Raw genomic sequence first — 57,671 nt, 5'->3', positions numbered from 1 at the left:
CGTACGGACAAGTGCTGGATGAAATCACGCTGCGTGTGTTACATATTGCGAGGAGATACGTGGAACGGTTGCAACATGACGCCGGGGACGACAGTCTCGTATTCAACATCCCGAACATGCCGGAAGATGTGCCGGGCCTGGAAGACGCCTGGAGTAGTGAAGAAAAGGGAAACTGGTTCTATTTCTACACGTGTAAACTGGAAGTGGCCTTCCTCTATGGCCGTTATGCAGAGGCGGTTGCGCTCGCCGAGAAGGCCCGCATGTTCGAGAAAGAAATCATGGTAACCGTGAACCAAAAGTATGTGTTCTACTACGCGCTTGCGATGATGGCCATGTATAGAGACAGAGCAGAGCGCTGGAACAGAGAGCATCGCACAAAGCTGCGTCCGTTCATGAACCGCATGAGGAAATGGTCGAATGTATCGCCGAACCGAACCCTGGCCAAATACCGGATCATGCAGGCGGCGTACGCCAGCTTGCATGGCCAGGATGAGAAGGCGCTAAGACTGTACGATCAAGCGATCGAGGAAGCGCAGCAGGCAGGGGAATGCCGGGATGAAGCGATTGCCGCAGAGCTGGCTGCGGGTGTTTATTTGCGAAGGAATGAGAGGGATCGGTACGAAGCATACCTGCAAATAGCGGGGGAGGCCTACGATAAATGGGGCGCATCCGGAAAAGTAAAGGCCTTGCAGGATCGCGTTCCCTCTCTTGCTTCCCTTGCATCTCTACAGAGCGCAACCACCCACCCAAAGGCGAAGACTGAAACGCACTCCACAGCAGCGGCACGCCAAGATACGAGCCTGAGAAAGGATCTCGATATGGAGATGCTGCGGCAGATCTCTCAAAGCCTGATTCCCTATCCGTCAGAGGTGGCCATGTCAGCGACATTTCTGCAACTGGCGCTGCATACGGCTGGTGCAGAGAGAGGACTGGTTCTGTTCGCGGATTCGGGTGAACTGCTCATTCATGCCCAGCAGGAGATGAATGATGCGCAGGAAGCGCTGACACAAGAGAGCCGCTATTCGGCTTCTGTCGTGCAATACGTCCACCGGACGAAGGAATCTGTCGTAGTAGGGGAGGCTGGGCAGAGCCTGTTCGCAAGTGAGGCATACATTCAACATCACAAGCCGCGTTCGATTCTGTGTATGGCGATTCGAGATGCCGATCACCGGGAAGGTGTCCTGTACCTGGAGAACAATTTAACGGCGAATGCCTTTACCGAAGATCGGGTGGATATGCTGGAGCTCATCTTCTCGCGTATGGTGTATGCGGAACATAAGCAATCTGGAGATCGAAGTACCGATTTACCCAAGGCACCGAACTCGAAAGAGCCATCCCCACTCGTCGAATCGCTGACCAGCCGGGAAATGGAAATTGTCCATCTGATTGCCGAAGGCTTATCGAATAAACAGATCGCCTTGCGCTTGGACATCACGGAAGGCACGGTTAAATCTCACGCGAACAATATTTATGGCAAGCTGCAAGTGAACAAACGGGTGCAAGCGATAAAAAAAGCAAGAGAGCTTCAAATCGTCGAATAAATGCATCTGCTCTTTGCGGGTACAGGCTGTGACTGATTTTCGAATCGGTTGCAGTCTTTTTTTGTTGTCGAAAGCCGATTAGCCCTGCCTGGTTCAAGAAGTTTATGTCGAATCTCTAACTTTCGTTAGATGTTTCACAGGCATGAGACCGTTAAAATAAGCACATAAATGTGACGTTATCAGGGGAGGGCTGGACTTGAAAAGATGGGTTAAACGCTACATGAGTCTATTACTTGTTTTTTGTATGGGGATGTCGTTGCTGCCCGCTCATGCATGGGGTGCTACTACGAACGGGGTAGACGCATCCGGACCGGGGCAGGTCCAATCAGATCCGCAAATAAACTGGCACGAGGTCACATCAGACACGTTGACGGAAGAGGAAACGTTTGAAGATGTGAATCCGGCAGACTGGTACTATGATGCCGTACAATATGTGCAGCAAAATGGCATCTTCAGTGGCACAGGCAATGGCAACTTCTCACCCAAAGGGACGATGACCCGTGCCATGTATATCACGGTGCTCGGGCGGATCGCAGGCGTGGATGTCAGCGCATATACAACGTCTGTGTTTACGGATGTGCAGCCAGATTCCTGGTATGGGCCTTATGTACAATGGGCCGTGGAGAAAGGAATCACCAGCGGGACCGGTGATCATACGTTCTCGCCAGACAGCACGGTTTCAAGAGAACAGATTGCAGCACTGACTTTGCGATATTTTGAAGTGGAGAACATTTCGTATCAAACGAACAGCAGCGTAACGACGGAACCGAGCGACATCGCCAAGATTTCGCCATGGGCCGTTGAGGCCGTGATCAAGCTCTGGCAGGCTGGCGTGCTTAAGGGAGATCAACAAGGTAATTTCAATCCCAAATCGAATGCCATTCGCGCGGAAGCGGCCGTGATCAGTATGACGAGCAACGAAGTGGTGAGGGTATGGGCAGCGCAAAACGAAGAATCTTCCCCTGAGACGCCCGCGACACCCGAAGAAGAAGACGGGAGCTCCGGCAGTGACCATGGCGGCCATACGGCACCCGTTACCTATTACTCCGTGGAGTTTGACAGCAATGGGGGTTCCGCGATCAATCGGCTTACGTATCGGAGAGGCCAGTCGCTTGGCAATCTGCCGATTCCCATAAAGACAGGGGCCATCTTTCAAGGATGGTACAAGGATGAGGAGCTTACGCAGCTATGGATCGATGGCGATCCAATCATGGGCAATTTGACGTTGTATGCGAAGTATACGGAAAGTGTCAATGAGGCGGTGCAAAGCATTCCGAGTGTAACCATACTGGATCAAGCACCGAGCTTCACCATCGGATTGAACGATGCGACAAGCAGTATGACCATCGATCAAGTGAAAGCAGGCCTCACCTTTGCTTCTCCTGCGAATCCTGATTTTGCAGGCATCGAAGTGACGGGCTCCAATGGTCAATTTACCGTTGCGGCCAAAGACGGCGCATTTGAAGAAGGAAATACGTATCAACTTACGTTAACGGACACGAATCTTTCCTATGTCGGTCAAGACAAATCGACGACCGTTTATATTTTTAGCATTGCGAAACAAGCGGTCGCCAAGCTGCCGCTAAACCCGGATATGATCTATGTACCATCCTCTGATATATCCAATATGACGCACAATGGTCAATCAGTTGCCTCTGCTTCGATTCCGGCTATTCGTGCAAGCTTGACGGGCGGCAAAACGGAACTCGGGTCGTCTGATATAACCAACGGTACTTTCCAGTATGTCGGGAGTACAAGCATTGAAGTAGGGGATACAGTCTCCATTTATGAAGGCATTCGACCTGACCAGCGTACAGCTGATACGAGCGATACCGATAACGGCGAGGTAGCGTATGTGGAGATTACGGCGAAGAGTGGACAGACCTATACATACACAAGCGCGGATTCTGCGGAGGTTCTGGTAAAACCGAACGTTCTGCCAATCAGTACCTCCTCCGATACGGACGGCGACCCAGCGAATCACTCCATCACCGTAGATCATACGATCATGAACTTTGGAGACAGCAAGTACGAACCGCTCGGACTGAGTGAGCTCACGATTGTCAGAGAAGGGGACTTTATTGCCTTTTACAATGGTGAATTCGGAAGCGAATCCAACTCTGCCGGGTATGCGAAAATTACGTCCATTACAAATGAAGGCGCGATGGATGTCATTGCCTATACCGATGCAACTTCAGCGGACATCACGAATGCGCTGGATTTCTATCAGAAACAACAGATTGATGGCGATGAGTTATTATCCGATGCCGAAGAAGCAAACTTGGAAGCACAGATTAAGCAACAAGCGATCGAAAGCGGATTTGTTCAGGAGGCAGCCAGTTACTTGTCAACAGTGGCCCTCCAAACGGACGGGTTCAAACAGCGTTATCATGAGAGGAAAGTCATGTCCGCACAAGACGGCGGGGTAGAAGTAAGTGTGGAAAATCTGACGGTGGTTCCTTCCGTAGGCAGTCAGTTGAAGCACTTCCCTGGACAGACCGGTGCCAGTGTTACCCTTCAAGTGCAGGGCGATATTGTCATCGATACGGACGAGGGAAATGATGACAGCTTCATCATCCACCTGACCAGTACATTCACACAAGAAATACGCTTTGATTTAGGGATTAACGGCGATACGCAAGTGAAATGGTATTGGTTTATTCCGGTCATTCAAGACTATACCATTACGGCCTATCTGGATGCCTATACGTATACCGGGATCAATATCACGGCGGAAATGGGCACAATCGAAAAGGACAAAGTCACCGACTGGTCGCAGGCCAGCGACGTCATCAACATCGCGCAGCAAATGCAAGCGCTGATGGATGGTGTGCAGGGTAAGGAGACATTAAGCGCCAGTACATTAAAGCAAATGTATCAAGATATTCTGGAAAACGAGACGGAATGGGTTCCGCTCCTCAGCAAGGAGCTACTGCAGAAAAAGCAACGAATTTGTTATGGGGTCATCGAGATCGAATTTACGGTGAATTTTGTCATCAGCTTGAATCCGAATATTACGCTAGGCAGTGATTTCGGTTACAAGAGTGCCAAGAGATACTCAATCACGGTGAGAGTGCTGAGTAGATCCGGCACGAGCAACACCGTAAGCTTGTCAGGGGATGGCGAGTATCATATTAAGCTCTACGTCCTCGGCACGTTGGGACTACGGGCAGGCATTCAGATGCAGCTCAAGGCAGGTCTCTTCAGTGTCGATTTGAACAGTGTCGGGTTTGAAGTGGAAGCAGGGCCTTACTTGAAGCTAATGGGATACTTCTACTACCAGCTGATCAATTCGGCGGCTACTGGCAAGCAAACCAGCTCTGCCGGTGCGATGTATTTGGAGATTGGCATTTACTTGGAGTCAATCTTCGCCGCACAGCTCGGGAATGGCGGGCTGTCTGCGCAGGTTCCGCTCTATTCCAATGAATGGCCGCTTTATTCGGTCGGTTCCCAGCTGAGTATCGATGACTTTGCCTACACCCAGGAGCAGGCCCCTGAGATCCTGATCGTGAAGAAAACGGAAAGCGAGACGTTAGCCTCGAACCTCTTCACCATGCAGGCGATGGATTTAAAGTCAGGCGAGCTGATGGAGAAGGTCTATGATCCCTCCCATTTCACATTTGAGATGACCAACCCGGCATTTACGTACGATGCGGCGAGCAATCGAATCAAGGTAGCAACGGACAAAGGGGCGGTCAATGGTGAAATGACGATCACCTGGAAGCAGGCGCCATTAGCGTTCTCTTCTGCGCCAATGAAGCGAAAAGTGCTAGTAAGCTGGATCGCAAACGACTATACGAAGTTCTTGCAATTTTATCCGGGCAACGGGGAGTCCTCCTTCCTTCTGAGAGCACAGTATAACGAGAAGATCGTAGCGCCAGCACCTCCTGTCCGCAAGGGCTATATATTTAAAGGCTGGTTCACAGAGGACGGAAGGGAATATACGATACCGGAGCGAATGCCGGAAAACCCTGAGTGGCTGTATGCCAAGTGGGACCCGAGGACCGATACGCCTTATCGAGTAGAGCATTATCTCATAGATCCAAATACAAATGCAGCTACCCTTGTGGCCACAGAGAATTTCAAGGGCACCACAGGTGAGCAGCTTGACATTTCCTCCAACAAATACGAAAGCGATGGATACGTGACGGGTTATGGAGGAGGAAACATCAAAGGGGACGGCTCGACCGTGGTGAAGGTGTATTATGAGCGGATGTATCAAAGCATGACCTTTGATTTAGGCTACAAGAATTCAGCGGGCCATGACGTGTTCGAGCGATCCATTCACGCGAGATACGGCAAAGACATCCCGACGAGTCAAGTTCCTGTTCCATCCAGACCCGGTTATACGTTCGTTCGCTGGTCGCCAGCCGTACCGAACGTGATGCCGAATGCAGATACGACCTACACGGCCATCTGGACGGTGAATCACGATACACCGTATAAGATTGTGCACTTGCTGCAGGATTTGCCGACCCTCAGCACAGATATTCACGGGAAAGTGACGTATACAGATGCCCGTACCTACACCGTAGTGGATTCGATCAATGAGAAAGGGACGACAAATGCGGAGATTCAGGCCACGTCCAAACATTTCGACGGCTTTACGTTTGACAGCAGCGTTCCGAACACGCTCACATCCAGCACCATAAGCCCGGATGGAAGTCGTGTACTCAGGCTGTACTACAAACGAAACAAGTACCAGGTGACCTTTGATGCAAATGGAGGGGCGCTTTCTTCGTACCAAAAAGAAATTCCATACGGCGCGAGCATACAGGTGCCGACAGTCGCGCGTGAATATGCGCAATTCAATGGGTGGTCGCCTGAAGTGCCAAGAACGATGCCAATGCAAGATGTTCATTTCCAGGCAACGTGGACATTCGTGGACGGTTTCTATCTGGTGTACCACACCAAAGAAAAGCTGGAGAGCGGCCAATATGATGCGCTGGACAATCCGGAAAAGCTGTATACACAAGCAGGTTCCATCATAACAGCAACGCCAAAAAGCTATGAGGGCTTTACGTATGACAGCAGTGTGAGTGGCACCGTGACATCCGGCACGGTCAATCTGGATAGCTTCAATCCGCTTCGCTTGAAGCTGTATTACAAGCGGAATAGCTACACGTTAACGTTTGATGCCAATGGCGGTGTTGGTGGTACAACCACACAGGTGAAGTATGGGGCATCCATCCTTGCATCCGATGTACCACGACCAACCGTAACGAGGGAAGGCTATCTGTTCAGAGGCTGGATTCACCCTGATCCGCCAACGATCATGCCAGCTCAGGATGTGACGTTTGTAGCGGATTGGAGTCTTGCGGCCCAGGTATCCAGCGCGACCATCGACAACACGATGCCGACGATCGGAGATACCCTTGCGGTGACGGTCGGCATGAGTGACAGCAGCTCGGCAGACGGTCAAGTCATCTACCAGTGGCAGGTCGAGACCGAAGCGGGAAGCGGAACGTATCAGAATGCGACAGGTTTGGGCCATACGACAGCCAGTTACAAAGTAACAGCAGCAGACGCAGGCAAGAAGCTGCAAGTCGTTGTAACGGGTGTAGGTCAAGCGATTGGAACGCAAACCAGTGCTGCAACCCAGCCCGTACGTGTTCCGATTACCAGTGTCGCCATCGATCAGGCACAGCCTGCCGCCGGGGACACCCTGACGGCCAATGTGACGATGGGTGATGGACAGCCCGCGGGCAGCCGCGTGACGTATCAGTGGCAAGTAGAAACGGCAGCAGGTAGCGGCATCTATACCGATGCAACCGGTACGGGCAACCAGAGCCAAGCGTACATCGCAGCAGCAGCAGATGTGGGCAAGAAGCTGCGAGTGGCGGTGACGGGTGTAAGTCCGGTGACAGGCACGCTCACCAGCACAGCCACAAGCGCGGTAGTGGTCAAGGTAACGACTGTCACGATCGATAATACGACACCTTCCGTTGGCGATACGGTTACGGCCAACGTAACGATGAGTGACAGCAGCCCAGCTGGCAGCCAAGTGACCTACCAGTGGCAAGTAGAAACGACAGCCGGCAGTGGCATTTATACCGATGCAACAGGTACGGGGAACAAGGCGGCAAGCTACACTGTTGCAGCCGCAGACGGCGGCAAGAAACTGCAAGTCGTGGTGACGGGCGTACATCCGGCAACGGGTTCACAGAGCGCAGTCACAAGTGCCGTCACGGTTCGGATCACATCTGTTGTGATCGATCAAACCGATCCTTGGGTAGGGACGACCATCTATGCGAATGTCACCATGGAGGATGGCAACCCGGCTGGCAGCCGCGTGACGTATCAATGGAAAGTGGAAACCGCACCAGCAAGTGGCGTTTATGAAGATGCAACAGGTAGTGGAAGCACAACGGCCGCATATATGGTTGCAGCCGCAGATGGCGGCAAGAAGCTTCAGGTTGTGGTAACCGGTGTGAATTCAGGCGTCGGCACCGTAAGAAGTGCAGCAACGAACGCAGCAACAACCTCTCCGGCAGATGAGTTTATCGCGAATGCAAAAGCAGCCGGACTAGCCAGTATCTCCAAAGTGTCTGGCACCGAAGTATCCATACCAAGCGACGCAACCTTGACAGCCAACTTGAGCGTCCCAGCAGGCATTACAATGACCGTCACCAGCAATCTGAGGGTTAATGCCGGAACAACGCTGACGGTGGAAGGAACCGTAAAAGTAGAAGGGATGCTAGGGGAAATCCGAAATGTCGGCACCGTTCTGGTAGAAAGCAACGGTACGGTTATCGTGAACTCAACCGTCACCAACAGTGGCACATGGACCAATCATGGCACGGTTAGCATACCGGACGGCCAGGGCGGTGTGTTGAGAGCAGAGTTTGGATCGACACTGAATGGCTCAGGCAACATGAATGTATCGGGAAGACTGGACTTCGACTTTGCCAATGTCAATCTGACTGGGAATGTGGTGTTTACCTCTTCCGCCTTACATGTCGTGAATGGCTTCTCCGTCATCAGCAGAGATCCTGCGTATCTGACCTTGTCCACGGGTGCCAGTGTGGTGCTCACGTATGTGAGCGGCAGAGCGGTATATACGTTGAATGGCAATGCGACGGTCATGGTAAATTTCAGTGTGAAAAGCAATCAGAAGTATGTGGTGGCTAGCGGGGCATCGCTTCGAGTAGCGAGCGGCAAAACGCTAACCGTCGATGCGGATGGCATCGTGATCAACGAAGGCACCGTTACGAATGACGGCACCATCACGAACAATGGTACATTCGATACCACGAACGGCACTGTGGTGAACAATGGGACCATCAACGGGACCCTCACCGGGCAATAGATTAAGGGCATTGAAAAAACCAGGAGGTCACGAATTCCACGAGCGGGAATGAGTGGCAGCCTGGTTTTTTCTACATGATGATGCTGGGTCCTCTTTGACCATAGATATGATACAATGATAGGCAAACAGACGATGAATCAAAGGAACTGATTGGTCTATCGCACCAAGGACATACTATGAAACAGAGATTTGAAAGGGGGTTGTGTCAGATGAACAAGCATAATCGTGCAGATACCAAACGCTCTGCAAAAGCAGAAAACATTCTATCCCAAATCAATAGTGAAACGAAGCTTGGCGACTTGCGAAAAATCGCCAAGGACATTAAAAAAGATCACGAACTAGCGATGGAGCTTTGGTCAACCGAGGCGTTTATGCCCAGACAATTGGCGATCCTCATCATGGACAAAAACCTTCTATCACAAGAACTGCTAGATCAGCTAGATCAGGATATGCAAATCCACTCCTATGATGAGCGAAATAAATTGATGGATTGGTTAATGGCTAATCAGCTCGCCAAACACAAGAAGACCATCGCATTGATGGAGCAATGGGAAAACAGTCCTTCTGCTCTTCAACGGCGTACCTTCTGGTATTATCAAGCGCGATTGAGATGGACGGGACAGACACCGCCGAATAACAATGCAGACCTACTATCTGCCATTGAAGCTCGTATTGCGCAGGAAGAACCGGAAGTTCAATGGGCGATGAATTTCACCGCAGGCTGGATTGGCGTTTATGATGATGAGAATCGGGCACGTTGTATTCAAATGGGTGAGAAAACGGGCCTGTATAAAGATGAAATGGTCTCGAAGGGCTGTACGCCCAATTATTTGCCGGAGTTCATTGAGATCGAAGTGAACAAACGAAATCAGACTTAGTTACCCGTGAAAACCATAACAAGGTGAAAGAACTTTGAAGAGAACCTATTTGACGAGGACTCCCACACGGAGACTCGTCTTTTGTTTATTTACTGAAACTTTATCAGGAATAGCTCTCTATCATTTGATATAAATAATCTCGAAAGTCTTCCACATAGGTTTGCGGCTCTACAACTTTCAGATGAGTGCCGAAGCTTGCTAAAAATTGAAATCCCGTACGATTTTGAGGGACATACATGGTTGCAAATAAATCCCCAGAACCATGGTCTTGCATACTTTTTCGACCATACCTTTCGATCATTTGATCTTTGATGCGAGGCGATATCCATGCCTTGATCGTGACCAATTGCGGCAGATAACTGGCTTCGCGTCCTTGCTCCGACCAATCGTCTCTAGGCTGAAAAGCGCGTTCATCCATCGTCAGCTGATCGATCCGAGATAATTTGAATGTCCGATACCCCTGTCGATATAAACAGAATCCTTTCAAGTACCAACTCGATTCACTAAAGTGCAGTTCATAGGGCTCGACCCTTCTATGCGTTACCGCCCCGTCTTTATCTGTATACTCAAACGAAACCAGCCTCTCCTTTAGAATGGATGCTTGACATGTCTTTAAAGTTTCCAGCATCTCAGACCGGCCTTCCCAATCATAAAACGATAGCTGAATCGAACGACTCAGAGATAATGGATGAACCATGGCCTCTATTTTTTTGATCGTTTTTTCCACTTCTTCAGTCAGGAGGAGTTGTTCCAGTCCGCCGAGCGCAGTTAAGATATGCTGTAAATCGGAGCTGCTTAAAAGGCGTTTATCGACCTTGTATTCATCCATGATACCGTAGCCGCCTTTGACGCCATTGACAGCGTAGATCGGGATGTTCGATAAGCTTAAGGTTTCCATATCGCGAAGGATCGTTCTTTTAGAAACATGAAACAATTGTGAGAATTCGGTTGCAGAAACAACCTCTTTTTTCAGCAATATCATGATAATCGAAATGAGTCTCTCCACTTTGTCCATCTTGGCCCTCTTTTTTCTAACAGATTTCAGAACGGTGACAATAAGATGTCACCTTTTATCCATTATACTACATGTATTCCAAGAAGGAGGTTTTGATGTCATGTTTCATTCATCCGATTTTCCCAAGCCCACCCTTATATCAGTCAACGGTGTGAAGCTCGAAGTCTTTGAAGCAGGCCGACAAAATGCCGGAAAACCCATTGTGCTCTGTCACGGTTGGCCAGAGCATGCCTTTTCTTGGCGCTATCAGATGGCCGCCCTTGCCGCAGCGGGCTACCATGTCATTGTTCCCAACCAGCGGGGTTACGGCAATTCATCCCGTCCGACCGAAGTAACAGATTATGACATTGCACACTTGTCGGGTGATCTCATCGCACTTCTCGATCACTACGGATACGAGAATGCCACCTTTGCCGGTCATGATTGGGGCGCCATGGTCGTGTGGGGATTGACCTTACTGCATCCCAAGCGGGTAAACAAAGTCATCAACCTGGCCTTGCCTTACCAAGAGCGCGGAGAACAGCCCTGGTTGGCGTTCATGGAAGAGATCCTTGGGGACGACTATTATTTTGTCCACTTTAATCGACAGCCAGGCGTCGCGGACGCAGTATTAGAAGAGCATACAACCCAGTTCCTTCGCAATTTGTTCCGCAAGAACGTGCCCCCCGCACCGCCTCAGCCAGGCATGGCGATGACTAGTCTTGCCAGAGCAGAAATCCCACTCGGAGAACCCATGATGAGCGAGAGCGAACTGGCTGTTTTCGTCTCCGCCTTCGAATCAACAGGATTTACGGGCAGTATAAACTGGTACAGGAACCTCGATCGCAACTGGCACTTACTGGCCGACGTGAACCCGATCATCCAGCAGCCCACCCTCATGATCTATGGCGACCGTGATGTGATCCCGAAATTTGAAAGACTGCCAGAATTCGTACCGAATGTGGAAGTAGTCAGTCTCGATTGCGGTCATTGGATTCAGCAAGAAATGCCGGACGAAACCAATCAAGTAATTTTGAGATGGCTGAAACAGCAGGTAGCTGACTGAAGAACTCCTACATATTCAACATTTGTAACGGTGCTTTACTCGTCTTCGAGCCAACTATTATAATAAGGATTGAGCTTTAAACAAACCACAGTACCGTTTCGAAATCTTCCATTGGGAAGGTGATCTATTGAAATTATTTCGTAAGGAAACAAAACAGATTACTGTTCATAACACAGTATTTCAGTATGTTGTGAATGAAACACCGAATAATGAATCAGTTAGCCTTAAAATATATTCATCGAAAACATCATATTTTGAGGTGCTATTTTCATGGGAAGGAAATTACCGCATAAACCTTCACAGACCAAATACTTGTGCAAAAATAATTAAATATTCGATTGAGCATGGTTGGGACTATAGTCAAGGAAATAACAAGATAAAAGTAGAACAAGGTGACTTTTTAATAGCTAAACTCGGTTTAGATAAATAATCATAGCATTGATTAGATCATAAATTTTATAAGAAAGCATAACGCATGATTAGCCGCTGGATGAAGACACGAACTCGTGCTCTTTCAGCGGTTTTTTTCTATTTACACTTGCTTTTTTTCTGGACGATAGCAAACAAATATCCAAAATCAGGTGAAAAATCGATTGACTTTGTCAAACTCTACATGATACATTGTGAATATACAACATACACAATTTGATGAGGAGGTACGGTATGCTTGCTTTAGACGTTCAAAATGTAAGTAAGAAATACCCCAACTTTGAGATAAAGGACGTATCGTTTCAACTAGAGAAGGGCTATATCATGGGGTTTATCGGGGCCAACGGGGCAGGGAAAACGACGACGATCAAGTCGATCTTGAACATGATCCAAATTGACAGCGGTCAGGTGCACGTGTTTGGCAAGAACATCGTCGAACACGAGATTCAGTTGAAGCAGGAAATCGGATGCGCATTCGGCGATATCGATTTCTATACGCGCAGCAAGGTCAAGACGCTCACCCAAATCACCAAGAAGTTCTATCCGAACTGGAATGATGACACCTACTACCACTATCTGAAAAGATTCAAACTGGATGAAAACAAAAAGATTGCCGAACTGTCTACAGGAATGAAAGTGAAGTACAGCCTGGCCCTTGCGCTGTCCCATGGGGCGAAGCTGCTCATCCTGGATGAACCGACAAGCGGCCTTGATCCGGTTTCCAGGGATGATCTGCTGGACATTTTTCAGGAGCTCATCATGGGCGGCGAAATCAGCATTCTATTCTCTACACACATTACATCCGATCTGGAAAAGTGCGCGGATTATATCACCTTCATTGAAAATGGGCGGATCATTGCGAGTAGCGAGAAAGACGATTTCATGGCGTCCTATCGTCTCCTCAGCGGCAGCGAGGGACAAATGCAGGAAGTGAAGGATAAGCTGATCTCCTACAAAATCAATTCATTCGGCTTTACCGGATTGATTCATACCGAAGACTTCGATTCATCCTCTGATCTGATGGTCACCACTCCGAGCCTGGAGGAGATCATGATCTATTTCGCGAAAAAGGAGGATGTGTATGTATAATTTAATCATGAAAGATTTGAAAATAGGTTTTAGTCCATGGTTTTTCGCATTGCCCTTCTTTACAGGCGCCTTAATGTTGATTCCGGGATGGGTCTTCTTTCTCGTCCCGCTGTATTTTTGCTGGATCACGGTCCCGAACATGTTCGGCGGATTTAAGAGTCAGAACGATCTGATGTACAGCATGATTCTGCCCGTCACCAAAAAAGACATCGTGAAGGCAAGGATCACCGTCATTGTCATCCTGGAACTGCTTCATCTGATCGTGGCCATGATCTTCGGCCTGTTTACGCTTCGATTGTACCCGAACCTGATTTACTTTTTCTTTGAGCCACACCTCGGCTTTTGGGGATTGTGCCTGATCATGCTGGCGATCTTCAATCTCATCTTGTTGCCGATGTATTACAAGACGGCGTATAAGTATGGTGCGGCAACGGTGGCCTCGATTACGGCCGCTATGCTGTTTGCCGGGCTGGTTCAATGGGCCGGAATTAGTCAATCATGGGTACACGATATATTTTATGGCTCCGGACTGGAGAATACGGGGCTGCAAGTCTCAATTTTAATCGCAGGCATCGTCATTTTTGCGGGTTGTAACCTGATGGCCTACCGAATGGCGGTGAGGCGATTCCAGAAAGTAGAGATTCTATGAACATCCAGATTTCTAATACTTCCGAAAAACCGATCTATCAGCAACTCACCGATCAGATCAGCGCCCAGATTCTAAAAGGCGAACTGGAAAGCGGTTATTGTTTGCCTCCCATTCGACAAGCTGCGCTGGAGCTGCGGGTAAGCGTCATTACCGTCAAGAAAGCGTGGGAAGAACTCGAGCGAAATGGTCTCATTTATACCGTCACAGGGAAAGGGTGCTTTGTAGCCGCATTCACAGCAGATGAGATGCGGCGAATCCGTAATGAAATGATCTTGAAACAGATGAAAAATGATACCATGTATTACAAATCATTTGGCTTGACGCTAGATGAAGTTATTGAGCTGGTGAAGAGTATATATGAATCATAAATGGGTGAAAGCTCCTCTTGTAGCAGACAGTGCACCATTGATCCTGTCGTTGCAAAGAGGAGCTTTTTCTTTCCACGCTCTCATCATGACCGAAACACGTTCATAGGGGAAATCATTCATCAGACCTATATATGAACATCCATTGATTGATATACTATTATGTAAAATATGTATAAATTTTAGAGTTGTTGTTCATTGAGAGGGTGATAGGGTGTCTAAATCAACTATATACATGATTGTTATTTCCATTTTGTTTCTGGTCACTACCTTTGTATTCGGTTACCTCTACCTGCAAGAGAGAAAAGAAGAGAAGGAATGGATGGCGCGATCGATGACGAACTTCATCTCCCATGTGGAATCTGCTAGTGCGACGGCCGACTCTATCCTCGAACGGAAAGCGGACCCTCAATTTGTTCACACATTAAATTTGTTGCGATTGCTTTATCAGATGGAATCGATTATGGAATCCACACCACACATGTATAACGGTAATTATTACATACGAGATATGATTCGAACGGTTCAGGATGCCATTAGTCGGAATGGTTATGATGAAGATTTAATTCAGAAATTAACGGTCATTCATGCGAATTTGAATAAATGGATAGTGCTTTTCGAGCAGGAAGAACAGATAGATATGCAGACATTCAACGACATTTTCACAAGTGTCATCAATCTCACTGATCCCGAGTAATGACTCGGACAGCCATGTAGGGGGATGTATATTTCATGCAAGATGATTTCCCGATCCTTCAGACGGAACGTTTTCAACTTAGGAGAATAGACGACCAGGATGCAGGCCAGCTATTTGAATATTTCTCTAACGATGAAGTCACCAGATATTATGATCTGGACAGCTTCACACACATGCAGCAAGCGCATGAATTAATGGAGAGATGGCAGACAAGATTTGATAATAAAGAAGGGATCAGATGGGGAATTGCTAGAAAAGAGGATAATCTGCTGGTAGGCTCGTGCGGGTATCATCAATGGGTAAAGGAGCATTTCAAAGCAGAGATTGGTTTTGAAGTTGCACCGACGTATTGGAGGAAGGGAATCATCACAGAAGTTTTAAAACCCGTTTTAAATTATGGATTTGAGCACATGCAGCTTCATCGAATTGAAGCTTTTTATGACCCCGCCAATCTTGCTTCCAAGAGGTCTCTTGAAAAGGCAGGATTTCAATATGAAGGACAGCTTAGGCAGTGTTTCTTTGAAAAAGGACAGTTCGTAGATGCTGAGATTTGCGCTATTTTGTCTGACGACTTTAGCAAATAGCCGTGCCGTGTTTCCCCTACCATATTGCCTCGCACTGTGCTGAATGACATATCCATCTTGTTCGAGGGTTCCAATAAGTTCCATCCTGTCATTTCTTTCTTCTTTGCGAATACGGCTAACACAATAAAGGATAGGAAAGGAAAGCGAGAAATAGAAGAAGAGGACCTGTTAAAGTGCAGGTCCTGCAGGTTGTCGTGATCAAGCGGTAAGCGGGTTCGAATCCGGGCTTTTTTTCAGGGCACGCAATCCGTTCAGATCCAGTATACTGAAACCGACTTTGGAGAAGATCGGGAGAATGACAAATAGCACCGTGTCTGTTACTTGTCCCACAAGCCCGATCCCGGAAGGGCCAATGAGCCAAATGGTCGGGTAGCAGACCCAGAGTATGGACAAATACCCGGCTGCTTTGTCGTATAGGGATGCCAGTTCCCGGCCTTGGGACTGTGCCTTGTGCCTCAGCGGGTACCAGATGATCCACAAAATGAGCAGCAAGGCGACCAGTCCGAGCGTATACCACATATATCGAAGCGGCCAGCTTGAGGTTAGATCGGCAATCAGGCCGGTCAGGATCATGAATACATCGGCAGCTACCAGACCGAGGATAATCACTTTGTCCTTGCGAATGTAGAACATACCGGTCATCGACAGTGCGACGAGCAGAAGTGGCGTGGTGACCACCCAGTCCAGATACCTGGCGTAGTAGGTCACTTTCTCTCCAATATCGACGATGCCTTGTCCGACAGCCATCGAGGCATAGGCCGTGCCCGACCACACGGGGATGATAAAAGCAACTAAATACTCGATGCGGGGCACCCCTTTTCTCTGAAAACTGAGGCTGGCAAAATAAAAGGCTCCCGCGGCCATGACTGCGACATATATCCATAGCCAATAGACCTCTATCTCTTTCATGCATCTTCCTCCTCTTATTCTGTTGAATGGTACTAGAATGGCCCAATCAAGAGTGACCTATTCATTCTCTCGCTGCCTATTTCGAAAATAAAAACGGGTGATTTTCACTACTCTGCGATCTAAATCACGATAAAATCGCCGTTATATGAAAAGTTCTTGTTTTTTCCCTGTCCAAAATCGTATATAATTATCTGAAAATAGTAGATGTTGAATCGTGTCGCAAATCCAGGAATAAGGAAGGTTATCATGAGTAGCAATCCGCGTAAAACAGATGTGATTTTAATAGGTGCCGGGGTCATGAGCGCCACGTTAGGCGCGATTTTGAAAGAGTTGGCTCCCAGTTGGGAAATGAAAGTGTTTGAGAAACTTGCTGGGGCAGGGGAAGAAAGCTCGAACGAATGGAACAATGCCGGTACGGGTCATGCGGCCCTGTGTGAGCTGAACTACACATCGGAAAAACCGGACGGAACGGTCGATATTGGCAAAGCGGTCGCCATTAACGAACAGTTTCAGATATCCAGACAGTTCTGGTCCTACCTTGTGCAGAGCAAGCTGATCGACAATCCGGAGCAGTTTATTAGACCGATCCCTCATATCAGCTTCGTGCAGGGGGATCAGAATGTTGCGTTTTTGAAAAAGCGCTTTGATGCGTTGTCCAACCACCCGTTGTTCCAAGGCATGGAATATTCGGATGATCCGGAGCAGCTCAAGCAATGGTTTCCGCTTATGATGGAAGGGCGGGTGCCCGGGGAAGAACCGCTGGCTGCAACGAAAATGGATTCAGGCACAGATGTCAACTTTGGTGCTCTGACGCGCAGACTGTTCGATCATCTACAGCAACAACAGGTAGAGATTCATTATCAGCACCGGGTGGATCAATTGAAGCGTACTTCTGATGGATTATGGAGTCTGAAAGTACGGAACCTGACGAATGGACAGGTGGAGCACCACATGGCGAAATTCGTCTTTATCGGCAGCGGCGGCGGAAGTCTGCATCTGCTGCAAAAAACCGGCATTCCGGAATCGAGGCAGATTGGCGGCTTCCCAGTCAGCGGTCTGTTCATGGTGTGCAACAATCCGGAAGTCGTCGAGCAGCATCACGCCAAAGTATACGGCAAGGCTAAGGTAGGCGCACCGCCTATGTCCGTGCCGCACCTGGATACCCGCTATATCGATAACAAGAAGACCTTGCTGTTCGGTCCGTTTGCGGGATTCTCGCCAAAGTTTCTGAAGACGGGATCGAATCTCGATCTGATTACTTCCGTCAAGCCGAATAACCTGCTGACCATGTTGTCTGCCGGGGTGAAAGAAATGGCTTTGACGAAATATTTGATTCAGCAAGTGATGCTGTCGCATGAAAAGCGCATGGAGGAACTGAGAGAGTTTATTCCGAATGCGAAAAGCGAGGACTGGGAAATGGTGGTGGCTGGTCAACGGGTACAGGTCATCAAGGATACCGAAGCGGGAGGAAGAGGGACATTGCAATTCGGGACCGAAGTCGTCAGTGCGGCTGATGGGTCGATTGCAGCGCTGCTCGGGGCCTCTCCAGGTGCTTCGACAGCCGTTCATGTCATGCTGGAGCTGCTCGGTCGATGCTTCCCGGAACAGATGGGAGCATGGGAGCCGAAGATCAGGGAGATGATTCCTTCCTACGGTATCTCCCTGTCAGCGAACCCGGACCTGTTTCAGGAACTTCAGCAATCTACCGCACACACGCTCGGTTTAACGGAAGAGGAAGTCAAAGAACTCGTCTACAGCTAGGCGATCTTCCCACTCATCACTGACACGGCAAACACACACAAACACGCATAGAAACGTCCAGACATGCATAGACATTCACACGCATTTAGCGCACATTCAGCGTATGTACAGACATTCCTGGACACCGTCATGCAAATGTTAAGATACTATCCATATCAGAGAAAAAGACACCACCTCTCACCTGAGGCTGGTGTCTTTTTCTTATTCTTGACTTAAGTCAATGAGCGCACCTTGCCAGCATGTTAGGATTTAATCAAAAGCTGCGAGGAGGAGAAAGAACATGACGATTCAGGGCGGTAAATCAGATCAGCGTGAGCAAGATAGACATGGCACAGCGGCGGTGGTAGCGGGAGGGGCTTTGCTCATCATGGCTGTAGCTGCTTTTTTCTCATACGGCTATGTGCACAATAGCTTAATCGATCAGGGAGATCCCCTTCATACCCTGCAACAGATGGAGGCATCGGCGACGTTATTTCGAATGGAGATATTGGGGTGGCTTCTGATTATCTTGTGTGATCTGCTGGTCTCCTGGGGGCTCTATCAGTATTTCAAGCCGATTCATGCGGCCTATGCCGTCCTGACTGGATGGCTTCGTTTGCTGTATACGGCGATCCTGTCAATAGCCGTTGCCCAGTTGGTAGTCGTCAGCAGTGTCGTAGAGGAAACTCGAAGCGGGTTCGGCGGTACCATGGAGGAATGGGCGATGCAAGTCTGGCTTTCGATCACGGCCTTTGAATCGATCTGGTCCATGGGGCTCATCATATTCGGTCTGCATCTGATCGTGGCTGGTCTGGTTGCCCTGAGAGCCGTCCACATTCCGAAGTGGATCGGAAGCCTGCTTATCCTCGCAGGGATCAGCTACACCTTGATTAACCTCATGTACAGAATCGTACCCGAGCTGGAGAGTGTAACGGCGATCCTGGAAATGATCCTGATGGCGCCGATGATGATTGGAGAATTGGGCTTCGCTATCTGGCTATTGCTAAGAGGTCATAAGCAAGGCAGCAAGCAAGATCACAGCAAGGTTATAAGCAAGGCTACTAACAGGGACTGATGTCAGGGCAGATGTGAAGGCAGGTAACCGGATAGGAAGCCATTGCACCGTGCTAATCCACCCGCCTGAGGTGAGGGGCTCCCGCTCTTTTTTTGATGCGACTCAGTGACTCCGGCGTAATGCCGAGATAACTGGCCAACTGGTATTGCGGTACTCGGTCGATGAGGCCAGGTCTTTTCTCCTGAAGGGCGAGAAAGCGCTCCTCAGGAGAGGAAGCCATGAAGGAGGCAAAATCATCATGCATGTCACCGAGGTTTTCCTCGATCATCTTACGTGTCATCCTCTCCAGCTCTGGATGCCGTTCATACATGTCTTGCTCCACAGACAAGTCTCCCACGATGAGTACGCAGTCCTCCAGGCAGTGGAGAGTGTATTTCGTAGCACCATTAAATATGGTGACACTCTGTTCCTCGGTGAAGAACTGGCAGGTGGTTTCCTTGCCAGTTTCATCGGTCGTATATTGCCGTACACAGCCCTTTAGCACAAAATAACATTTGTCGGGTACTTCTCCTTGATGGAGCAGTACCGTGCCCTTTTTCAAAACGGCAACCGGAATGTGTTCGGCCATCTTTTCCAGATCGGATTCACTTATATCCGTATAACGCTTCATATAATCAATGAGGATATGTTTCATGATCATGACCTCCTTGACAGAATATTTTGCGTGCTCTTTTCAGTATAGCAAGGCTGACAGAAAAAGGCATGCAGAAAAAGGCATTTCGTACAGGGCATTTAGGTAAGGGCAATTATAAAAGGTCTTTCGTATAAGGCAATGAACAGTCAGAAGAAAGGAGAAGAAATCAATTATGAGACAGGATCAAGGAAATAGCGACAACATGGAGGCCATGAGATGCATCCGGTACGGAAAAGACTATGATTTTAGGCGTACATCGCTTCCCATCCCCGAGCCTGGGAAAAAGCAGATTCAGATTCGACTTCATGCCGCGACAGTCGCTTCCGGTGATGTGGTGCGGGCCAAAATGGGCGGGTTGCTGCGATCAAAGTCTGGGATCTTGGGGCAGGAGTTTGCAGGAATCGTGACAGCAGTGGGTGGAGAGGTCACTCGTTTTCGAGAGGGAGACCGCGTGTTTGGCATCGTTTCAACCGGTACTCACGCCACATATATGACCATTTCCGAGAAAGCGGCAGTGACCACCATCCCTCCTGCTGTTTCATACGAAGAAGCGGCTTGCTATGGTTTCGGAGCCAATGCTGCCCTCTATTTCCTCCAGAAACGGGTATCCCTTCAGAAAGGTCAGCAGGTGCTCATTAACGGAGCATCGGGCGCTGTAGGAAGCTTCGCGGTCCAATATGCGAAGTATGCCGGAGCGGAAGTGACGGCCGCTTGCAGTACCCGAAATGTCGAACGCGTCCGTGCGCTTGGTGCAGATTATGTGATGGATTACACGAAAGAAGACTTCAGAGAGCTCTCTTCCACGTATGATCTCGTCTTTCAAGCGGCGGGTCACCTCCCGTACCGCACCGTGAAGCCCGTGCTGAAGAAAAAAGGCGTATATGCCACAACCTATCTGAATGGCGGGCTGGTTATTCAGTCGATTCAGTCCAGGCTGTTCAGCAGCAAAAGAGTCCTGTGCGGAGTTACCTTCCCTACACTGCACGATGTGCAAGTGGTCAGAGAGATGCTGGAGCAGGGTATCCTGAAACCCCTCATCGACCGCACCTATTCCCTGGATCAGCTTGGAGAAGCCTTTCACTATGTCGAGCAAGGGCATAAAACAGGCACGGTCATGATTTCCTTTCCACATGGTCAATCCGCCAACCCATTGTTAACCTAATGAGAGAGGGGCCCGTCCTTCTTCGGCCCCTTTGCAGGGCTACCGTATGAAATCCTTCTGACTAAGCGAATGATATGCGGGTACACGACTGCAACCTTTTCAACTGGTTTCCGTCTATGTACATAGATACTGAAGGGAGAGTCATACATCGTGAAATATTTACAGGTTATTGTATTCGGTCTCATGCTGGCTGTTGTGGCTGACTGTTCCAATACGGACAATGCTGCTGGCAATGAGCAGCCACAAGCCAATCAGCAGGAAGAGGGTCAGGTTGATAATGAACAGCCTGTTGAGCAGGGAGAGGAAACGGACAATCCCGCAGAAAAGGAAGAGCCCATGACCAGCGAACAAGCCGAACAGGAAGAGCCCATGACCAGTGAACAGGCTGAGCAGGTATTGGTTCAATATGAACAGGTGTTTATGGAGACAGGCAAGGACTATGATGATCAGTTCAAGATAGAGGGCTATTCGTCCATGCAAGACATATTAGACGAGTATGAGACCATCATGACGGAAGCCTGGGCAGTCGGGACTGCAGATATCCACTTCGAGCAACGAGAGGACGGGGTTTACCTGAAACCGACCGAGTTGCCGGTCTTTTTGGAGACCGAACAGCCATTCGAAGTGAATCAGGCAGACGAAAATACGGTTGAAGTGATTCAGCAGCAAGAGAGTGACCTGAGAGGCAATATGCAGGTTACCTTTACACTGGTGAAGCAGGAAGAACAATGGAAGCTGCAATCCACCCATTTGGAAAGGCAGTAAGACCGTAACAGATGATGAAAAGGTACGAATAGAGACGCATAGAACCGAAAGAGGGAGATCTCAATTTGAAGATCTCCCTTTTTTGATGCCATTTTGTAATATAATACAGAAAGAAGAATAGATCTGATTCAGATTAGGGAGTTGGAACGTGTTCATGAAACGAATTTTAATTGCTGAGGATGATCAAGCCATTGCCCGTGTTCTGAAGGCGTACCTGCAGCGGGAAAACTATGAGACCCTCGTGGTGCATGACGGTCTAGCCGCAGTAGAAGCCTTTCGGGAATTTGAACCATCGCTCGTGCTGCTGGATATTATGATGCCCGGTATGGAAGGCTGGGAAGTGCTGAGACACATACGCCAGCATCATGCTTGCCCGGTCATTTTGCTCACTTCCCTGTCGGAAACCGAACAGAAGCTGCTGGGCTTTCGGGAAGGAGCCGATGATTACATCACCAAGCCCTTTGTCAGTGAGGAGGTATTGGCAAGAGTGAAAGCGGTACTGGCGAGGTCAGCCGCCATGTTGCAGAGAGAGGATGTGCGGTATTACGGATCATTAAAAGTTGATTTCCAATCGCATCAATTATTTGTGAACGGCAGGGAAGTCCTGCTTAGTCCGAGAGACTTGTCTGTTTTTTTGCTGTTGGCTGCGCATCCCAAGCAGGTTTTTAGCAGGGAGAAACTGCTGGAATGTGTCTGGGGCAGAGATTATGAGGGAAGTGACCGTGCGGTAGATTTAAGCATTCGGCGTATTCGTCAGGCATTGGCGCACTGGAGCGCTGTGGAGGGCGAGATCCGTACCATGCACCGGATCGGTTACCAGTTGATGCTCCATGAATAAAACCCGCAGAGTTACGCTGTTTTTCCACTGTACCCGCGCTTATTTCCTGCACCTGCTAGTCGGGATTCTAATTATCACTGTCATCGCCTTCTTGTGGATACGCCATGCCACCAAGGAACATCGACTGGAGCAAATGGAGATTCTGGCTAACGAGCTTGCCAGTCAGGTCGTCAATGATCAGGGCCTGATTGTGGATGATCGAGAGATAGATCAGCGACTGAAGATGATTCAGGGGGTCCTGCAAATGCATATGAGGCTGCCCCTGGTGATTGTAAACGGCCAGAGGGAATTGGCTTTCCCAGTTCACAGCACAAGCACACCAGACTCCCCAGTCTCTTCTCCTCCATTTCCGCCACCAGGGCCAGCTCTGCATCGGCCAGCTGCCCCTCATCTCCCCCCTCCGCCAGCATGGAGAGACAAAGACCCGAACCGCCCCCCTCCCTTCCTGGAAGCAGGTCATTCGGGCGTTTCATGGGGGCCTGTGTTGCTCCGTCTGCTTCATGAGAGACCGCTTCCGGCCGATCCTGTCACGGCGACCATCAAAGTGGAGCCGCTTGGTTCTATCCATATTGTGCATGTGCCCATTTTTCATGAACAGCAACTGGCGGCAGAAATGATGATCGGGATGGACAACCAGGATGCGACCCGATTGGAGCTTCATTATCCCTATATGATCTCCGTGCTGGTCGGCATGCTGCTGCTGGGCTGGGCGACGATCTACGTGGTCACGAAACGGCTGGTTCGGCCCATAGAAGAGGTGGCACAGGCTGCCAACGAAATGAAAGAAGGCCGTTATGAAATCGCCATCGATCAGCAGATGATCAAGGAAAAAGAAGTGTTTGAGATGATGTCTGCAATCCAGAGCATGGCCGAGAAGCTGAAGGAATTGGAGGCTCTGCGTACGTTGCTGCTGGCGGGTGTGTCTCATGAGCTGAAGACCCCGATCGCCGCGATCAGCAGCCTGGTGCAGGCCGTGAAGGATGATGTCGTTCAGCAGGAGGAGAAACAGGAGTTTCTGCAGCTCTCTATTGTGGAGACCGAGCGTCTCAAGCGGATGGTAGAAGATTTGCTGGATTTCAACGGATTCGCAACCGGAGCGCTGAAGGCAGAGATTGTGACCATGAGCTGGACGAGCTTTGTACAGCAAGTGTGCCAGCAGTGGCAGATGGCGCATAAGCGAAAGCAGGGAGTGACCGTCAGATCGGAGTTCACGCATGAAGTGGAAGTACGTGGTGATCCCGTACGGACGCAACAAATGATCTTCAATCTGCTTAACAATGCTTCTCAGGCCTCGATCAGTGATGGTCCACTCGACATCCGGTTGTATATCCATACAGACGGTAAGGCTGCACTGGATGTCATCGATCAGGGAAAGGGGATCGCACCGGAGGATCTTCCATACATATTCGAGCGGTTTTATCGCGGCAAAGACAAAAAGCACATGGTAAAGGGACTGGGACTTGGTCTGCCTTTTTCACTGATGCTGGCAAATGCGCAAGGAGGCGACCTCTTCGTCAAGGAAACGTCCGCCTCCGGGACCGTTTTCACTCTGACCATTCCCATGAATGGATCGTGATCATTCGACACGTTCGACATATGCTCAACACATTTGCGTGGTAACCTTGTCCTATTCTTTTTTTAGATACCGCATCCACCATCCTGTATGGCCCTGTACGGCCCTGTATGGAGATAGCAGGATGGTCATGATTCCCTTGGTAGAAAGGAGTTGTATCATGAACAAATTCAAGGCGTTTCCCCCTCTTCAATTCAGCAACGTGGCCAATGGACTGACATCGCTCTCCCTGCTATTCGGTTTTGTCAGTGTGCTGCTGCTGATGGAGGAGTACGTGTTTTGGGCTTATGCCTGTTATGTACTCGTCATCTTGCTGGATCGCCTGGATGGAGCGGTGGCGCGTCGCCTGGGACAAACGACAGCAATGGGGAAACAACTGGACAGCCTGGCGGATGCACTTAACTTTACCTTGTACCCGCCCCTGTTGTTTTGGCTGTCCTTCCAGCCAGCGATGTGGACGGTGCCATTTATGCTGTTGTACTTGCTGTCTGGTGTGTGGCGATTAGGCTATTTTAACTTGTCCGGAATGCGCGAAACGAACCGCGATGCTTATTTTATCGGCGTACCGACGACGGTATGTGCCAGCTGGTTCGTCATCTTGCTGGCTGCGCTGTCAGCTGTGGAGGCTTCGAATCAGACACAGACCCTTGCCATCAGTCTGTATTTTCTGTCTGCCGCAGTCGCCATGTGTTCTGCGCTCCCCTATGCGAAAAAGGGTCTGGCCACGAAATCACTGTATGTGCTGCTGCCAGTTGCACTGTGGTTCTTATGGTGAGGATGCGCATGATCCTGCACTGACTTGATTGAAAAAAGGAGTTGAGAATATGTATGGAAATTCCTTTCATACGCATCGCAGGCCCAAGCTGTTGTTCGAATATGAGAGCAGCTTCTACGAAGGGCGGATGACCGAATACGGTCAAAACGGTTTCCAGTTCATATGCCGTCAATTGCTGCCCCTGCTAGAAGGCGATACGCTGCCTACGGTCCAATTGTTTGGCCCGCAACATGATACGGTCTTCCATCATCTGATGATTGAGAAAATGACCGTGAGCGAAGGCTGTATGCGAGTCGATCTGACGGCTTCGTATACGAAATACCGGCATACCTTTCGGCAACAGTTTCATGTGGGCTTTCTCGGACATTCCCGTCTGTCTGCCGCTTCACAAGCTTCGGAAAGTGGCAGCGCGCTGCCTGCTTTCGTCGGCAGAAAGCACTATACGCAGGAAGCGATAGCGGAGCGGCATCGCTGGCTGGATCAGGTGACAGGACGATCGTATCCGAATCTGAAACAGTCGATGTATCACGACAACCCTTCCGTACTGGCGGGGAACATTGAACAGTATATCGGAGCGGTACAGATTCCAGTCGGCATCGCGGGGCCTATTCACGTGAATGGCACCTACGCCAATGGTTCCTATCCGGTACCGATTGCAACTTCTGAAGGTGCGTTGATCAGCTCGATATCCCGTGGAGCCAGAGGCTGCAACGCCGCAGGCGGAGTGGACGTGTATGTGAACCGACAGGTCATGCTGAGGTCGCCGCTGTTTCATTGTCCCAATATGCAGGCAGCCCAGCGGTTCGCAGCATGGATGCGAGATCATGAAACGGATATTCGCGCCAAGGCAGAAAGTGTCTCCTCGGTGGCAAAGCTGGTTCGTCTGCAGTTCCGTCCGTTCGGCAGTGCGCTTCATGTCCAGTTTTACTATGAAACCGGCGATGCAGCCGGACAAAACATGACGACGTCCTGTACGTTCGTGGCCTGCGAGTGGATCATGGAGCAGATTCAGTTCATTTCTGATCTGCAGGAGGTTCGATATGTCATTGAGGGGAACATGGCCGGAGACAAGAAGGTGACCTATAGCAACTTGCTGGAAGGAAGAGGAATCCAGGTCATGGCCAGCGTACACCTTTCCCATGATCAGATGGCTCGTATCTTCCGGGTATCCAGCGAAGCTTATATGCACAGTTGGAACATGGCGGAGACGGGCGCTTTGCAAACAGGCATGATCGGTCATAATGTCAATGTCGCCAATGTCATCGCCGGTATCTTCACGGCCACTGGTCAGGACATCGCCTGTGTGCATGAATCAAGTACCGCGATTTTCAAGCCCATTATGGAAAAGAGCGGCATCACCTTTCATCTACAATTGCCATCCCTCGTGATCGGAACGGTAGGCGGGGGCACGAACCTGCCTGCGCAGCGGGAAGGATTGGAGATGATGGACTGTTATGGGCCGGGCAAAGTATACAAGCTCGCCGAAATTATCGCAGCCAGCTGTCTCGCACTGGATATCTCCACTTCTACGGCGATCGAATCGCATCAATTCGTCAAAGCTCACGAGAAGCTGGGCAGAAAAGCATCCGGGACCGGCATTGCCCGCAATCAGATTACACCAAGGTTCTTTCAATCCTTGCTGGAACCATCGGTGGGCAAAGTGACTTCCTTCGATATCGTCTCGCTGGATACCTCATCGAGTGTTGTCTCCAATATGCTTAAAAACAGGCAAAAAACGTTCCAGGGGCTGCACCGCTATGTGCTGTCTATTGAAGATGATACAGATAACAAGTCATTGCCTGTCGTGATGAAGGTGAAGTCTGGAGAGACAGACATGATGGAGCTGGGGGTTGCCATCGCCAAGTTGTCGGGTGATGACCGCTTGTCCGGACTGTTTGAGTCCCAAATGCATATTTTCGGATTTGAAGGGGCTACAGGGAGGGAGATCGAGGTCTATACGAAGGCAGATTCTGCTTTGCTGACCTATTGTCCCGTTATTTATGGTGTGAGGAACGAGCCCGATCAGGATGCCCATGTGATATTGATGGAAGACTTGTCTGATTGCAGTCATTTCAATACTATCACGCAGCCTGAACAGTGGGATGCCCAGCACATTGAGTGCGTGCTGAATGATCTGGCTGACTTGCATAGCGTTTACTGGAACCAGCCGCCCGGGGAGGGTTGGGGAGCAGAGGTGACAGGGGCGGGAGCAGTCGATTACAGTGATGCAACCGAGCTTCTGCTGGCCTTGACGACGTACAATCATGAGCGGTATCCACAGTGGATATCGGACGAGCTGTACAAGCGGATGCGGACGTTTATCGAGCAGCTTCCGGAGCACGCGGCCACGATGGCGGACTATCATCAGACGCTGACGCATAATGACTTCACCACCCGAAATATCGCCCTGCGCAGTTCCACGAAGCAACTGGTTGTTTATGACTGGGAACTCGCCCGTTATCAGAATCCGCAGCATGATGTGCTGGAATTTCTCATATATGCGCTGGATGGCGAGGATACCGTCAAACAAATGGATCACTATCTGAACGGCTACCGGAAGCAGCTCGAACGAGTCACCAGTCAGAGCCTGGACCCGGTCGAATTTGCGAGGATCACGATGCTGAATGCGCTGGAGCTGCTGACCGTTCGCTACAATTTATACTTGCTGGCCAACAATTTGCTTCATTTGCCTTATATGGAGAGAGTGTATGGCAATTTGGCCGCCTATATCGAAACAAGGCTGGATGACTCACGCTCGGGATGTGAGTCACTGGAAACACCGCACATGGATATGAAACGATGAGCAATCAGAAAGGAGGGAGAAGCAGCATGTCGGATGTTTTGCCTTTAGCAGGCGCACCTGCTCCTGCAGTTCAGGTAGGAGGGAAGGCAGCTCGCCTGATGGAGCTTCACCAGTTGCAGCTTCCTGTGCCCGATGGGTTTGTGCTGACGGTATCGGCGTTCGAGCGTTATTGTCAATTCAACGACATTTGTTTGGCGGATGGGTCGCTTGCGCCGGAAGAGAAGCAAGCCCGAATATTGAAAGGGACGTTCCCGGAGGATCTGTATGCAGCCATTCAGCAAGGTCTGCAGCAATATGAATTTCACCGGTATGCGGTCCGTTCATCCTCCGTTGCTGAGGATGGGGAAGATCATTCGATGGCGGGCCAGTTTGAGAGCTATTTGAATGTGACGGCCCATGAAGTCTATGCCCGAATTCGGTCTTGCTGGGCCAGTATGCTCAGTCAGGCTGTGACGGCTTATGTGTCACAGAGGTCGTTGAGCGAGCACGCTCCGATGGGCGTGATTGTACAGGAACAGCAGCATCCGGATCATGCCGGAGTGCTGTTTACGATGAATCCGGTTACCAGAGATACGGACCATCTCGTTATCGAATGGGTGGAAGGGCTCGGTGATCAACTGGTGAACGGGGAGGTGACGCCTGCGCGTCTGCTGGTTTCCCGTCTGACCAGGCGAGTAGCCCTGCCTGCCGGAGAAGAGCGATTGGGTCAAGCGCTGACGCAGTTGGTTCAGCTTGCCCTGCAAATTGAACAGCACTACCAGCAGCCAGTGGATATTGAATGGTGTGCATCGGGTGAGTATATCACGCTGCTGCAAGTCCGACCGATTACCGGTATGAAGGAGCATGATCTTGTACTCTGGACCAATGTCAATATGGTCGAGAATTTTCCTTCTGTCGTTTCCCCGCTGACCTGGTCGTTGGTCGATTCGTTCTATCAGTATTATTCCTATCATATGCTGCGCATGCTCGGCGTCAAGGAGGCTCAGCTGGAGCAGGCGCGTGCCGTCTATCGGCATACAACAGGCATTCATGCAGGGAGAATCTACTATCAGTTGTCCCACTGGTATGAGGGCGCTTATATGCTGCCTGTGGGCCCGATGCTGAAGAAGCTGCTGGATCAGTTTATTGGTCAGTATACGCCGATTCAATATGAGCCGACCTCAGCATCTGCGCCTGCTGGACGGAAACGATCCTCATGGCTTCGCTATACCTCGCTGTCCCTTCGCTCCATGCGGCTGTGGCTGACAGGGGCCCGTCGGGTCCAGGAATACGAGGATGCTTTCTATGCCCAGAGAGCGAAATGGAGAGGCAAGGGGTATGACCAGCAGTCTCTGGTTCAGCTGCTGCAGACGATGGATCAAGTGCTGCATGGCTTTGTCAAACGGTATTACGATCGTCCGGCCATCGTCGATCTGTTCGCTGCCATCTTCCCGGGCGGATTGAGTCTGATGATCAAGAAATGGGTACATACGGACGAATTCCGCACCGATCTGGCCGCTGTTCACGTCTTGCAGACCGATGAACTGCGAAGCATGGAACCAACACGGCTAATCGAAGAGCAAGCCAGATGCCTGCTGCGCGCACCCGGTCTCCAGAAGCTGCTGGAACAGGAGAGATATGATGAGTTGGAGCAGCAGTTGCAAGGCGAATCGTCTGCGCTGTTTCATCGCTTTCTGGATCAGTTTGGCGGACGATGCTATCACGATTGTACGATGGTGTCCCCGACCTTTGAGGAGAGGCATGATCTGTACTGGTCGCTCGTTCGCAAATACCAGACGGTTGCACCTGTTTCTGCTGCTGCACCTGTTTCAGCAGCTGCGGCAGGCAGGCCACAGGAGGAACACGAGGATCAGGCTGCGCGGGCCATTCAGCAGATCAGCCGCGCCCTCTCCCTGCCGAAGAGAATGCTGTTTCGCCTCATGCTGCGTCAGGCTCATAAAGCCATTCAAATGCGGGAAAAAAGTCGGCTGATTCGCAGCTTGCTGTTCGGAGAGATGCGTCAGATCGCCTTGCAAATCGGGTCGAGATTGACGGAATGCCATCACCTGGCACAGCCAGAGGATGTGTTTGAATTGCGCTGGGATGAGATCGAAGCGCTGGGCTACGGGAAATTTCAGTTTCCTGAAACCATTCCCTCCCTGGTCTCCTTGCGCAAACAGGCGGCGATGGATAACGAGCAGACAGAGCCCCCGGGCTTCTTCATGCGAGCGCGAGGGAGATATGTAGAGAAGGATGTGGCACAGGGGTTATCCGAATCGGGTATGTCCTCGGAATCCTCTCTCATCGGGGTGCCCGTCTCCGGTGGTCGTGTGACGGGCACAGTGCGAATTATTCTGGACCCTGTTCAGGACCAGCGGTTGCAGCCAGGAGACATTCTGGTGACGAAAAGCACAGACCCAGGCTGGACGCCGCTTTTCAGGCTCGCCGGGGCGATTGTATTAGAGAAGGGCGGCATGCTGTCTCACGGGGCCATCGTGGCGCGCGAATTTGGCATTCCAGCCATTACAGCGGTGGAGAGAGCGACCACGGTTCTGACAGATGGAGAGCAGGTCTGTGTCAACGGAGATACTGGAGAAATTGAGAGACAGGCATGGATGGAGGAAGCCAGCGTATCATGAATGCGGTCGTTCGATATATCGCAGAGCGTTACGCATTTCGCATCACTCTGCCGCTTGCCGGGGTGCTCGTGCTGGGATTGATGGAAGTGTCGGAGCAGGGAATGCTTCTGTCCGTGCTGCATGCTTTTGTGATCACTTGGCTCAGCCTGTTTGCCTTGCGCGCGACGGATGACCTGCATGCGATAACCGAAGATCGGATGAGTCGCCCGCAGAGGGGGCTCTCTTCCGGGGTCATTTCCCCACAGGCCGTCCAGCGATCTGTCTGGTATGCGCTTGCCGTGATCGTGATCGTGTCCCTTTATACTCTTCCGTTGTTCGGCATGGTCATTGCTTGCATGATGTATTATGCCATCTGGTTTCGGGTGCAGGAGCAAATGCCGTATGTGCTGCGTCCCTTTGGATCTAACGTCGTCTTCGTCTTCCTGCCCGTCTATATATCCTGGCTGTACACTGATACGTTCTCTCTCTCGTCTGTGGCCGCTGGAGGTTGGATCTACGGGGCGGCGATTGCACATGAGTATGCCCACAATATCGGACAGCGAAGACCGGAACCCCTTCCTTCCTATGAGAAGTTGATGGGTACAGCGAAGACGACAGGCATGGCCAGTCTGCTCTTTCTGATGAGCTGCCTCAGCGGGATGAGCTATGGTTATGTGAGTGAGGATTCATCGATCCTCCTGCTGATTCTCATTCTCCACTATTTGATCAACCAGGCGCTCCTGCTCACGATGCTGAGGCATCCTTCCACTACGCGTGTGCGCCTGTTTTATGTACTTGGCTATACCTTTTTCCTGCTCCCGCTGCTGGCGCGTGCCGTCACCATGCTGGTCATGTCATAGAGAAAGGGGGATGATTACGATGATTGGACTCGAGGTATTGCTGTTTATGATGCCGATTGTGCTGGCTGGAATGACGAATATGGGATGGGTGAAGCTGCCGATCGTGAAGCGGAACCGGGTGGCCATGGATGGCGGAAGGTGCTGGCGAGACGGCAAGCCGGTTTTCGGGGCGAACAAGACGTGGGCCGGATTTTGGGGGATGATCGTCTTCGCTGGTTTCTGGTTTGGCATGATGGGGATCGCCGCGGAGAATTGGGACTGGCTGAATCGACATTCCCTGCTTCCCTGGGATGAATTCTCTCCCGGTTCAGAATGGCTGTACGGGATGCTTTGGGGATTCGCTTACGTGTTGTTTGAGCTGCCTAACAGCTTTATCAAACGGCGGATAGATATTGCACCCGGTCAGAATGACAGGGGATTGAAAGGCCTCTTTTTTACAATGATGGATCAGGTGGATTCCGTGATCGGCTGTATCCTGGCCACCTATGTGTTCTACCATCCGTCCATCATGGAAGTTGTGCTGTTTCTGGTGATCGGCTCGCTCATTCATTATGTGGTGAATGTGCTGCTCTATGTGATGAAGCTGAAAAATCAGGCCAGGTAAAGCCGTCAGCAGGATAAAAATGTCTGTTTGTCGAACATATGGGTATCCAGATTTGTGTAAGGAGGAAGCGTTTATGTTTCGTTGCAATGCAGAACATACCGGTTATTATCCCTCAAAGGGTCCAAGGCTGGAACCCAAAATCAAGTGGCGATTTGCAGCGCGGGATAAGATCCGTTCCTCTCCCGTGGTACAAGAGGGCGTGGTCTACGCAGGCAGTCATGACCATCACCTCTATGCGATTGACGCGGAGACAGGACAGCAGAAATGGGCTTTTGAAACGAAGGGACCGATTGTCTCCACACCAGCGGTCACCCGTGAATGGGTTTATGTATACAGTGGAGACGGGGCATTATATGCGATTCGTTCATCCGATGGCGGTCTTCAGTGGACGTTTCAGACAGAGGGAACCGATCCGCCCAGAGATCCTGTAGATTACTGGCAGTCTTCTCCGACGCTGTATGAAGGCGTTCTCTATTTCGGCGCAGGAGATAGTACCTTCTATGCAGTCGATGCCCAAAGTGGTCAGTTGAAATGGAAGAAGCGACTCACGTTCCATGGCTATGCACATGATCATATCTCTCCGTTTTTGCACGCCACACCAGCGGTAAGACAGGGAGTGGTGTATGCAGGTCTGCAAGGTTATGATGTGGAGCACCAGTGTGAGCCGGGAAATGTCGTGGCCCTGGATGCCCAAACAGGAGAGCAGCGCTGGATTTCTCCGCTGCTACAAGCGGTAGATTCCGCCATTGTAGCCGATGAGCAGGCACTGTATGTCGGGATGCGGAGCTATGGTCTTGCTGCCCTGCATATCCAGGGCGGCGAACCGATTTGGAAGTGTGATCGTTTGCAGTATTTGATGTCCACGCCAGCGCTGCATGAGGGAACCCTGTATTCCGGCAGTTCGGATGATCATCTGCTGCTGGCTGTGGCGGCCGAAACGGGTCAGGTGAAGTGGAGCCTCGATACGATTGGCCCGGTGCATGCTTCCCCGGCGATGGATGGGGAAACGGTCTACGCCGCTTGTGGCAATCACTATTCGGAGGAGAACAAGGGAATCGTCTTTGCCGTCGATGCCGGAAGTGGAGAAAAGCTGTGGGAATATCAGACGGGAGATAATGTCTATGCCTCTCCGGCGGTGGAAGATGGTGTCCTGTATATCGGAAGCGATGACGGGTACCTGTATGCCCTGACAGAATCAAAATAATCAGATATAGCTGTTTCAGCCCGCTGCGTGCTCAGCGGGTTTTTTTGTACGAATAAATCATGGACATGCAAAGTGGATTAATTTTTTTCTGGCAGGTTGCAGTGCTTCCTCTGCGGGGGGCGTCTAACTTGTACACGATGAACGAACGTACAGGGGGAGGCTGCAACATGCAAGCACATGAAAAGATTCATCATCCACAGATCCAGACGCCCATCATTCAGATGGAAGCCGTCAGCAAAACCTATAGCGGGAGAAAGGCGTATCAGGCGCTAGACAACGTGAACCTGTCGATCGACAGGGAAAGCTTTACGATGATTATGGGGGCGTCCGGTTCGGGGAAATCAACGCTGCTCAATTGCGCGGCTGGACTTGATCGTCCAACAAGCGGATCGATCATCATCCAGGATGTTGCCATTCATCAATTGAAAGAGCCGCGATTAACGAAATTCAGACGCCAGCATATCGGATTTATTTTTCAGAGCTTCAATCTCGTGCAAGCGCTGACGGTATGGCACAATGTCCTGTTGCCGCAAAAACTGGCCGGACGAAGACCGAACAAACAAGTCGCGGTTGAACTGCTCAAACGAACGGGGCTGTATGACATCCGGCATAAAATGCCTTATGAGCTGTCTGGCGGTCAGCAGCAGCGCGCTGCCATCGTACGGGCACTGGCTTCTGGCGCAGACATGGTGTATGCCGATGAGCCGACAGGCGCGCTTGATCTGCGAACGGGCAAGGAAATCCTGACCATGCTGCGGGAGACGACGGTAAGGGAAGGCAAAACGGTGCTGATGGTGACGCATGATGTCAATGCGGCAGCTTATGCGGATCGGGTTATCATTTTGGCAGACGGTCGGGTCCAGGAAGATCTCAGGCATCCATCCGCTCAGCAGGTTGCGAGCACGATGATGGAAGTGACTCAGCCATGATCCATTTATCCTGGTCGTTTATCCGGCATCGGTATCGGCTGTATGCGGGAACGTTGTTGACGGTCATCTGTGCCTCTATGCTGATGTCAAGCTGCTTGCTTCTGATGTTTTCTGCGATATTTGGTGATAAAGGACCGACGAGGTTTCAACAGGCCGATTATCTTATTGCTCATCCGAGAACGGTCGTGGCCGAGTTGGGAGAAGACCGGGAGACCGATGACATTCCTGTTATTCCCCCTTTGTCCAGAGAAGAGATAACAGAGATTGAGCGAATGCTGCCCGGGTATTCGTTGTATCTGGATCTGACTTTTTATGCGCAGCTGCTGGATCAACAGGGAAACCTGCTGCTGAATCAAGGCAAGTATCGGACATTTGGACATACCTGGTCTTCTTATGCATTAACCGCAGATCGGCTCCAGGCAGGGAGACCGGTGCAGGCACCGGATGAGGTGGTGATCGATGCGGATTTGGCCCGGCAGAGCGGGTATCAGATTGGGGATCAGGTGGAGGTCCTGACAGCTGCAGGCATCCAGACTTATACCCTTGTGGGAATCGGAAAGGATGAAGGGGGACGGGCTCCATTTCAGGGGGCGATGTATTTCGATGCCAGCCATGCCTCTTTAGCCAATCAGGGTCTTCCTACTGCGATAGGTGTCAAGTTGAATGGCGCTTCGCCTTTGACGGAGGAACAGATCGAACGTATTGAAGAATCCATGCAGGTAAACGTATATGCGAATCAGTCCCGCATAAAGGCGGATTCGGCTGATGTTTCTCTGGATTATACAGGGGCGATTGCTGTATTTGGCACGATGGTTGGCCTCACCTTCTTTATTGCCATGTTTGTGCTGGCGAGCACCATTTCTTTTTCTGTGCAGCAGCGGTTTGGTGATATCGCGCTTCTGCGCACAATTGGGTCTACCACGGGTCAGGTGAAACGCATGCTGATCACCGAGACGATGCTATTGAGCAGTATCGGTGCAATCGGGGGCAGTTTGCTGGGGTCAGCAGGGGCTGCCTGGCTGAGGCAGATGTTCGTCGACATCGGAGCCATTCCATCGGAACTGACCCTGATATCGCCCAGGATGACGATCGGTATTGCATTCGGGGCGAGTCTGCTCATTTCGTTGCTCGCTGCTGCCGGGTCATCAGGGTCGGCAACGGGCATGGACATCCTGAAAACGGTCAAGGGTGAGGTGGAGCCTCCAGCGAAAAGCAGGTGGGTTCGCTATATGCTGGGCCTGATTTTCTTTGGCGGCGGGTTGGCAATCCTGATCTTTACACCGATGCAGGGCGGCATGGGCGTGGGCATGTCTTTCATCGTAATTGCACTGTGGCTCATTACGGCTTCGCTATGCGGGCCTATTCTGCTGGCGCTCCTCCATGCCGCCACGAGATGGCTGCTGGTGCTGGTTCCTGGTGCCGCGCTACCGCTTGCCATGGCCAATCTGAAGCGCAATCGCAGCCAACTGGTGAAGGTGGCAATTCCGCTTTCGATGCTGTTGGCGGTGAATGCGGTGATGTTGCTCACCAGCACTTGGTTGATGACATTGACTGAGGAGCATGCGGCCGAGCGAAGAGGCGGCGGGTATCAGATTCAGTTGGCCGGGGGACAAGGGATTCCGCTGCCATTTGTAGAACAAGTGATGAAACAGACGGAGATTCGTGGCGGGTATGCACTGGTTCGTTCCAGTGTCGTCGTTCAGAAAGGTTCCAATCTGGAAGAAATCAGCGCGGCCGGCCTTTACGAAAGCGGTGCCGTTCCATTGCTGAAGGTGGTATCGGGTTCCCTGCTGGATATAGAAAGTGCCGGCAAGATTGCCATCAGTGATGCCTGGTCCCGCAGTCTGAAGGTAGAGGTTCAGGATCGGTTGACCCTACGGCTGGCAGACGGAACGAAAGCAGAATTTGAGATAGGCGCCATTTTTCAACGCATGGAGGGCTTTGAAGAGATATTGCTGCCATGGCGTCCCCTGTATGCCCACTCGGATCAGCAACTGTTTCAGCAACTGCAGGTCTACCAGGCTCCTCATACGAGCGACAGCCAATTTCAGCAGGCGATCCGTCAGCTTGAGACAGATTGGCCGCCTCTGCACATCCGTGATTTCTCTGCGGTAGAGGGAGATCAGGATGAACAACGGGTGCAGCGAATGGCGCTCTATATCATGCTGGGAATATCCGTTCTCTTTACCTCCATTGCAGTCATGAATACACAGTTCATCGCCATGTTTGCCAGAGGGAAGGAAGTGCAGGATCTTCGTCTGGCTGGCGCGACTACCCAGCAGATTCGGCGCATGTTCAGATGGGAGAGTCTGTTGCTCACTTGGCTGGCGACGGTACTGGGTGTGGCGATGGTGGAAGCGGTGGTCATTCCATTCGGGCTCGAACAGGACGGACAATGGCGGTGGGGCTTTGATTCCAATCTCTATGTAGGGTTGATCGGATTCACGGTTATACTGTCCATGGTCTCAGGCTGGCTGGCTTCATTCGCGTTCATGCGCAGATCGGAAGCATGGACCAGATCGTAGTTGCAGCAACAGGTCGTCCATGAAGGGAGGGAGCGATTTCTGAATGACTTGGCATGTGTGCAAGCGGTACGGCAAGGGCAAACGGAGGCCTTTTCCCTGCTTGTAGATCGTTATCAGGGCATGGTATATCGGGTCTGTCTGAAGATGATCAAGGACCCGATTTCAGCAGAGGATGTGACACAGGACATTTTCATCAAGGCGTATGAATCGCTCGCCTCCTTTCGTGGTGACGCGCAATTCTCAACCTGGCTCTATACGATTACAGTGCGCAAGTGCCTCGACTGGCAACGGGCGCGGAGCCGTAATCGCGTGGATCTGATGACATCAGAGCAGGAGGGTGAGCGAACCTTCGCCGAGTCGGAAACACCAGAGGATCGATTCATGCGCATGGAACGAACGGAGAAGGTGAAGGAGGCTGTGCGTGCGTTGAAAGAGCCTTACCGGACGGTCGTTCGCCAGTATTATCTGGAAGAGCGCTCGTATCAGGAAATCAGTGAGCAGTCAGGCGTGCCGATCAAGACGATTGAATCTCAGTTGTATCGGGCCCGGAAGATGCTGAAGCAGAAAGGGGAGGAACTGGATGCATTGCGAGGAAATCGTGGATAAGGTGACAAGCGGCGCAGCGTTGGGAGCAGATGAAAGGGCGCATCTTCAGCAGTGTGCAGCTTGCACAGAGCTGGTGGAAGCGTTGCAGGAATCGCAGGACATCTGGCAAGCAGAGTCATCGATGGACGGGACCAAGGACGCTGTAAATGTGATGTCTCCGGTGATGCGCTCGATAATGGAGCAGGAAAAAGATGTTCCTTCCTTCGCCCATCATGTTCCGAAACGGGGGGCACGGATAGGGTTTCTGCTGCTGGCCTTGTTATTGTCCATCGGCATGGTGGAACTGCAGGTATTTCATCAGCTCGAAGAAATGACAGCCTGGAGCGATAGATGGTCGGGGTATGTAGAAGACTGGTTCGAACAACTGGGAGATTGGTTCTAAGGAGGAAAGGAACATGAAGAAAAAATATTTTGCGGCAACCTTGATCATGTCCGTGCTGCCGGGACTTGGGCATCTGTATTTGGGACTCATGAGACGGGGCATTCAGCTTATGATCAGTGCGTTTGCCAGTATTGCGTTTATCCCGGTCCTGCCGATGGTGTTTCCATTTGTCCTTGCGGTCATCTGGTTTTATTCCCTGTTTGATGCCTTAACGAGACGGAGCATTATTCAGCATTACCTCACTTATGTAGAGCAGCATAACCGGTCTGATGCGGAACGTCTGCCTTCATTGACCACGATCTCGCCTTATGCCTCGCTTGACGAAGAAGTATGGCTGATTCAGATGGCCAGAGGCCGCCGGGTGAGAGACGATGTCCTTGCAGGGGGAGTATTTATATTGGCAGGAGGGCTGCTGGCCACCAAAAGGCTGTACCCGCCAGTTTGGGAATGGTTGACCAGTACGGACGGTTCAAGCATGGTCTTGTCCATCGCCCTGATTGTCTTCGGTCTGTATCTCTTGCTGAGGAAACGAAGCGGACTGTCCTGATCCGGACAGGTCTTGCGAGAGGATAACAGCACTGGAAGTGTCTCTACAAACAAACCCAAATCTTGATAACCTTTCTGTTGTCACCTGTGCATCCTTATTTTATGATGAAGAAGGATACATAATGGCATCAGCAGGTACGATGAGATGAAAAAACAACGAAGATGGAGGAAAGATATGGGAATTGTAAGAGCAGCATTCAGTGCGTTAAGCGGAGGCTTGGCAGACCAATGGCTGGAAGTGATCGAGCCGCAGGAAATGACCGGTACAACCGTCGTCACCCCAGGGGTGAAAGTGAGGGCAAAGGATGCCCGCGATCGCAATCGCAAAGGAACAGATACGACCGTGTCCAACGGTTCGGTCATTCACGTGCATCCGAACCAATTCATGCTGCTACTGGATGGCGGCAAAATTGTGGATTACACCGCAGAAGCAGGCTATTACAAAGTGGACCAATCCTCCATGCCTTCCCTGTTTAATGGCGAGTTCGGTGAAGCATTGAAGGATACATTCAGCCGCATTCAGTTTGGCGGAGCATCTTCGAAGGCGCAGAAGGTATATTTTATCAACTTGCAGGAGATCAAGGGGATCAAGTTCGGCACACGCAATCCGGTCAACTATTTTGATCATTTTTATAATGCCGAGCTGTTTTTGCGAACCCATGGCACCTATTCCATTCGAATTGTTGATCCACTGAAGTTTTTTGCAGAAGCCATTCCAAGAAACCAGGCGCATGTAGAGATAGCAGACATTAACGAGCAGTACCTGAATGAATTTTTGACCGCGCTGCAGTCAGCGATCAACCGGATGTCCCAGGACGGTATCCGCATTTCTCATGTCACCTCGAAGAGTGTGGAGCTGGCCCGATACATGGCCGATGTGCTGGATACAGACTGGAGTCAACTGAGGGGAATGGAAGTACAGGCAGTGGGCATCAACAGCATTTCCTATGACGAGCAGTCGCAGCAACTCATTCATATGAGAAACCAGGGCGCGATGCTGCAGGACCCTTCCATTCGGGATGGCTATGTGCAGGGTTCGATCGCCAGAGGACTGGAATCGGCAGGCTCGAATGAGGCGGGTGCCATGACCGGATTTATGGGTGTCGGCATGGGCATGCAGGGAGCAGGTACATTTATGCAAGGAGTCTCTGCAACGAACCGGGAGGCGATGCAGCAACAGCAAGCGCAACAGGCCCGTCAGGCATCGGGCTCACCAGCCAAGGGCAAAACGCAGTCAGCCGAGACATGGACATGCAGCTGCGGCACTGACAATGAAGGGCGTTTCTGTACGGCGTGCGGACGTTCCAAACAAGAGAATCTGTCCGAGACGTGGAACTGTGCATGCGGTCATGAAAATGACGGCAAATTCTGCACGGATTGCGGAGCCAAGAAGCCGGAACGCCTGCAGTGTGACAAATGCGGCTTCACGCCGGCAGACACCTCGATTTCGTATAAATTTTGTCCGGAGTGCGGCGATCCATTCGATCAAGCGGACAGGGCCTCCTCGTAACGGGGAAGAGGAGGGGGAACTCATGAGTTCGGTGACCTATAAATGTCCCAATTGCGGTGGGCCTTTGTCGTTCAAGCCTGACCTGCAAAAATTGAAATGCGATTATTGTCTGAGTGAATATACAGAGCAGGAGGCCCGTGATTTTGCAGGCAAGCACGCAAAAGATGCGCTGTCAGAATCCGATGCGTCGGCTCATGCGGATGCTTCTTCGATCCAGCCTGCTTCAGATCCGCTCTCTACAACCTCTGCTGAAGCCGGGAGCACAGAGCAAGCATTTGAACAGCAGGCCAGGCTGTATCTCTGTGACAGCTGTGGGGCTGAAATTGTGACGGATGAGACGACCGCGGCTACGTTTTGCTATTACTGTCATAATCCGACCATTCTGCCGCGACAGCTCTCGGGGACCTTTCGCCCGCAGAAAGTGATCCCGTTTCAATTCAATCGGGAAGAGGCGACGCGTTCCTTCGTCAAATGGTGCCGGAGAAAGCCGCTTTTGTCCACTATCTTTACGAGTCACTCGGAACTGGAGAAGCTCTCGGGCATCTACGTCCCCTTTTGGCTGCATGACTGTGAAGTCCAGGGCAGCCTGATGGCAAAAGGCAAGAAGGTTCGGTCGTGGTCCAAAGGCGGATACCATTATACGGAAACGAAGCATTATCAGATAGCGCGTACGGGAACCGCCCGGTATTCCGGTGTGCCTGCGGATGGTTCGAAGAAGATGGATGATGCGATGATGAAGGTGCTGGAGCCTTATGACTACAAGGAATTGACTGATTTTTCGATGGCGTACCTGTCTGGCTATCTCGCGGAGAAATATGACGTTGGCAAGGACGAGGTGTTTCCTGGCGTCAGCCAGCGTGTACAGGACGATACGGACACCTTGCTGCGAGATACGATACAGGGCTACAGTCATGTACATACCGAACAGTCTCATATGGAAATGGAGCAGGTAACGTGTACGTATGTGCTCTTGCCCGTATGGATGTTCACCTATCAATTCAAGGGCAAAACCTATATGTTTGCGATGAACGGTCAGACAGGCAAAATCGCGGGCAGTTTGCCGATCAGCTGGAAACGTGCTGCAGCTTGGTTCGGAATCGTCACCGGCGTGTCCTTTGCGGCCCTGAGTACAGGAGGTGCATTCCTGTGGTAGAGATGCGCGGTATACGAATTCATCCTGTCCGCATACTGGTTCTTATCACCATCCTCCTGATGCTGCTTCCTTCCTCTGTGCTGATGGCGACAGAGGAAGTCTTAGACGAGAAGGCTCGTCTCATCGATGACGCAAACTTATTTGCACAGAGCGATGCGAAGAAACTTGAAAGCGAAATCGTACAGCTCAGCGAGCGGATACAGCTGGATGTCGTCGTCGTGACTACGGATGACAATGCGGGCAAGACCTCACGGGCCTATGCAGATGATCTGTATGATCAGGGCGGATATGGGTTCGGCCCCGAGTATGATGGTCTGCTCCTGCTTATCAACATGGATGACAGAGAGATTTACATCTCCACCAGCGGTCAGGCGATTCGGTACTTGACCGATGCCCGAATAGACCGCCTGCTCGATCAGCTCTATACCTATATGCAGGATGCCCGTTACACAGAAGGGGTTCAGGCTTTTGTGCAGCAGCTTGCCTCCATGGTGGCAGCAGGGGTACCTTCCGGTCAGTATGAAGCCCCCGAGCAAGCCGAAACGCCGCTCCTCTACAAATTGCTGCTCTATGCCGGCATTTCCATCGTAATCGGGCTGATCGTGGTTGGCATCATGGCCAGCAGCAACAAGGGACAGATGACGACTACGCCAGGCACCTATCTGGACGCCCAATCATTCCGTCTGATCCATCAATCGGATCATCATTTTGATACGGATGTAAAACGGGTGAAGATAGAGACACAGACGGGAGGCGGAGCTGGCTCCACGACACACCACTCGGGCGGAGGTCGTAAACACGGCGGCGGGGGACGGAAATTCTAGCCGCTGATACTAGATGGGATTTTCAAGAGCATCGAATTCTGAATAGCTGCTTCGGACGCCGAAAGGCGTTCTTTTTTTATGAATGAATGAGATACAAACGATTGCATTATGTACAGAAATACGACATACTGGATCTAATAAATGAAAGCGCTACCTTTATTTTGTGACAGGGGGAATTCAGATGAGGAAGAACAGGCGAATGTATCTACTGGCAGCCATTGTGCTGGTGTGTGCGGCAGGAATCACGGCATTGTTGTGGATGGATCGCAGTGACAGGGACGAGCAAGTCAACGGTCAACGGAACGGCGATCAGACAAAAGTGATGGAAGACACACCAAGCCGGGAAATCGAGATGATTTCGTCCGATAACGGCATCCGTATAGAACTGGAGGAGGGGACTCTAACCTATGAGGTGAGAAGTCCGGAAACGCTTCGGGTGCATTTTGTGCCAAAGGGGGCTGAAATGCAGGATTCGCTATTGCTCAAACCGGAAGACGAGCAAGACGGGTTTAGAGAGGATGGGGAGGACTTCGAGGTCACAGTGAATCTCGATGCGCAGCCGATGAAGATCAGCACCAGCGAGATGACAGTGGAGATTGATCCGAAGACGTATCGGTATTCCGTCTATGACCATTCGGACAAGCTGCTGGTTCAGGACGGGGGATCAGAGGTCTTTTCCGCAGATGCCTTTCAGCTGGCGTATGAAGGGGAGGATGCCTTTTATGGATTCAAGGGATACAGCGCCTCCGATTCCTCTGATGACCTGCTGCTTCGTGACGGCGGGGGATATATTACGGCCGGGCAACAGGGAGGAGCGGGCGCCCCGTTTATGTGGAGCACGGACGGATATGGGGTACTGGTCGATACCATCAGCGGCTCCATCTGGATGAAGGAAGGGGCGATAGAGATAGACCGATTGTCTGAGCCCGATCTGGAATATTTCATCCTCGTGGGTGATCCGAACAAGATCATGGAGCAAACAGCCGCTTTGACAGGTACGTACCCGATGTTTCCCAAGTGGGCAATGGGCTTCTTTAACTTTGAATGGGGAATTGATCAGACGGAACTGGTCCAACTGGTGGATACATATCGCGAGAAGAACATTCCGATCGACAGCTTTACGCTGGACTTTGACTGGAAAGCCTGGGGAGAGGATCAGTACGGAGAATTTCGATGGAATGAAGAAAAATTCCCGGACGGCAGTTCAGGCAAGCTGAAAGAGATGATGGATGCGCGCGGAATCAAGCTGACCGGCATCTTGAAACCACGCATTCATGCCCTGACGGAACAGGGAAAGTACGCGGAAGAGAACGGATTCTGGTGGCCCAATAAAAGTATGTACAAGGATTATTTCTCACGCCGAAACGTGAATGATGTCAACTTTGCGTTGCCTGAGGTGCGGGAATGGTTCTGGACGCATACGAAGCCGGCCTTTGAGACCGGACTTGTCGGCTGGTGGAATGATGAAGCTGATGTGGGTTATGACAACGTACAGTTTATGAACATGCAGCGGGCGATGTATGACGGTCAGCGGCGGGATAGTGAGCTGCGCGTATGGTCGATTAACCGCAACTTTTATCTAGGCTCTCAGCGTTATGCGTATGGACTATGGTCCGGAGATATTGAGACTGGCTTCAAGAGTATGGCTGAGCAGAGAGAGAGAATGTTGTCCGCCATCAATGTCGGTGCGATGAAATGGGGGATGGATACGGGCGGCTTTAAAGGCACTCCGCAGCCTGAAAACTACGCGCGTTGGATGCAGTTCAGTGCTTTTACCCCGATCTTCCGCGTGCATGGCGAGCAGGATGAACAGCGGCAGCCTTGGGTGTATGGCGAGCAGGCTGAGAAAGTGGCCTCCGCAGCGATCCGACTAAGATATGAGCTGATTCCTTACATCTATGCCTATGAGCGACAGGCGTATGAGACGGGATTGGGGCTGGTGAAGCCGTTGTTGTTTGATTATCCGGATGATCCGAATGTCCGGAATCGGGTCGATGCCTGGATGTTTGGTGATTATTTGCTCGTGTCTCCAGTGGTAGAGCAGGGACAGGAAAGCAAGTTGATTTATTTGCCGGAAGGAACCTGGATTGATTATTTCAGAGGGGATCGTTACGAGGGCGGACAGGAAATGGCCTATGCGCTGGATGCACAAAGCTGGGAAGATATCCCGCTGTTTATTAAAGAAGGCGCCATTATTCCTACTCAACCGGTGATGAACTACGTAGGGGAGCAAGCCGTGGAACAGTTGAACATTGACCTGTTCCCGGCGCAACAGACGACGACGTTCGAGTTGTATGATGATGATGGACGTACGTACGATTACGAGGACAAGGCTTATTCCAGGCAGCAGATCGAGTTGACGGGCCATACCGAAGGTGTCCAGATCAAACTGAATCATCCCGATCCTGACGGGACATATACGCCAAGCTACAGCCATATCTTGCTACAAGTACACGGTGTCCATGCGGATGCGGTGGAGATGAATGGTGAGCAGCTGGACCAAGTGTCGGAGGAACAGTTGGAGAAGGCAGGCATGGCTTGGGCAAAGGCAGAAGATACGTATGGAGAGGTGACCTTCATCCGGGTAGAAGCAGGAAGTCAGATGGATCTGACCTTAACGGTGTCTCCATAAGCAATGGTGCCAAATGGCGTTCTGTCCGGTTCACCCACATCTAGCAAAAAAACTCCGGTTTAATCCGGAGTTTTTTTGTGTAATTGGATCGGAGTTCATGTGCAAACAGGCATGAAATGAGAACAGGATGCTGAAAATAAAGAAATCAGGCATTGTACCAGGTGTTCAGGTGTCAGGAGACAGATTTGATCAGCATATTCGCCATGCGCTACAATAGGTGTATCTTGTATACAAGTACAAATGCAAGTGAAATCAAGTGAAGTGAAGTGTAAGTTTCGGTTAGGTCAAAGTGACATTCAGGTTCGTATGGAGAGACTGTAGGTGCGCAGCATTGTCAGGCCGCATGGGAACACGGGAAATAAGGAAACAAGAATCAGTAAACAGGAATGAAGGAAGCAGAAGTTAAGGAAGCAGAAGTTAAGGGAAAAGAAAAGGGAGTGGATGAAAATGAAAGCTTTGCAGCTGGCAGACAAAGGGCTCTGGAAAGAGATGAAGATAGAAGAGATGGAACAGCCAACCCCTGGGCGGGGAGAGATACTGGTCAAGGTTCGGGCTGTAGGCTTGAATCCGGTCGATTACAAGACGGCGACCGGAGGAAACCCGAACTGGACGTACCCGCATGTGCTTGGGCTAGATGTAGCTGGTGAGGTTGCGGGACTTGGAGAAGGGGTGTCCCAATGGGAAATGGGAGATCGTATCGTTTACCACGGGGATTTGACTCGTCAAGGCGGTTATGCCCAATTTGCGCTTGTGCCCGCTCATATGGTGTCCCGTATTCCGGACGCCATTCCATTTGAAGACGCTGCGGCTATTCCGACGGCGGGCTATACCGCCTATCAATGCTTGTTCCGTAAATTGCCCTTTGATTTGGTCGAAACCGTGCTCATTCATGCCGGAGCAGGCGGCGTGGGAGGATTTGCTGTGCAAATGGCCAAGCAAGCCGGCAAAACCGTGATTTCCACCGCGTCCGCACACAATCATGAATATGTGAAATCACTGGGGGCGGATCATGTCATTGACTATGCGCAGGAAGATTTCGTGGCTCGGGTGTTGGAGCTGACTGACGGCCGGGGGGTGGATGCGGTCGTGGATACGGTCAGCAGGCAAAATGCCACAGATTCGCTGGATGCAATTGCGTATATGGGCCATATCGTATACATTGCAGGAGCGCCGGACTTTACGAAGCTAAAGGCGTTCTCCAAGGTCGTGTCCTATCACGAAATCGCTCTCGGTGCCGTCTATCAGTCCGGTGATGAACGAGCGGAGCGGGATCTCGCAGTGATGGGTGATGAAATGCTGGCGATGATGGAGGCTGGCAAGCTCTCTGCCATGCTGCAAGAAGTGGTCGATCTGAATGAAGTACCGCAGGCGCTCACCCGATTGTCTGAACGGCATGTAAAAGGCAAGATCGTAGCCAGGGTGGCGCATTAATAAGAATGCTCCAGCCTAATTCCGATTAGAAAGATGAATCCATATCACACGTGATAGATCGATTGGATCTATCAGATAGATGAGACAGATGAGACAGTCTGAACGCACACACAGAAATCTGAACGCACACATAGAAAAGGGATGCCCGATAGGAGGGCATCCCTTTTCTGCGAATGTTTCTTTCTCTAGGATCTTTACGGTATAGCTAGCTATACCGTGAGACCTATACCGCCATGATATTCGTCGAAACGGCTACCACGATATGTGCGGCTATTCACGCATCGACAGGGTGCTGATTCATTTTATTGCTGTCGCCCAGCGACAAGGTTATGCAGGTTCTTTTTGCCTCAGGACGGCTGTGAGCACGATTGCGCCGACCACCATCACGGCACCGATCCAAGGGGTATGAATGAGACCAATGGAATCGACGATAAGCCCGCCAGTAAAGGAGCCAATGGCGATCCCCAGATTAAAGGCTGCAATATTGAACGCGGAGGCTACATTGACCGCCGAGGGCACGTATTTTTCTGCCAGATTGACAACCAGCAATTGCAGACCGGGTACGTTCATGAAGGCAAAGGCGCCCATGAGGAATATAACCAGCAGGCCAACAAACTTGAAGGGTGCAGCAAAAGTCAGCATGACCAAGATGACGGCTTGAAATACAAACATCCAGAACAAGGCTCGCAGCGGGTTGCGATTCGAGGCTTTACCCCCGATTACATTCCCGACGGCTACCGCAATTCCGTACAGGAGCAAGATGATGCTGACCCAGCGGGAACTGAATCCGGTCACATCCTCAAGCAATGGCGTCAAATAAGTGAAAGCAACGAAGGTTCCGCCATATCCGAGTGCGGTAATGGCGAAGGCCAGCAGCAGTCTGGAGCTGCGCAGCACACTTAGCTGCTCGCTTAATGTGGATGGCGCATCTTCCTTCAGATTGCGCGGCACGAGAATGGCGCTGGCGATCATGCCGATGACCCCGAGCAAGGCGACACCCCAGAAGGTGGCTCTCCAGCCGAACATTTGACCGATAAAGGTCCCGAGTGGGACGCCTGTAACCGTAGCAACGGTTAATCCGGTAAACATAAAAGCGATCGCACTGGCCCGTTTATCTGCCGGGACGACACTGGCTGCGATCGTCGAGCCGATAGAGAAGAAGATACCGTGTGAAAAGGCTGTAATGATGCGGGCGATAAGCAGCAGAGAAAAAGAAGTCGAAACAGCAGAAATGACGTTTCCGACAATAAAGATGAGCATGAGAGCCATCAACAGCGTTTTTCGTTTCATACGGCTGGATAAGGCCGTCAGGATGGGCGCCCCGAATGCGACACCCATCGCATAGCCGGAAATCAGCAAGCCAGCCAGCGTAATGGAAATACCGAGATCGTCTGATATGGTGGAAAGCAGACCGACGGGAACGAACTCTGTGGTCCCGATGCCGAAGGCGCTGATGGCAAGTGCGAGGAGAGCAGGAATGCCTCCTTTTGTTTTCGTTTGATCTATGGGTGTAGCGGTATGCATGATAAATGCCTCCTTGTATATGAAATCGGTCAGATCATGCAGCCGTTTCTCTGAATCGAGGTACGCTGTACGACTGCGAGATTGATTATCCCTCATACCAGAATAAAAAAATAGTACGCACTTTCTAGTAAGACAGGTTACCTGCAGGTAAGAATTAAGGCGCTGCAAGGCAAAATATCATGTATTCTCGTTTATTTGTTTAAAAGCGACGCGTTGTGTTTAAGTTCTTTAAATAGTCGATCAAATCATAGGAGGAGATCAACCATGCAACCAGGTTTAACCGATCAAGTTGTACTCATTACCGGGGGAGGAGCAGGTCTCGGACAGGCAGCGGCAATCGAAGCAGCCAAGCGAGGAGCGAAGCTTTCACTCGTGGATGTCAATCAAGACGCGCTGGAGGAAAGCAAGCGTCTGATTTTGGAGGAAAATCATGACACGGAAGTGCTGCTGTTGAAAGCAGACGTGTCGGATGAAGAAGCAGTCAAAAAGTATGTGAAGGATACGGTCGACCATTTTGGTCGGATTGATGGATTTTTCAATAATGCAGGCATTGAAGGCAAACAGAATCTGACTGAAGACTATGATAGTGAGATGTTTTCAAAAGTTATCGACATCAATCTGAAAGGTGTCTTCTATGGCATGAAGCACGTGCTGCCGATTATGAAAAAGCAGGAGCGTGGTTATATTGTCAATACGTCCTCGGTAGGCGGCATTCGGGCCGTGATGAATCAGGTGGCGTACGGGGCAAGCAAGCATGCCGTAGCGGGTATGACCAAAGATGCGGCGATCGAATACGCGGCAAAAGGCATCAGCGTCAATGCGATTGCTCCCGGGGCGATCTTGACTGATATGGTTCGCGGTTCTTTCAAGCAGATTGACCCGGATAACTGGGAGCAGGCGGCGGAAGAATTCGTGCAGGAAAATCCGGCGAAACGATTGGGTAAGCCTGAAGAGGTCGCCAGCCTGGTCGCCTATCTGCTGTCGGGTGAGGCACCATTCATTAACGGAGCCATTATCCCTATTGACGGTGGTCAATCAGCCAAATACTGAGGTTCGATGGAGATCGCGCTTTGCCGCCATTTTACGATGGGGTAGAGGGCGATTTTCGCTGTTTTTTTTGGACAATTGGGGATAAAACCCACCCAACTAACACAAGATGATGAAAAAAAGTGGTTCGATGTGGGCAAGGAATGGGTATACAGGATAGAAGGACGCGTATGTACATAGAGGAATCGTCGGGGAGGAACGTCATGGAGCTGTTGAAAAAAGCCTGGCAATATATAGGCGACAACATGGATCGCTTTCTGGATGCCTTGCAGATTCATGTTTTGCTTAGTGTCATCGCGCTGGTGGTGGCGATTTTGATTTGCGTGCCTTTCGGGATTTTGTGTGCCAAATATCAGCGCATTTCAGGCGTCGTCATGAATACGTTCAATTCATTGCGTGTGATTCCGAGCCTCGCTGTTCTGATTCTGGTGATGCCTTTTCTCGGAACCGGATTTACGCCGGCGCTGGTCGCTTTGACGATTTTGGCCTGTCCACCTATTTTGATCAATACGTTTCTGGCTTTCAGAGGCATTGATGCGTCCATTTTGGAAGCGGCATCGGCAATGGGCATGGACAGCCGGGAGAGACTGAGAAAGGTGGAGTTCCCGCTGGCTCTTCCGCTCACCATTGCCGGTATTCGGACGGCGGCGGTAGAAGTAGTGGCGAGTGCCACGCTTGCGGCTTTTATCGGCGGGGGAGGACTGGGTACCTTTATCATAAATGGCCTGGGGATGTACAATTTCTCCATGCTGCTTGTCGGTGCGGTGCCGGTGGCGCTGCTGGCCATTAGTTCAGAGGTGCTATTTGCTGGACTGGAGCGTGTCTTCACACGTTACCAGCGGGATTAAGGAAGATCAATCAGAAGATCAAATTTACAACAAAAAAGAAGATAACAAGGATGGGGTTGAAGAAATGAATATTAGTAGCAAGAAAACGTCCAATCGAATGAACAAGAGCCGTCTGGTCTTGCTGGCGGTCGTCATGTTGATGACAGTGATCCTTTCCGCATGTGGAAATGGCAACGACAATGCAAACGGAGAAGGAGACAAGCCGACCCTGGCGATCGGCTCGAAAAACTTCACAGAGTCCCTGATTCTGGGTGAAATGTATGCCTTGGCACTGGAGAATGCAGGCTATGGCGTTAATCGCAAGTTGAACCTGGGCGGGACGCTGATTGCGCATGAGTCCTTGAAGAGCGGCGATATTGATATGTATCCCGAATATACCGGAACGGGGCTAATCAACGTGCTGGAGGAAGAACCAAAATCCGATGCACAGGAAGTGTATGATCTCGTTGCAGAAGGCTATAAGGAAAAGTTCAATCTGATCTGGCTGGAATCGACCAATGCCAACGACTCACAGGGTCTGGTCACGACACGCAAAATTGCAGAGGAATACGATCTCTATACGATTTCCAAGCTGGCTGAGCTGGCCCCACAACTTAGAATGGCTGCTGTTCCGGAATTTGAAGAGCGTCAGGATGGGCTGAAGGGACTGAAGGAGCATTATGGCGGCATGGATTTCGAGAGCATCAAGCTGTATGATTACGGCATTAAATACCGTGTTATTCTGGATGAGGAAGCGGATGTAACGGTCGGGTTTACGACGGACGGGGACTTGACCAATGAAGATTTGGTGCTGCTGGAGGATGACAAGTCATTCTGGCCGCCGTACTATGTGGCTCCGGTCATTCGCGGAGAAGTGCTGGAAGGGAATCCGGAAGTAGCGGATGTCCTGAACGAAGTGTCTGCCTTGTTGGATAATGAGAAGATGATGGCACTGAATGCGCAGGTCGATATTGAGAAAAAGGAATATGCCGATGTGGCCAAGCAGTTTTTGATTGAGGAAGGTATTCTGTCGGAATAATGTCGGAAACAGCATTCGAACGGCATCATACGGTTGAAGGCGCAGCATGGCTTTCCTTTCCAGACAAAGGCAAGCCTTGTGTGCGTGGCAGGGAAGACAGAGGAAAGGGACGAACGCCATGGGTGAGTATGCGATTGAATTTGAACAAGTCAGTAAAACGTTTCCCCATGCTGCTGAGCCAGCGGTGCATGAAACGAGCTTAAACATTGCAGAAGGCAGCTTTATTACGATTCTCGGGGCTTCCGGTTCCGGAAAAACGACCTTGCTTAAAATGGTCAATCGCATCCATGAGCCGACCTCTGGCCGCATCCGCGTGCAAGGACAGGATATTACTTCGCTGCCTGTGAAGAACCTGCGCAGGAAAATCGGATATGTGATCCAGCAAATCGGTCTGTTTCCACATATGACTGTCGAGCAGAATATTGCCACGGTACCGAAGATACTCGGATGGAACGCCGGGAAAATCAGGGAAAGGGTGGCTGAGCTGCTCGAATTGGTACATTTGCCTGCCGAGTTTCGTGACCGCTACCCAAGGCAGCTGTCTGGCGGACAGCAGCAGCGGGTTGGAATTGCAAGGGCCATGGCAGGTGATGCCTCGATCATGTTGATGGATGAGCCGTTCGGGGCGCTTGATGCTATCACACGGGCCAGCTTGCAGGATGAGCTGATTGATATCCAGCGAAAGCTGAACAAAACGATTTTGTTCGTGACGCATGATATCGATGAAGCGATGAAGCTGGGCGATCAGATCGTGATCATGAACGAAGGGCGCATTCAGCAGTATGGCACTCCGCTGGAGATTCTGACAGAGCCGGCGAATGATTTTGTGCGCCAGCTGGTGCACGCCGATGATGTGTTTCAGCGTCTGGAACTGATGGAGGCACAGCGAATGATGGTGCCAGTGAGGCAGGCTTCCGGGGAGATCGGGCATACCGTTTACACGACAGACAGTTTGAAAAAGGTGTTGTCGTGCTTGTTGCAGAGCGATGGGGAACAAGTCGGGGTCAGGAACGAGGATGATGAGCTGGTGGGTACGATTGGCTTTGAGCAATTGAAAGTACTGGACGGTCGTATACATGAACCGATAGAAAGCAGGTGAGGGCATGCTGGACTATTTGCTGAATCATTATGATCGCCTGCTTTCCCTGACATGGGAACATATCCAGCTCACGGCGGCTTCGCTGGGGCTAGCGATGCTGATTGCCCTTCCGGCCGGGATGCTGCTGTCTCGCTGGAGGTGGCTGTCTGTGCCGATTCTGTCTGTGCTTGGCGTGCTGTATGCCATACCCAGCATCGCGTTGTTCGCCTTGCTGATCCCGATTGCCGGGCTTGGCACGAAGCCGGCCATTATTGCACTGGTGGCATACAGTCAGCTGATTTTGGTGCGCAATGTCATGGTAGGCTTTCAGTCGGTGGACCCGGCAGTTGTGGAAGCTGGCAAGGGCATGGGGCTCAGTTCGCTGCAACTATTCTGGAAGATCGAGCTGCCGTTAGCACTGCCTGTCATTTTGGGAGGCATTCGTATTGCAGTGATCTCCATTATCGGCATTGCCAGTATAGCAGCCTGGATTAACGCGGGGGGATTGGGCGTCGTGTTATTCGAAGGTTTGTATCAGAATTCTTTTCCCAAGATCGTCTGGGGAACGGTGTTTGTATCCTTGCTGGCGATCTTGTCCAATCAGGCGGTTCTGTGGTTTGAGAAACGCGCTGCATTACGAGCGAAGGGGGAACGTCGCTCCTAAATCCCTCCGTCCGATGGCGGCGATCAGTGATATCGGATTTTCAGAATGAGGATGGTCATGGCCAGACCGAAGGTGACCAGATTGGCCAGGATAATCGGGATGTCCACGGTATACAGACCGTAGATCAGCCACAGAAACACGCCCACCGTAAACAGCGTGTACATATGCAAGGAGATGCCATCCGTGTTTTTTTCGCGGATGGTTTTTAACGTTTGGGGCAAAAAAGCAATGGTTGTCAAAAAAGCAGCAACCGAACCAATTATGGTGACTAAATTCATCGTAGGTTCCTCCATTACACTATCTTCTTTATTTCACTCTTCACTCTTCTCTCTCTTATCTGTAAGCAACATATCATACTACAGGCTGAAAAAACAACTGCACAATCGGCAGCAGACAAACGAAATTGGGGGTCATGGATATACAGGATGATATCGGGAAAAACATGGAGCAAATCTGGGATTCAGCCTCTGTATGTAGAGGCGGTATGTACAAGGTGGTACGATCAAGATGATGAGATAGTCAACGGCTCGATGTAACCGCACAGAAGACGAACTGAAATCGATCTAAAGCTGATCAAACCTGATTTAAAATTAGTCAAAAAAGTATCGAAGCAGCCGTATCAAAACCGATTAGAAAGGATGTGCAGGCAAGCATGGGAAAGCAACCAAATGTTTTGTTTCTCATGATGGATGACACGCAGAAGGACTGTCTGGGTTGTTATCAGGGAGGAGGGGAGGTGCTCACGCCTCATCTCAATGCACTGGCCGCTGAAGGCGTGCGATTTGAACGCGCCTATTGCTCCTCTACGGTATGTACACCTTCCAGGTATACGTTTATGACAGGTCATTATGCAGGACGCAACACAGACCCGGTCTTTTTGAAAGACAATCCACCTGGAGATATGAGCAACATCCATTTCAATGTCGTGTTGAATGAGCAGACACCGAATCTGATGAGCGTCTTGAAGGACAATGGCTATCAGACAGGCTATGTTGGCAAGTGGCATTGTGGAAGAAGTCTGGCGGACATAGGCGCTCCCTCTTTTTCAGCAGATGAGGATCCGAGAGATCCTGAGACCGACCAGAAGGTCAGACAGCTGCAACGCATCCTGCAGCACGAGTTGAAGTGCACTTTGCAGGTTGATCATGCACGCAGTCTCGTGTGGGGCAATGTGGATGAAATGCCGCTCGATCAATTAAAGGCGCATCATCTGGAATGGATGACTCAGGGAGCGCTGGAAGTGATCGATTCGCTGGATGCAGACAAGCCCTTTGCACTCTATATGGCCACATCTTCCTTTCACGGTCCTTCGCATGATGAATCGCTGGATCAAGACCCCTGCCTAACGTGGAGTGGTTATGATCCCGCAATGAAGTCTGTAGGGGAAGAAAGAAGGGCAATCAAGGAAACATTGAAGGCAAGAGGCATGGCAATTGATCATCGTCGTGTAGGCGCATACTGGACCGATCTGCAATTCGGGAAAGTCATGCAAAGGCTCGAGGAAAAAGGGCTGCTGGATCATACAATCATTGTGTATGCCTCAGATCACAACGTAGAACCAGGAAAAGCAAGCTGTTATGAATTCGGAACACGTATCCCGCTGTTGATACGCTGGCCGGACGGATTTGGCAAAGGGCAGGTTTCTCATGATCTGGTGCAAAATATCGATCTGGTGCCCACCTTGCTGCGAACCTGCGGAGTGGAAGCGCCGCGAGATATGGTGCTGGACGGGAAGGATATTCGATCCATTCTGAACGGGGAGGATCGCCACGACAGCCTGTATTTCGAGATGGGTTTTCTGCGCGCCGTCCTGAAGGATGACATGAAATACATTGCCCTTCGGTATCCAAAGTCCATAACGGAGGCCGTCAAAGCGGGATCTCTTCATGTCCTGCCGAACCATCTCGATATGTCTGAGCAGCACCAGCCGTATGTAACGATGGATGTCTATCGGCATGCGCTTGATTCTGACCAATTGTATGATCTTAGCCAAGATCCCGCCGAACAGCACAATCTGGCTGATGATCCTGCTTATGCAGAGAAACGGGAGGAGCTTCAATTGGCGTTGCAGCGTTATGTGGGGCAATTTAGACTGCATCCGTATGATCTGAAGGATCGAGAGATTTTTTCGCTGGATGCATATGACAGGGCTAAATCCCGTCTACAGGCAAGGGGGCTGGAGCCTGTACCGTGGTGGACGCAGGAAGACAGTGAGGAGGCCCGGCAGCGAATACCCAAGGTATTGAAAGGATGACATAAATGGAAAACCGCTCACCCCTGTCCTGCATGCAAGTGATGCAGGATGGAGGCAGAGCGGTTTGTTGATTATACGATCCGAACGACACTTACCCAGGATGCGATAGCCTGGAAGAGGTCAGGCTGTCCGAGAATGGATGGGGTAAGCAGCACTGAGGCAGGTCCGCCAAGGTTAGTGGTAGACTGATTGCGGAGCGTCAGGATTTCGCCTGCTTTCGCTTCTACAGCAATGGCGCCGGTTGGCACGCCAACGTCCACAGGTTCAACATTTGGAACACCGGACGGGGCAATCGGGTCTTCGCCTCTAAATAACGTAGCAACCACATCATTTACAGTACCTGTGGACCCTTCCGGCCGCAGGTTGAAGGACCACTGGAACAAGTATCTGCCATCCGTGTTAATACGGAACGTTCCGGCAATCGGGTCTGCCGTAATGTCTGTCGTGGCGGTTCCATTTGGATTGACCGACGTATAAGTGAAAATCTCGTTGGGTCCGAACGCAATGGCCTCCGTATCGGAATACACGACGAGCAGCAGGGAGTCTAATCCCGGTCCCGGCGGTCCAACCGGTCCTTCAGGGCCCTGCGGACCTGTTCCGCCTGCAGCGCCGGTTGATCCGCGAGGTCCGCGAGGTCCGCGTGACCCCTGAGACCCGGGTGATCCATTGCTTCCGGCAGGCCCTTGGGGTCCACGAGGTCCGCGAGGTCCTGGCTTGCAGATCCCGCTCTTTCTTTTCTTGTGTTTGCTTTTTGCGCAGCAGGTGCAGATAAACAATTGTCCACGCTTATGACGGCGTTTTTTCTGCAAATGCGGCTTTTGACCGCACGTACATGTGTCTTTGATCATGAACGGAACTCCTCTCTGTCAAGTTGGAATGACGCCTTCAAGCGCAGCCACCCGAGTGAAGATTGACATTTCTCTCACCTTTATTTATGATGATGATAATCATTATCAATTGTTCGATAGATTCATGATTCAATGCCTGTGTTCCGATTCGCAAAATTTGTGGACGAACATGACAATATAGAAGCATGAGGACGTGGAAGGGAGAAATGGTGATGTTGGAACTGGTTGTGCGATCCCCGTTTGATCACTGGATCAGCTGCATGTGTTCAAATTGTGAGACAAGAAGACTTTTTCATTTCGAAGAAGGGGATCGAGTGACCTTCACGAACAAAAGAGAATATCATGAAGAACAGGGATGGATGATGCAGGTCATTGTCAATGAGCAATATGCGATGTTTATCGCGATGGACGATCTCCAAGCCTATCATCAGCAAAAATGGATGGCCTCTCAAATGGATATCGAGCTGGAAATGAACTACCTGACCTTTAAGATTGATGAGGCACTGGCACAGCGTTCTGATGATTCCTTCCGGCAGTGGTCCGAGCAATATCGAGCGTTGCAGCACCTGTATCAGCAGCTTGTCGTATAGGAATCGTACAGGAAGTGGCAGCCTCTCCGAGAACGAGACGATGCCCATGTAGCCATCTAGCCTGCTAGCCGATGCGCACGATGTTTACCCAGGAGCCAATTCCGGCAAATAGCGTGCCTCCGCCTTCGGACGTAACGGCTGGCTCAACCTGTACGGCTAGGGAGTTGGTCGGAACAATATTGGTTTCATTGACGAAGCGAAACAGGGTGTTCTGCGTAGCCAGCACGGCGATGCTGCCTGGAACGGCTCGCAAGACATTCGGCAGTACGTTTGGAATGCCGGTGATGGCAATACGCTGATCTTCCTGGAACAGGGAGACAATCAGATTCGCTGCTTCGGTATTGGTATTTCGGATGTCAAAGGACCAGTTAATTAAATAAGCTCCGGTATTTAAGATCGTGAAGGTTCCCGCAGACAAATCCGGTGAGACGTCTGTATCTGTCGAGCCGTTGGGATTAATATCGGTATAGCGGAAGTTCGTGTCACCGGGTACGACTTGCGTTTCCTGACCGGAAAAGCTGACCAGCTCCGTGCCGCTTGTGGTCGGTCCAACTGGTCCCTGATTTCCAACTGGCCCCTGAGGTCCTGTCGCTCCGGTAGCGCCCCGCGGGCCTCTTAAACCGCGTGGTCCTTGCGATCCTGGTGGTCCTGCCGTACCTGCCGGTCCTCGCTGACCGGGCAATCCTCGTGGTCCCCGCGGACATTTGTTCGGACAGGGTCTTTTCTTTTTCTTCATGACTTTTCTTCTTTTTCCGTGACACGTGCAGGGATGAACCCGATCCGTGAACATAATGAAAACTCCTTTCACTTATTTCTTTTTTTTCCTTTTCACATTTCTTATTACCTTTTTCCTGTTTCTGTTCTTGTTTCTGTTCCTCTTCCTCTAACCTCTAACTTTTTTATCTTTCCTATTTGCGGTTCACTTCCATAGATCTTTGATCTTCATTATTTTCCCATATTACTTTGTTAGCCGACACGAATAACGCAAACCCAGGCACCAATTCCCGGAAACAACTGTGGAGGTGCAATAATGGCAGGGGTAATCGCGACATTCGTATCTCCGAGATTGGGGCTGCTGGATTGATTGCGCATCGTAATGATATCTCCGACAGATGTTTTCACGGCAATACTGCCATTGGCGGTGCCGATCGCGCCGCTGACGACATTCGGCACACCTGACAACGCCTGATTGACGTTATTCTGTACCAGTGTGGCGATGATGCTGGCTGCCTCGTTTTCTGTATTTTCCAGGTTAAAGGACCAAATGAACAGATATCGGCCAGCTGTGTTGACCGTGAACGTTCCGTTATTCAGATCTACTGTCAGATCGGCTCCAACAGTTCCATTGGTGTTGACATCGGTGTAGGTAAACGTGGCCCCGGCCGCGACAGGGAGGACATCACTGGAGGAATAGCTGACTAACAGAGCGGAGTTAAATGCGGGTCCCGGATCTCCCTGTGGCCCCTGCTGTCCAACCGGTCCGGTTGCCCCTGTGGACCCGGCCGCTCCTCTAGGTCCCGAATTGCCTCTTGCACCGGATGTACCATTCGGTCCGTTTGGTCCGGCAGGCCCCTGAGGTCCTCTTGGCCCCCTGGGTCCGACTTTGCATGTTGACTTCTTTCGCTTGCATGTGCATGTGACAAGGCTGGACGATGACGTCCAGTTAGCGGAAGGTCCGTACGTGCGTTTGGCTGGTTTGGTCATACACGTGCAAACCACAGTCGCATGCTTTCTCATCCGGCGCTTCAAGGGACGTCTGATTATCTTCCCGCATGTACGGGTATCCTCGATCATATCTATAACTCCTCTCCTTGAGTATGGGATATCATATGAGAAATGCGGACAGCCCGTATAGACCAACGCGGTCGGCGAATGAAAATGGGATAGCTGCGGCATTATCCAATGCGCACGATGTTGACATAAGCGCCGATCGCTTCGAATAGCTCCGGCTGACCAAGTGTAGATGGCGTGATCAGAACGGGGACGGCGACCGCGTTGATATGCTCCCCTTTGAGTAGACACCTGAAATAACAAAATTCAGGACTACTCAAAGGGGAGCTTTTTTATGGGAAGAAGACGAATCAGTTATGACAAGAAAATGGAAGCTGTAGAGAAATACAAA

The 57,671-nt window shown here is 50.8% G+C and carries 47 protein-coding genes (1 of these 47 running past the window's edge); 39 read left to right on the top strand and 8 right to left on the bottom strand.

Annotated elements, in window-relative coordinates; genetic code table 11:
- The 3 genes from ACFSUC_RS11170 to ACFSUC_RS11160 form a co-directional block, all read left to right on the top strand.
- Positions 1-1,541 carry the 3' portion of an AAA family ATPase gene (locus ACFSUC_RS11170; protein ID WP_379929684.1) on the top strand. It extends 2,818 nt beyond the left edge of the window, so 1,541 of the gene's 4,359 nt are visible here — the last part of the coding sequence; its start codon lies beyond the left edge, outside the window; it ends in the stop codon at positions 1,539-1,541.
- A gap of 196 nt (positions 1,542-1,737) precedes the next feature.
- On the top strand, positions 1,738-8,850 hold the full coding sequence (locus ACFSUC_RS11165; RefSeq protein ID WP_379929683.1) for an InlB B-repeat-containing protein: 7,113 nt from the start codon (positions 1,738-1,740) through the stop codon (positions 8,848-8,850).
- A 209-nt stretch (positions 8,851-9,059) separates the two neighbouring features.
- Positions 9,060-9,728, top strand: coding sequence for a DNA alkylation repair protein (locus ACFSUC_RS11160; protein ID WP_379929682.1), 669 nt, complete (start codon positions 9,060-9,062; stop codon positions 9,726-9,728).
- A gap of 103 nt (positions 9,729-9,831) precedes the next feature.
- On the opposite strand, the gene ACFSUC_RS11155 is transcribed toward ACFSUC_RS11160, so the two are convergent.
- On the bottom strand, positions 9,832-10,743 hold the full coding sequence (locus tag ACFSUC_RS11155; RefSeq protein WP_379929681.1) for a helix-turn-helix transcriptional regulator: 912 nt from the start codon (positions 10,741-10,743) through the stop codon (positions 9,832-9,834).
- Positions 10,744-10,843: 100 nt separating this feature from the next.
- Between ACFSUC_RS11155 and ACFSUC_RS11150 the strand changes: the two genes are divergently transcribed.
- From ACFSUC_RS11150 to ACFSUC_RS11120, 7 genes are all read left to right on the top strand, one after another.
- A complete protein-coding gene (locus ACFSUC_RS11150; protein ID WP_379929680.1) occupies positions 10,844-11,788 on the top strand; it encodes an alpha/beta fold hydrolase in 945 nt (314 codons plus the stop codon).
- Between the two features lie 127 nt (positions 11,789-11,915).
- Positions 11,916-12,218, top strand: a complete 303-nt coding sequence (locus tag ACFSUC_RS11145) for a hypothetical protein (RefSeq protein ID WP_379929679.1) — start codon at positions 11,916-11,918, stop codon at positions 12,216-12,218.
- Between the two features lie 233 nt (positions 12,219-12,451).
- Positions 12,452-13,306, top strand: a complete 855-nt coding sequence (locus ACFSUC_RS11140; RefSeq protein WP_379929678.1) for an ABC transporter ATP-binding protein — start codon at positions 12,452-12,454, stop codon at positions 13,304-13,306.
- Complete coding sequence (locus ACFSUC_RS11135) at positions 13,299-13,955, top strand: ABC-2 transporter permease (protein ID WP_379929677.1); 657 nt, start codon at positions 13,299-13,301, stop codon at positions 13,953-13,955. Before ACFSUC_RS11140 ends, ACFSUC_RS11135 begins: the two co-directional genes overlap by 8 nt.
- Complete coding sequence (locus ACFSUC_RS11130) at positions 13,952-14,323, top strand: GntR family transcriptional regulator (RefSeq protein ID WP_379929675.1); 372 nt, start codon at positions 13,952-13,954, stop codon at positions 14,321-14,323. Before ACFSUC_RS11135 ends, ACFSUC_RS11130 begins: the two co-directional genes overlap by 4 nt.
- 211 nt (positions 14,324-14,534) lie before the next feature.
- Positions 14,535-15,017, top strand: a complete 483-nt coding sequence (locus ACFSUC_RS11125; RefSeq protein WP_379929674.1) for a hypothetical protein — start codon at positions 14,535-14,537, stop codon at positions 15,015-15,017.
- A gap of 35 nt (positions 15,018-15,052) precedes the next feature.
- Entirely contained in the window at positions 15,053-15,601 is a 549-nt protein-coding gene (locus tag ACFSUC_RS11120) for a GNAT family N-acetyltransferase (protein WP_379929673.1), read from the top strand.
- Between the two features lie 198 nt (positions 15,602-15,799).
- On the opposite strand, the gene ACFSUC_RS11115 is transcribed toward ACFSUC_RS11120, so the two are convergent.
- On the bottom strand, positions 15,800-16,510 hold the full coding sequence (locus ACFSUC_RS11115; RefSeq protein ID WP_379929672.1) for a bacteriorhodopsin: 711 nt from the start codon (positions 16,508-16,510) through the stop codon (positions 15,800-15,802).
- A gap of 246 nt (positions 16,511-16,756) precedes the next feature.
- Between ACFSUC_RS11115 and ACFSUC_RS11110 the strand changes: the two genes are divergently transcribed.
- Together ACFSUC_RS11110 and ACFSUC_RS11105 are read left to right on the top strand one after the other, a co-directional pair.
- Positions 16,757-18,271, top strand: a complete 1,515-nt coding sequence (locus ACFSUC_RS11110) for a malate:quinone oxidoreductase (RefSeq protein ID WP_379929671.1) — start codon at positions 16,757-16,759, stop codon at positions 18,269-18,271.
- Between the two features lie 280 nt (positions 18,272-18,551).
- Positions 18,552-19,325 carry a DUF4386 domain-containing protein gene (locus tag ACFSUC_RS11105; protein ID WP_379929670.1) on the top strand — a complete coding sequence of 258 codons (774 nt, stop codon included), beginning with the start codon at positions 18,552-18,554 and terminating at the stop codon, positions 19,323-19,325.
- Positions 19,326-19,377: 52 nt separating this feature from the next.
- Here the strand turns inward: ACFSUC_RS11105 and ACFSUC_RS11100 are convergent, their stop codons facing one another.
- Positions 19,378-19,959: a Crp/Fnr family transcriptional regulator gene (locus ACFSUC_RS11100; protein WP_379929669.1), complete on the bottom strand. Its 582-nt coding sequence runs from the start codon at positions 19,957-19,959 to the stop codon at positions 19,378-19,380.
- Positions 19,960-20,131: 172 nt separating this feature from the next.
- On the opposite strand from ACFSUC_RS11100, the gene ACFSUC_RS11095 reads away from it, so the two are divergent.
- The 20 genes from ACFSUC_RS11095 (at position 20,132) to ACFSUC_RS11000 (ending at position 45,678) form a co-directional block, all read left to right on the top strand.
- Complete coding sequence (locus ACFSUC_RS11095) at positions 20,132-21,121, top strand: NAD(P)-dependent alcohol dehydrogenase (RefSeq protein WP_379929668.1); 990 nt, start codon at positions 20,132-20,134, stop codon at positions 21,119-21,121.
- A 150-nt stretch (positions 21,122-21,271) separates the two neighbouring features.
- Positions 21,272-21,886: a hypothetical protein gene (locus ACFSUC_RS11090; protein WP_379929667.1), complete on the top strand. Its 615-nt coding sequence runs from the start codon at positions 21,272-21,274 to the stop codon at positions 21,884-21,886.
- A gap of 154 nt (positions 21,887-22,040) precedes the next feature.
- Positions 22,041-22,724, top strand: a complete 684-nt coding sequence (locus tag ACFSUC_RS11085; protein WP_379929665.1) for a response regulator transcription factor — start codon at positions 22,041-22,043, stop codon at positions 22,722-22,724.
- A complete protein-coding gene (locus ACFSUC_RS11080) occupies positions 22,717-24,300 on the top strand; it encodes a sensor histidine kinase (RefSeq protein WP_379929663.1) in 1,584 nt (527 codons plus the stop codon). The genes ACFSUC_RS11085 and ACFSUC_RS11080 overlap by 8 nt, the downstream gene beginning before the upstream one ends.
- 157 nt (positions 24,301-24,457) lie before the next feature.
- Positions 24,458-25,072 carry a CDP-alcohol phosphatidyltransferase family protein gene (locus tag ACFSUC_RS11075; protein WP_379929662.1) on the top strand — a complete coding sequence of 205 codons (615 nt, stop codon included), beginning with the start codon at positions 24,458-24,460 and terminating at the stop codon, positions 25,070-25,072.
- Positions 25,073-25,121: 49 nt separating this feature from the next.
- Positions 25,122-27,875: a phosphotransferase gene (locus tag ACFSUC_RS11070; RefSeq protein WP_379929661.1), complete on the top strand. Its 2,754-nt coding sequence runs from the start codon at positions 25,122-25,124 to the stop codon at positions 27,873-27,875.
- A gap of 26 nt (positions 27,876-27,901) precedes the next feature.
- The gene (locus tag ACFSUC_RS11065; RefSeq protein ID WP_379929660.1) at positions 27,902-30,493 is read left to right on the top strand and encodes a PEP/pyruvate-binding domain-containing protein; all 2,592 of its coding nucleotides are present in this window, start codon (positions 27,902-27,904) and stop codon (positions 30,491-30,493) included.
- Positions 30,490-31,332, top strand: a complete 843-nt coding sequence (locus ACFSUC_RS11060) for a hypothetical protein (RefSeq protein ID WP_379929659.1) — start codon at positions 30,490-30,492, stop codon at positions 31,330-31,332. The genes ACFSUC_RS11065 and ACFSUC_RS11060 overlap by 4 nt, the downstream gene beginning before the upstream one ends.
- A gap of 19 nt (positions 31,333-31,351) precedes the next feature.
- A complete protein-coding gene (locus ACFSUC_RS11055) occupies positions 31,352-31,936 on the top strand; it encodes a CDP-archaeol synthase (RefSeq protein ID WP_379929657.1) in 585 nt (194 codons plus the stop codon).
- Positions 31,937-32,009: 73 nt separating this feature from the next.
- Positions 32,010-33,140, top strand: a complete 1,131-nt coding sequence (locus ACFSUC_RS11050) for an outer membrane protein assembly factor BamB family protein (RefSeq protein WP_379929656.1) — start codon at positions 32,010-32,012, stop codon at positions 33,138-33,140.
- A gap of 167 nt (positions 33,141-33,307) precedes the next feature.
- Positions 33,308-34,069: an ABC transporter ATP-binding protein gene (locus ACFSUC_RS11045; protein ID WP_379929655.1), complete on the top strand. Its 762-nt coding sequence runs from the start codon at positions 33,308-33,310 to the stop codon at positions 34,067-34,069.
- Complete coding sequence (locus ACFSUC_RS11040; RefSeq protein WP_379929653.1) at positions 34,066-36,594, top strand: FtsX-like permease family protein; 2,529 nt, start codon at positions 34,066-34,068, stop codon at positions 36,592-36,594. Before ACFSUC_RS11045 ends, ACFSUC_RS11040 begins: the two co-directional genes overlap by 4 nt.
- Positions 36,595-37,200, top strand: a complete 606-nt coding sequence (locus ACFSUC_RS11035; RefSeq protein WP_379929652.1) for an RNA polymerase sigma factor — start codon at positions 36,595-36,597, stop codon at positions 37,198-37,200.
- Positions 37,175-37,582, top strand: coding sequence for a hypothetical protein (locus ACFSUC_RS11030; protein ID WP_379929651.1), 408 nt, complete (start codon positions 37,175-37,177; stop codon positions 37,580-37,582). Before ACFSUC_RS11035 ends, ACFSUC_RS11030 begins: the two co-directional genes overlap by 26 nt.
- 13 nt (positions 37,583-37,595) lie before the next feature.
- Positions 37,596-38,129: a hypothetical protein gene (locus ACFSUC_RS11025; protein WP_379929650.1), complete on the top strand. Its 534-nt coding sequence runs from the start codon at positions 37,596-37,598 to the stop codon at positions 38,127-38,129.
- A 174-nt stretch (positions 38,130-38,303) separates the two neighbouring features.
- Positions 38,304-39,638 (top strand): SPFH domain-containing protein, encoded by a 1,335-nt coding sequence (locus tag ACFSUC_RS11020; RefSeq protein WP_379929649.1) that lies wholly within the window; start codon positions 38,304-38,306, stop codon positions 39,636-39,638.
- Positions 39,639-39,660: 22 nt separating this feature from the next.
- A complete protein-coding gene (locus ACFSUC_RS11015; protein WP_379929647.1) occupies positions 39,661-40,791 on the top strand; it encodes a hypothetical protein in 1,131 nt (376 codons plus the stop codon).
- Positions 40,792-40,793: 2 nt separating this feature from the next.
- Positions 40,794-41,615, top strand: coding sequence for a TPM domain-containing protein (locus ACFSUC_RS11010; protein ID WP_379929755.1), 822 nt, complete (start codon positions 40,794-40,796; stop codon positions 41,613-41,615).
- 181 nt (positions 41,616-41,796) lie between these two features.
- On the top strand, positions 41,797-44,247 hold the full coding sequence (locus ACFSUC_RS11005) for a glycoside hydrolase family 31 protein (RefSeq protein ID WP_379929646.1): 2,451 nt from the start codon (positions 41,797-41,799) through the stop codon (positions 44,245-44,247).
- 447 nt (positions 44,248-44,694) lie between these two features.
- Entirely contained in the window at positions 44,695-45,678 is a 984-nt protein-coding gene (locus tag ACFSUC_RS11000; RefSeq protein WP_379929645.1) for a zinc-binding dehydrogenase, read from the top strand.
- A 327-nt stretch (positions 45,679-46,005) separates the two neighbouring features.
- Here the strand turns inward: ACFSUC_RS11000 and ACFSUC_RS10995 are convergent, their stop codons facing one another.
- Positions 46,006-47,202 carry an MFS transporter gene (locus ACFSUC_RS10995; RefSeq protein ID WP_379929644.1) on the bottom strand — a complete coding sequence of 399 codons (1,197 nt, stop codon included), beginning with the start codon at positions 47,200-47,202 and terminating at the stop codon, positions 46,006-46,008.
- Between the two features lie 264 nt (positions 47,203-47,466).
- Between ACFSUC_RS10995 and ACFSUC_RS10990 the strand changes: the two genes are divergently transcribed.
- From ACFSUC_RS10990 to ACFSUC_RS10970, 5 genes are all read left to right on the top strand, one after another.
- Positions 47,467-48,252 (top strand): glucose 1-dehydrogenase, encoded by a 786-nt coding sequence (locus ACFSUC_RS10990; protein ID WP_379929642.1) that lies wholly within the window; start codon positions 47,467-47,469, stop codon positions 48,250-48,252.
- Between the two features lie 200 nt (positions 48,253-48,452).
- Positions 48,453-49,097 (top strand): ABC transporter permease, encoded by a 645-nt coding sequence (locus ACFSUC_RS10985; RefSeq protein WP_379929641.1) that lies wholly within the window; start codon positions 48,453-48,455, stop codon positions 49,095-49,097.
- Positions 49,098-49,161: 64 nt separating this feature from the next.
- Positions 49,162-50,115, top strand: a complete 954-nt coding sequence (locus ACFSUC_RS10980) for an ABC transporter substrate-binding protein (protein ID WP_379929639.1) — start codon at positions 49,162-49,164, stop codon at positions 50,113-50,115.
- 118 nt (positions 50,116-50,233) lie between these two features.
- The gene (locus ACFSUC_RS10975; RefSeq protein ID WP_379929638.1) at positions 50,234-51,214 is read left to right on the top strand and encodes an ABC transporter ATP-binding protein; all 981 of its coding nucleotides are present in this window, start codon (positions 50,234-50,236) and stop codon (positions 51,212-51,214) included.
- Positions 51,215-51,218: 4 nt separating this feature from the next.
- Positions 51,219-51,857 (top strand): ABC transporter permease, encoded by a 639-nt coding sequence (locus ACFSUC_RS10970; RefSeq protein ID WP_379929637.1) that lies wholly within the window; start codon positions 51,219-51,221, stop codon positions 51,855-51,857.
- A gap of 23 nt (positions 51,858-51,880) precedes the next feature.
- Here the strand turns inward: ACFSUC_RS10970 and ACFSUC_RS10965 are convergent, their stop codons facing one another.
- A complete protein-coding gene (locus ACFSUC_RS10965) occupies positions 51,881-52,135 on the bottom strand; it encodes a SemiSWEET transporter (RefSeq protein ID WP_379929636.1) in 255 nt (84 codons plus the stop codon).
- A 374-nt stretch (positions 52,136-52,509) separates the two neighbouring features.
- On the opposite strand from ACFSUC_RS10965, the gene ACFSUC_RS10960 reads away from it, so the two are divergent.
- Positions 52,510-54,111, top strand: coding sequence for a sulfatase family protein (locus ACFSUC_RS10960; protein WP_379929635.1), 1,602 nt, complete (start codon positions 52,510-52,512; stop codon positions 54,109-54,111).
- A 71-nt stretch (positions 54,112-54,182) separates the two neighbouring features.
- Here ACFSUC_RS10960 and ACFSUC_RS10955 read toward each other — a convergent pair whose 3' ends face one another.
- A complete protein-coding gene (locus tag ACFSUC_RS10955; protein ID WP_379929634.1) occupies positions 54,183-54,959 on the bottom strand; it encodes a collagen-like triple helix repeat-containing protein in 777 nt (258 codons plus the stop codon).
- A gap of 212 nt (positions 54,960-55,171) precedes the next feature.
- On the opposite strand from ACFSUC_RS10955, the gene ACFSUC_RS10950 reads away from it, so the two are divergent.
- A complete protein-coding gene (locus ACFSUC_RS10950) occupies positions 55,172-55,549 on the top strand; it encodes a hypothetical protein (RefSeq protein ID WP_379929632.1) in 378 nt (125 codons plus the stop codon).
- 64 nt (positions 55,550-55,613) lie between these two features.
- Here the strand turns inward: ACFSUC_RS10950 and ACFSUC_RS10945 are convergent, their stop codons facing one another.
- Together ACFSUC_RS10945 and ACFSUC_RS10940 are read right to left on the bottom strand one after the other, a co-directional pair.
- Complete coding sequence (locus tag ACFSUC_RS10945) at positions 55,614-56,285, bottom strand: hypothetical protein (RefSeq protein ID WP_379929631.1); 672 nt, start codon at positions 56,283-56,285, stop codon at positions 55,614-55,616.
- Positions 56,286-56,515: 230 nt separating this feature from the next.
- Positions 56,516-57,343, bottom strand: a complete 828-nt coding sequence (locus ACFSUC_RS10940; protein ID WP_379929629.1) for a collagen-like triple helix repeat-containing protein — start codon at positions 57,341-57,343, stop codon at positions 56,516-56,518.
- Positions 57,344-57,671 lie beyond the last annotated feature (328 nt).

Source organism: Marinicrinis sediminis, assembly GCF_042685085.1.
GTDB lineage: Bacteria > Bacillota > Bacilli > Paenibacillales > KCTC-33676 > Marinicrinis > Marinicrinis sediminis.
This window is presented reverse-complemented; position numbering and strand designations above follow the sequence as displayed.

Bases quoted from the DNA above. Each gene is read 5' to 3' on its own strand.
- ACFSUC_RS10955 (WP_379929634.1), bottom strand. From the start codon at position 54,959: ATGATCAAAGACACATGTACGTGCGGTCAAAAGCCGCATTTGCAGAAA.
- ACFSUC_RS11075 (WP_379929662.1), top strand. From the start codon at position 24,458: ATGAACAAATTCAAGGCGTTTCCCCCTCTTCAATTCAGCAACGTGGCC.
- ACFSUC_RS11130 (WP_379929675.1), top strand. From the start codon at position 13,952: ATGAACATCCAGATTTCTAATACTTCCGAAAAACCGATCTATCAGCAA.
- ACFSUC_RS11110 (WP_379929671.1), top strand. From the start codon at position 16,757: ATGAGTAGCAATCCGCGTAAAACAGATGTGATTTTAATAGGTGCCGGG.
- ACFSUC_RS10965 (WP_379929636.1), bottom strand. From the start codon at position 52,135: ATGAATTTAGTCACCATAATTGGTTCGGTTGCTGCTTTTTTGACAACC.
- ACFSUC_RS11070 (WP_379929661.1), top strand. From the start codon at position 25,122: ATGTATGGAAATTCCTTTCATACGCATCGCAGGCCCAAGCTGTTGTTC.
- ACFSUC_RS10980 (WP_379929639.1), top strand. From the start codon at position 49,162: ATGAATATTAGTAGCAAGAAAACGTCCAATCGAATGAACAAGAGCCGT.
- ACFSUC_RS11005 (WP_379929646.1), top strand. From the start codon at position 41,797: ATGAGGAAGAACAGGCGAATGTATCTACTGGCAGCCATTGTGCTGGTG.
- ACFSUC_RS10945 (WP_379929631.1), bottom strand. From the start codon at position 56,285: ATGAAGAAAAAGAAAAGACCCTGTCCGAACAAATGTCCGCGGGGACCA.
- ACFSUC_RS11160 (WP_379929682.1), top strand. From the start codon at position 9,060: ATGAACAAGCATAATCGTGCAGATACCAAACGCTCTGCAAAAGCAGAA.
- ACFSUC_RS10975 (WP_379929638.1), top strand. From the start codon at position 50,234: ATGGGTGAGTATGCGATTGAATTTGAACAAGTCAGTAAAACGTTTCCC.
- ACFSUC_RS11060 (WP_379929659.1), top strand. From the start codon at position 30,490: ATGAATGCGGTCGTTCGATATATCGCAGAGCGTTACGCATTTCGCATC.
- ACFSUC_RS10960 (WP_379929635.1), top strand. From the start codon at position 52,510: ATGGGAAAGCAACCAAATGTTTTGTTTCTCATGATGGATGACACGCAG.
- ACFSUC_RS10995 (WP_379929644.1), bottom strand. From the start codon at position 47,202: ATGCATACCGCTACACCCATAGATCAAACGAAAACAAAAGGAGGCATT.
- ACFSUC_RS11120 (WP_379929673.1), top strand. From the start codon at position 15,053: ATGCAAGATGATTTCCCGATCCTTCAGACGGAACGTTTTCAACTTAGG.
- ACFSUC_RS11025 (WP_379929650.1), top strand. From the start codon at position 37,596: ATGAAGAAAAAATATTTTGCGGCAACCTTGATCATGTCCGTGCTGCCG.
- ACFSUC_RS11045 (WP_379929655.1), top strand. From the start codon at position 33,308: ATGCAAGCACATGAAAAGATTCATCATCCACAGATCCAGACGCCCATC.
- ACFSUC_RS10970 (WP_379929637.1), top strand. From the start codon at position 51,219: ATGCTGGACTATTTGCTGAATCATTATGATCGCCTGCTTTCCCTGACA.
- ACFSUC_RS11100 (WP_379929669.1), bottom strand. From the start codon at position 19,959: ATGAAACATATCCTCATTGATTATATGAAGCGTTATACGGATATAAGT.
- ACFSUC_RS11155 (WP_379929681.1), bottom strand. From the start codon at position 10,743: ATGGACAAAGTGGAGAGACTCATTTCGATTATCATGATATTGCTGAAA.
- ACFSUC_RS11020 (WP_379929649.1), top strand. From the start codon at position 38,304: ATGGGAATTGTAAGAGCAGCATTCAGTGCGTTAAGCGGAGGCTTGGCA.
- ACFSUC_RS10940 (WP_379929629.1), bottom strand. From the start codon at position 57,343: ATGATCGAGGATACCCGTACATGCGGGAAGATAATCAGACGTCCCTTG.
- ACFSUC_RS11030 (WP_379929651.1), top strand. From the start codon at position 37,175: ATGCATTGCGAGGAAATCGTGGATAAGGTGACAAGCGGCGCAGCGTTG.
- ACFSUC_RS11010 (WP_379929755.1), top strand. From the start codon at position 40,794: ATGCGCGGTATACGAATTCATCCTGTCCGCATACTGGTTCTTATCACC.
- ACFSUC_RS11055 (WP_379929657.1), top strand. From the start codon at position 31,352: ATGATTGGACTCGAGGTATTGCTGTTTATGATGCCGATTGTGCTGGCT.
- ACFSUC_RS11115 (WP_379929672.1), bottom strand. From the start codon at position 16,510: ATGAAAGAGATAGAGGTCTATTGGCTATGGATATATGTCGCAGTCATG.
- ACFSUC_RS11150 (WP_379929680.1), top strand. From the start codon at position 10,844: ATGTTTCATTCATCCGATTTTCCCAAGCCCACCCTTATATCAGTCAAC.
- ACFSUC_RS11140 (WP_379929678.1), top strand. From the start codon at position 12,452: ATGCTTGCTTTAGACGTTCAAAATGTAAGTAAGAAATACCCCAACTTT.
- ACFSUC_RS10985 (WP_379929641.1), top strand. From the start codon at position 48,453: ATGGAGCTGTTGAAAAAAGCCTGGCAATATATAGGCGACAACATGGAT.
- ACFSUC_RS11040 (WP_379929653.1), top strand. From the start codon at position 34,066: ATGATCCATTTATCCTGGTCGTTTATCCGGCATCGGTATCGGCTGTAT.
- ACFSUC_RS11105 (WP_379929670.1), top strand. From the start codon at position 18,552: ATGACGATTCAGGGCGGTAAATCAGATCAGCGTGAGCAAGATAGACAT.
- ACFSUC_RS11085 (WP_379929665.1), top strand. From the start codon at position 22,041: ATGAAACGAATTTTAATTGCTGAGGATGATCAAGCCATTGCCCGTGTT.
- ACFSUC_RS11135 (WP_379929677.1), top strand. From the start codon at position 13,299: ATGTATAATTTAATCATGAAAGATTTGAAAATAGGTTTTAGTCCATGG.
- ACFSUC_RS11000 (WP_379929645.1), top strand. From the start codon at position 44,695: ATGAAAGCTTTGCAGCTGGCAGACAAAGGGCTCTGGAAAGAGATGAAG.
- ACFSUC_RS11065 (WP_379929660.1), top strand. From the start codon at position 27,902: ATGTCGGATGTTTTGCCTTTAGCAGGCGCACCTGCTCCTGCAGTTCAG.
- ACFSUC_RS11050 (WP_379929656.1), top strand. From the start codon at position 32,010: ATGTTTCGTTGCAATGCAGAACATACCGGTTATTATCCCTCAAAGGGT.
- ACFSUC_RS11080 (WP_379929663.1), top strand. From the start codon at position 22,717: ATGAATAAAACCCGCAGAGTTACGCTGTTTTTCCACTGTACCCGCGCT.
- ACFSUC_RS11015 (WP_379929647.1), top strand. From the start codon at position 39,661: ATGAGTTCGGTGACCTATAAATGTCCCAATTGCGGTGGGCCTTTGTCG.
- ACFSUC_RS10990 (WP_379929642.1), top strand. From the start codon at position 47,467: ATGCAACCAGGTTTAACCGATCAAGTTGTACTCATTACCGGGGGAGGA.
- ACFSUC_RS10950 (WP_379929632.1), top strand. From the start codon at position 55,172: ATGTTGGAACTGGTTGTGCGATCCCCGTTTGATCACTGGATCAGCTGC.
- ACFSUC_RS11095 (WP_379929668.1), top strand. From the start codon at position 20,132: ATGAGACAGGATCAAGGAAATAGCGACAACATGGAGGCCATGAGATGC.